General features: G+C 71.6%; 65 protein-coding genes and 1 pseudogene (2 of these 66 cut by a window edge). 43 read left to right on the forward strand and 23 right to left on the reverse strand.

Annotated elements, in window-relative coordinates:
- The 5 genes in view from rplM to ACQEVB_RS11495 are tightly spaced (at most 48 nt apart) and all read left to right on the forward strand, a layout consistent with a single transcriptional unit that may run on beyond the window.
- A protein-coding gene (rplM, locus tag ACQEVB_RS11475; RefSeq protein ID WP_432968743.1) for a 50S ribosomal protein L13 crosses the window boundary here: on the forward strand, positions 1-16 show its 3' end. 428 nt of this gene lie to the left of the window's left edge; only the last 16 of its 444 coding nucleotides appear in the window; its start codon lies off the left edge, out of view; its stop codon occupies positions 14-16.
- 35 nt (positions 17-51) lie between these two features.
- Positions 52-585, forward strand: a complete 534-nt coding sequence (rpsI, locus tag ACQEVB_RS11480) for a 30S ribosomal protein S9 (protein WP_432968746.1) — start codon at positions 52-54, stop codon at positions 583-585.
- Positions 586-597: 12 nt separating this feature from the next.
- Positions 598-1,935: a phosphoglucosamine mutase gene (gene glmM, locus ACQEVB_RS11485; protein ID WP_432968749.1), complete on the forward strand. Its 1,338-nt coding sequence runs from the start codon at positions 598-600 to the stop codon at positions 1,933-1,935.
- Between the two features lie 48 nt (positions 1,936-1,983).
- Positions 1,984-2,253, forward strand: a complete 270-nt coding sequence (locus ACQEVB_RS11490) for a hypothetical protein (RefSeq protein WP_432968752.1) — start codon at positions 1,984-1,986, stop codon at positions 2,251-2,253.
- Positions 2,250-2,630 carry a hypothetical protein gene (locus tag ACQEVB_RS11495; RefSeq protein WP_432968754.1) on the forward strand — a complete coding sequence of 127 codons (381 nt, stop codon included), beginning with the start codon at positions 2,250-2,252 and terminating at the stop codon, positions 2,628-2,630. The genes ACQEVB_RS11490 and ACQEVB_RS11495 overlap by 4 nt, the downstream gene beginning before the upstream one ends.
- A gap of 6 nt (positions 2,631-2,636) precedes the next feature.
- On the opposite strand, the gene ACQEVB_RS11500 is transcribed toward ACQEVB_RS11495, so the two are convergent.
- Positions 2,637-3,470, reverse strand: coding sequence for a dienelactone hydrolase family protein (locus ACQEVB_RS11500; protein ID WP_432968757.1), 834 nt, complete (start codon positions 3,468-3,470; stop codon positions 2,637-2,639).
- A 161-nt stretch (positions 3,471-3,631) separates the two neighbouring features.
- On the opposite strand from ACQEVB_RS11500, the gene ACQEVB_RS11505 reads away from it, so the two are divergent.
- From ACQEVB_RS11505 to tsaD, 10 genes are all read left to right on the forward strand, one after another.
- Positions 3,632-5,065 carry an NAD(P)H-hydrate dehydratase gene (locus tag ACQEVB_RS11505; protein ID WP_432968760.1) on the forward strand — a complete coding sequence of 478 codons (1,434 nt, stop codon included), beginning with the start codon at positions 3,632-3,634 and terminating at the stop codon, positions 5,063-5,065.
- 30 nt (positions 5,066-5,095) lie between these two features.
- Entirely contained in the window at positions 5,096-5,317 is a 222-nt protein-coding gene (locus tag ACQEVB_RS11510) for a type II toxin-antitoxin system Phd/YefM family antitoxin (protein WP_432968763.1), read from the forward strand.
- The gene (locus ACQEVB_RS11515; RefSeq protein WP_432968766.1) at positions 5,317-5,709 is read left to right on the forward strand and encodes a type II toxin-antitoxin system VapC family toxin; all 393 of its coding nucleotides are present in this window, start codon (positions 5,317-5,319) and stop codon (positions 5,707-5,709) included. Before ACQEVB_RS11510 ends, ACQEVB_RS11515 begins: the two co-directional genes overlap by 1 nt.
- 82 nt (positions 5,710-5,791) lie before the next feature.
- Positions 5,792-6,949: an alanine racemase gene (gene alr, locus ACQEVB_RS11520; protein ID WP_432968769.1), complete on the forward strand. Its 1,158-nt coding sequence runs from the start codon at positions 5,792-5,794 to the stop codon at positions 6,947-6,949.
- A complete protein-coding gene (locus ACQEVB_RS11525; RefSeq protein ID WP_432968772.1) occupies positions 6,946-8,076 on the forward strand; it encodes an alpha/beta fold hydrolase in 1,131 nt (376 codons plus the stop codon). The genes alr and ACQEVB_RS11525 overlap by 4 nt, the downstream gene beginning before the upstream one ends.
- A complete protein-coding gene (tsaE, locus tag ACQEVB_RS11530) occupies positions 8,073-8,537 on the forward strand; it encodes a tRNA (adenosine(37)-N6)-threonylcarbamoyltransferase complex ATPase subunit type 1 TsaE (protein WP_432968775.1) in 465 nt (154 codons plus the stop codon). The genes ACQEVB_RS11525 and tsaE overlap by 4 nt, the downstream gene beginning before the upstream one ends.
- Entirely contained in the window at positions 8,534-9,232 is a 699-nt protein-coding gene (locus ACQEVB_RS11535; protein ID WP_432968778.1) for an HAD family hydrolase, read from the forward strand. Before tsaE ends, ACQEVB_RS11535 begins: the two co-directional genes overlap by 4 nt.
- A gap of 17 nt (positions 9,233-9,249) precedes the next feature.
- Positions 9,250-9,903 carry a tRNA (adenosine(37)-N6)-threonylcarbamoyltransferase complex dimerization subunit type 1 TsaB gene (gene tsaB, locus ACQEVB_RS11540; protein ID WP_432968781.1) on the forward strand — a complete coding sequence of 218 codons (654 nt, stop codon included), beginning with the start codon at positions 9,250-9,252 and terminating at the stop codon, positions 9,901-9,903.
- Positions 9,900-10,355, forward strand: coding sequence for a ribosomal protein S18-alanine N-acetyltransferase (gene rimI / locus ACQEVB_RS11545; RefSeq protein ID WP_432968784.1), 456 nt, complete (start codon positions 9,900-9,902; stop codon positions 10,353-10,355). Before tsaB ends, rimI begins: the two co-directional genes overlap by 4 nt.
- Positions 10,352-11,386, forward strand: a complete 1,035-nt coding sequence (gene tsaD / locus ACQEVB_RS11550; RefSeq protein ID WP_432968787.1) for a tRNA (adenosine(37)-N6)-threonylcarbamoyltransferase complex transferase subunit TsaD — start codon at positions 10,352-10,354, stop codon at positions 11,384-11,386. Before rimI ends, tsaD begins: the two co-directional genes overlap by 4 nt.
- Positions 11,387-11,396: 10 nt before the next feature.
- Here tsaD and ACQEVB_RS11555 read toward each other — a convergent pair whose 3' ends face one another.
- Positions 11,397-11,951 (reverse strand): NUDIX domain-containing protein, encoded by a 555-nt coding sequence (locus tag ACQEVB_RS11555; RefSeq protein ID WP_432968790.1) that lies wholly within the window; start codon positions 11,949-11,951, stop codon positions 11,397-11,399.
- A 2-nt stretch (positions 11,952-11,953) separates the two neighbouring features.
- Positions 11,954-12,502 carry a CGNR zinc finger domain-containing protein gene (locus ACQEVB_RS11560; protein ID WP_432968793.1) on the reverse strand — a complete coding sequence of 183 codons (549 nt, stop codon included), beginning with the start codon at positions 12,500-12,502 and terminating at the stop codon, positions 11,954-11,956.
- A gap of 78 nt (positions 12,503-12,580) precedes the next feature.
- Here ACQEVB_RS11560 and ACQEVB_RS11565 point away from each other — a divergent pair, with 78 nt between their 5' ends.
- Positions 12,581-13,504 (forward strand): DMT family transporter, encoded by a 924-nt coding sequence (locus ACQEVB_RS11565; RefSeq protein WP_432968796.1) that lies wholly within the window; start codon positions 12,581-12,583, stop codon positions 13,502-13,504.
- Positions 13,505-13,507: 3 nt separating this feature from the next.
- Here ACQEVB_RS11565 and ACQEVB_RS11570 read toward each other — a convergent pair whose 3' ends face one another.
- Entirely contained in the window at positions 13,508-14,425 is a 918-nt protein-coding gene (locus tag ACQEVB_RS11570) for an aldo/keto reductase (RefSeq protein ID WP_432980299.1), read from the reverse strand.
- A 201-nt stretch (positions 14,426-14,626) separates the two neighbouring features.
- Between ACQEVB_RS11570 and groES the strand changes: the two genes are divergently transcribed.
- Positions 14,627-14,917, forward strand: a complete 291-nt coding sequence (gene groES, locus ACQEVB_RS11575) for a co-chaperone GroES (RefSeq protein WP_013677399.1) — start codon at positions 14,627-14,629, stop codon at positions 14,915-14,917.
- A gap of 83 nt (positions 14,918-15,000) precedes the next feature.
- Positions 15,001-16,620, forward strand: a complete 1,620-nt coding sequence (gene groL, locus ACQEVB_RS11580; protein ID WP_432968799.1) for a chaperonin GroEL — start codon at positions 15,001-15,003, stop codon at positions 16,618-16,620.
- Positions 16,621-16,856: 236 nt separating this feature from the next.
- Here groL and ACQEVB_RS11585 read toward each other — a convergent pair whose 3' ends face one another.
- Positions 16,857-17,201 (reverse strand): WhiB family transcriptional regulator, encoded by a 345-nt coding sequence (locus ACQEVB_RS11585; protein WP_432968802.1) that lies wholly within the window; start codon positions 17,199-17,201, stop codon positions 16,857-16,859.
- A 121-nt stretch (positions 17,202-17,322) separates the two neighbouring features.
- Here ACQEVB_RS11585 and ACQEVB_RS11590 point away from each other — a divergent pair, with 121 nt between their 5' ends.
- From ACQEVB_RS11590 to ACQEVB_RS11605, 4 genes are all read left to right on the forward strand, one after another.
- Positions 17,323-18,207: a hypothetical protein gene (locus ACQEVB_RS11590; RefSeq protein WP_432968805.1), complete on the forward strand. Its 885-nt coding sequence runs from the start codon at positions 17,323-17,325 to the stop codon at positions 18,205-18,207.
- A 166-nt stretch (positions 18,208-18,373) separates the two neighbouring features.
- Positions 18,374-18,970: a response regulator transcription factor gene (locus ACQEVB_RS11595; protein WP_075942692.1), complete on the forward strand. Its 597-nt coding sequence runs from the start codon at positions 18,374-18,376 to the stop codon at positions 18,968-18,970.
- A 335-nt stretch (positions 18,971-19,305) separates the two neighbouring features.
- Positions 19,306-19,878, forward strand: coding sequence for a sigma-70 family RNA polymerase sigma factor (locus ACQEVB_RS11600; protein ID WP_432968808.1), 573 nt, complete (start codon positions 19,306-19,308; stop codon positions 19,876-19,878).
- Positions 19,878-20,909 carry an anti-sigma-D factor RsdA gene (locus tag ACQEVB_RS11605; RefSeq protein ID WP_432968811.1) on the forward strand — a complete coding sequence of 344 codons (1,032 nt, stop codon included), beginning with the start codon at positions 19,878-19,880 and terminating at the stop codon, positions 20,907-20,909. Before ACQEVB_RS11600 ends, ACQEVB_RS11605 begins: the two co-directional genes overlap by 1 nt.
- A 28-nt stretch (positions 20,910-20,937) precedes the next feature.
- On the opposite strand, the gene ACQEVB_RS11610 is transcribed toward ACQEVB_RS11605, so the two are convergent.
- Positions 20,938-21,312 carry a DUF5319 domain-containing protein gene (locus ACQEVB_RS11610; RefSeq protein ID WP_432968814.1) on the reverse strand — a complete coding sequence of 125 codons (375 nt, stop codon included), beginning with the start codon at positions 21,310-21,312 and terminating at the stop codon, positions 20,938-20,940.
- Positions 21,313-21,543: 231 nt separating this feature from the next.
- Here ACQEVB_RS11610 and guaB point away from each other — a divergent pair, with 231 nt between their 5' ends.
- Positions 21,544-23,049 (forward strand): IMP dehydrogenase, encoded by a 1,506-nt coding sequence (gene guaB, locus ACQEVB_RS11615; RefSeq protein WP_432968817.1) that lies wholly within the window; start codon positions 21,544-21,546, stop codon positions 23,047-23,049.
- Here guaB and ACQEVB_RS11620 read toward each other — a convergent pair.
- The gene (locus ACQEVB_RS11620) at positions 23,009-24,472 is read right to left on the reverse strand and encodes a carboxylesterase/lipase family protein (protein ID WP_432968821.1); all 1,464 of its coding nucleotides are present in this window, start codon (positions 24,470-24,472) and stop codon (positions 23,009-23,011) included. The two genes, guaB and ACQEVB_RS11620, sit on opposite strands and share 41 nt — an antisense overlap.
- Before the next feature lie 40 nt (positions 24,473-24,512).
- On the opposite strand from ACQEVB_RS11620, the gene ACQEVB_RS11625 reads away from it, so the two are divergent.
- Entirely contained in the window at positions 24,513-25,640 is a 1,128-nt protein-coding gene (locus ACQEVB_RS11625; RefSeq protein WP_432968824.1) for a GuaB3 family IMP dehydrogenase-related protein, read from the forward strand.
- A gap of 234 nt (positions 25,641-25,874) precedes the next feature.
- On the opposite strand, the pseudogene ACQEVB_RS11630 reads toward ACQEVB_RS11625, so the two are convergent.
- Positions 25,875-26,945 (reverse strand): annotated as a pseudogene (locus ACQEVB_RS11630) (tyrosine-type recombinase/integrase); the annotation flags it as partial.
- Positions 26,942-27,616, reverse strand: coding sequence for a helix-turn-helix domain-containing protein (locus tag ACQEVB_RS11635; protein WP_432968827.1), 675 nt, complete (start codon positions 27,614-27,616; stop codon positions 26,942-26,944). The gene ACQEVB_RS11635 and the pseudogene ACQEVB_RS11630, both read right to left, overlap by 4 nt.
- Before the next feature lie 84 nt (positions 27,617-27,700).
- Here ACQEVB_RS11635 and ACQEVB_RS11640 point away from each other — a divergent pair, with 84 nt between their 5' ends.
- From ACQEVB_RS11640 to ACQEVB_RS11685, 10 genes are all read left to right on the forward strand, one after another.
- Complete coding sequence (locus ACQEVB_RS11640; protein WP_432968830.1) at positions 27,701-27,889, forward strand: helix-turn-helix transcriptional regulator; 189 nt, start codon at positions 27,701-27,703, stop codon at positions 27,887-27,889.
- Positions 27,886-28,107 (forward strand): helix-turn-helix domain-containing protein, encoded by a 222-nt coding sequence (locus tag ACQEVB_RS11645; RefSeq protein WP_432968833.1) that lies wholly within the window; start codon positions 27,886-27,888, stop codon positions 28,105-28,107. Before ACQEVB_RS11640 ends, ACQEVB_RS11645 begins: the two co-directional genes overlap by 4 nt.
- Positions 28,108-28,541: 434 nt before the next feature.
- Positions 28,542-28,865 carry a hypothetical protein gene (locus ACQEVB_RS11650; RefSeq protein ID WP_432968836.1) on the forward strand — a complete coding sequence of 108 codons (324 nt, stop codon included), beginning with the start codon at positions 28,542-28,544 and terminating at the stop codon, positions 28,863-28,865.
- A gap of 143 nt (positions 28,866-29,008) precedes the next feature.
- The gene (locus ACQEVB_RS11655; RefSeq protein ID WP_432968839.1) at positions 29,009-30,397 is read left to right on the forward strand and encodes a hypothetical protein; all 1,389 of its coding nucleotides are present in this window, start codon (positions 29,009-29,011) and stop codon (positions 30,395-30,397) included.
- 340 nt (positions 30,398-30,737) lie between these two features.
- Entirely contained in the window at positions 30,738-31,154 is a 417-nt protein-coding gene (locus ACQEVB_RS11660) for a hypothetical protein (protein ID WP_432968841.1), read from the forward strand.
- On the forward strand, positions 31,151-31,375 hold the full coding sequence (locus tag ACQEVB_RS11665; RefSeq protein ID WP_432968843.1) for a hypothetical protein: 225 nt from the start codon (positions 31,151-31,153) through the stop codon (positions 31,373-31,375). Before ACQEVB_RS11660 ends, ACQEVB_RS11665 begins: the two co-directional genes overlap by 4 nt.
- Positions 31,372-31,740 carry a hypothetical protein gene (locus ACQEVB_RS11670; RefSeq protein WP_432968846.1) on the forward strand — a complete coding sequence of 123 codons (369 nt, stop codon included), beginning with the start codon at positions 31,372-31,374 and terminating at the stop codon, positions 31,738-31,740. The genes ACQEVB_RS11665 and ACQEVB_RS11670 overlap by 4 nt, the downstream gene beginning before the upstream one ends.
- A 226-nt stretch (positions 31,741-31,966) precedes the next feature.
- Positions 31,967-32,473 carry a hypothetical protein gene (locus tag ACQEVB_RS11675; RefSeq protein ID WP_432968849.1) on the forward strand — a complete coding sequence of 169 codons (507 nt, stop codon included), beginning with the start codon at positions 31,967-31,969 and terminating at the stop codon, positions 32,471-32,473.
- On the forward strand, positions 32,470-33,021 hold the full coding sequence (locus ACQEVB_RS11680) for a hypothetical protein (RefSeq protein ID WP_432968852.1): 552 nt from the start codon (positions 32,470-32,472) through the stop codon (positions 33,019-33,021). Before ACQEVB_RS11675 ends, ACQEVB_RS11680 begins: the two co-directional genes overlap by 4 nt.
- A gap of 3 nt (positions 33,022-33,024) precedes the next feature.
- Positions 33,025-33,348 carry a helix-turn-helix domain-containing protein gene (locus ACQEVB_RS11685; RefSeq protein ID WP_432968854.1) on the forward strand — a complete coding sequence of 108 codons (324 nt, stop codon included), beginning with the start codon at positions 33,025-33,027 and terminating at the stop codon, positions 33,346-33,348.
- Positions 33,349-33,761: 413 nt separating this feature from the next.
- Here ACQEVB_RS11685 and ACQEVB_RS11690 read toward each other — a convergent pair whose 3' ends face one another.
- From ACQEVB_RS11690 to ACQEVB_RS11705, 4 genes are all read right to left on the reverse strand, one after another.
- Positions 33,762-34,214: a hypothetical protein gene (locus tag ACQEVB_RS11690; protein ID WP_432968857.1), complete on the reverse strand. Its 453-nt coding sequence runs from the start codon at positions 34,212-34,214 to the stop codon at positions 33,762-33,764.
- Positions 34,215-34,222: 8 nt separating this feature from the next.
- On the reverse strand, positions 34,223-34,927 hold the full coding sequence (locus ACQEVB_RS11695; RefSeq protein ID WP_432968860.1) for a DUF433 domain-containing protein: 705 nt from the start codon (positions 34,925-34,927) through the stop codon (positions 34,223-34,225).
- Between the two features lie 120 nt (positions 34,928-35,047).
- Entirely contained in the window at positions 35,048-35,455 is a 408-nt protein-coding gene (locus ACQEVB_RS11700; protein ID WP_432968863.1) for a hypothetical protein, read from the reverse strand.
- Between the two features lie 345 nt (positions 35,456-35,800).
- Positions 35,801-36,595, reverse strand: a complete 795-nt coding sequence (locus tag ACQEVB_RS11705; protein WP_432968866.1) for a hypothetical protein — start codon at positions 36,593-36,595, stop codon at positions 35,801-35,803.
- A 487-nt stretch (positions 36,596-37,082) separates the two neighbouring features.
- On the opposite strand from ACQEVB_RS11705, the gene ACQEVB_RS11710 reads away from it, so the two are divergent.
- Both ACQEVB_RS11710 and ACQEVB_RS11715 read left to right on the forward strand, forming a co-directional pair.
- On the forward strand, positions 37,083-42,476 hold the full coding sequence (locus ACQEVB_RS11710; RefSeq protein WP_432968869.1) for a hypothetical protein: 5,394 nt from the start codon (positions 37,083-37,085) through the stop codon (positions 42,474-42,476).
- Positions 42,469-42,819, forward strand: coding sequence for a hypothetical protein (locus ACQEVB_RS11715; protein WP_432968872.1), 351 nt, complete (start codon positions 42,469-42,471; stop codon positions 42,817-42,819). The genes ACQEVB_RS11710 and ACQEVB_RS11715 overlap by 8 nt, the downstream gene beginning before the upstream one ends.
- A 150-nt stretch (positions 42,820-42,969) precedes the next feature.
- On the opposite strand, the gene ACQEVB_RS11720 is transcribed toward ACQEVB_RS11715, so the two are convergent.
- Together ACQEVB_RS11720 and ACQEVB_RS11725 are read right to left on the reverse strand one after the other, a co-directional pair.
- Entirely contained in the window at positions 42,970-43,203 is a 234-nt protein-coding gene (locus ACQEVB_RS11720) for a hypothetical protein (RefSeq protein ID WP_432968874.1), read from the reverse strand.
- Positions 43,204-43,248: 45 nt separating this feature from the next.
- Positions 43,249-43,683 (reverse strand): hypothetical protein, encoded by a 435-nt coding sequence (locus tag ACQEVB_RS11725; RefSeq protein WP_432968877.1) that lies wholly within the window; start codon positions 43,681-43,683, stop codon positions 43,249-43,251.
- A 75-nt stretch (positions 43,684-43,758) separates the two neighbouring features.
- Here ACQEVB_RS11725 and ACQEVB_RS11730 point away from each other — a divergent pair, with 75 nt between their 5' ends.
- Positions 43,759-43,971 carry a sigma factor-like helix-turn-helix DNA-binding protein gene (locus tag ACQEVB_RS11730; protein WP_432968880.1) on the forward strand — a complete coding sequence of 71 codons (213 nt, stop codon included), beginning with the start codon at positions 43,759-43,761 and terminating at the stop codon, positions 43,969-43,971.
- A 206-nt stretch (positions 43,972-44,177) separates the two neighbouring features.
- Here the strand turns inward: ACQEVB_RS11730 and ACQEVB_RS11735 are convergent, their stop codons facing one another.
- On the reverse strand, positions 44,178-44,366 hold the full coding sequence (locus tag ACQEVB_RS11735; RefSeq protein WP_432968883.1) for a hypothetical protein: 189 nt from the start codon (positions 44,364-44,366) through the stop codon (positions 44,178-44,180).
- Between the two features lie 55 nt (positions 44,367-44,421).
- On the opposite strand from ACQEVB_RS11735, the gene ACQEVB_RS11740 reads away from it, so the two are divergent.
- Positions 44,422-44,745, forward strand: coding sequence for a hypothetical protein (locus ACQEVB_RS11740; RefSeq protein WP_432968886.1), 324 nt, complete (start codon positions 44,422-44,424; stop codon positions 44,743-44,745).
- A gap of 76 nt (positions 44,746-44,821) precedes the next feature.
- On the opposite strand, the gene ACQEVB_RS11745 is transcribed toward ACQEVB_RS11740, so the two are convergent.
- On the reverse strand, positions 44,822-45,115 hold the full coding sequence (locus ACQEVB_RS11745; protein ID WP_432968889.1) for a hypothetical protein: 294 nt from the start codon (positions 45,113-45,115) through the stop codon (positions 44,822-44,824).
- A 256-nt stretch (positions 45,116-45,371) separates the two neighbouring features.
- Between ACQEVB_RS11745 and ACQEVB_RS11750 the strand changes: the two genes are divergently transcribed.
- The 5 genes from ACQEVB_RS11750 to ACQEVB_RS11770 all read left to right on the forward strand — a co-directional run bounded on the left by ACQEVB_RS11750 (position 45,372) and on the right by ACQEVB_RS11770 (position 49,047).
- Entirely contained in the window at positions 45,372-46,307 is a 936-nt protein-coding gene (locus tag ACQEVB_RS11750; protein ID WP_432968892.1) for a hypothetical protein, read from the forward strand.
- Between the two features lie 387 nt (positions 46,308-46,694).
- On the forward strand, positions 46,695-47,651 hold the full coding sequence (locus ACQEVB_RS11755; protein ID WP_432968895.1) for a NucA/NucB deoxyribonuclease domain-containing protein: 957 nt from the start codon (positions 46,695-46,697) through the stop codon (positions 47,649-47,651).
- A gap of 35 nt (positions 47,652-47,686) precedes the next feature.
- Positions 47,687-48,229, forward strand: coding sequence for a hypothetical protein (locus tag ACQEVB_RS11760; RefSeq protein WP_432968898.1), 543 nt, complete (start codon positions 47,687-47,689; stop codon positions 48,227-48,229).
- Positions 48,230-48,247: 18 nt separating this feature from the next.
- Entirely contained in the window at positions 48,248-48,556 is a 309-nt protein-coding gene (locus ACQEVB_RS11765) for a hypothetical protein (RefSeq protein WP_432968901.1), read from the forward strand.
- 272 nt (positions 48,557-48,828) lie between these two features.
- Positions 48,829-49,047 carry a hypothetical protein gene (locus ACQEVB_RS11770; protein ID WP_432968904.1) on the forward strand — a complete coding sequence of 73 codons (219 nt, stop codon included), beginning with the start codon at positions 48,829-48,831 and terminating at the stop codon, positions 49,045-49,047.
- Positions 49,048-49,376: 329 nt separating this feature from the next.
- Here ACQEVB_RS11770 and ACQEVB_RS11775 read toward each other — a convergent pair whose 3' ends face one another.
- The 6 genes from ACQEVB_RS11775 to ACQEVB_RS11800 form a co-directional block, all read right to left on the reverse strand.
- On the reverse strand, positions 49,377-51,461 hold the full coding sequence (locus tag ACQEVB_RS11775) for a hypothetical protein (RefSeq protein ID WP_432968907.1): 2,085 nt from the start codon (positions 51,459-51,461) through the stop codon (positions 49,377-49,379).
- Positions 51,458-52,141, reverse strand: a complete 684-nt coding sequence (locus ACQEVB_RS11780; RefSeq protein WP_432968910.1) for a DUF2637 domain-containing protein — start codon at positions 52,139-52,141, stop codon at positions 51,458-51,460. The genes ACQEVB_RS11775 and ACQEVB_RS11780 overlap by 4 nt, the downstream gene beginning before the upstream one ends.
- A gap of 184 nt (positions 52,142-52,325) precedes the next feature.
- Positions 52,326-52,556 (reverse strand): hypothetical protein, encoded by a 231-nt coding sequence (locus ACQEVB_RS11785; protein WP_432968913.1) that lies wholly within the window; start codon positions 52,554-52,556, stop codon positions 52,326-52,328.
- Positions 52,556-52,849 carry a hypothetical protein gene (locus tag ACQEVB_RS11790; protein WP_432968916.1) on the reverse strand — a complete coding sequence of 98 codons (294 nt, stop codon included), beginning with the start codon at positions 52,847-52,849 and terminating at the stop codon, positions 52,556-52,558. Before ACQEVB_RS11790 ends, ACQEVB_RS11785 begins: the two co-directional genes overlap by 1 nt.
- On the reverse strand, positions 52,846-53,178 hold the full coding sequence (locus ACQEVB_RS11795) for a hypothetical protein (protein WP_432968919.1): 333 nt from the start codon (positions 53,176-53,178) through the stop codon (positions 52,846-52,848). The genes ACQEVB_RS11790 and ACQEVB_RS11795 overlap by 4 nt, the downstream gene beginning before the upstream one ends.
- Before the next feature lie 274 nt (positions 53,179-53,452).
- Positions 53,453-53,885: the 3' portion of a dihydrofolate reductase family protein gene (locus ACQEVB_RS11800; RefSeq protein WP_432968921.1), read on the reverse strand. 152 nt of this gene lie beyond the right edge of the window; the window shows 433 of its 585 coding nt (coding positions 153-585); the start codon falls outside the window, past its right edge; it ends in the stop codon at positions 53,453-53,455.

A 53,885-nucleotide genomic window follows, 5' to 3' on the forward strand; every position in this document is an offset into this window, starting at 1 on the left:
GCAGGTGGCGCAGTGAGTTCCCCCGAAACACCCGAAGAGGACCTGAACGCCGTGAGCACCCCCGAGACCCCTGCCGAGGGCACCTTCGACGAGCCCGAGGCCGTCGAGGAGACCGTCGAGGCCACCGAGGAGGCCCCGGAGGTCGACGACGAGGTCGCCGTCGACATCGCTCCGGTGGAGTCGTCGGCCGTCTACTCCGACCGTCCGATCCAGACCGTCGGTCGGCGCAAGGAGGCGGTCGTGCGCGTGCGGCTGCTGCCCGGCACCGGCTCGTTCACGCTCAACGGCAAGTCGCTCGAGGAGTACTTCCCGAACAAGCTGCACCAGCAGCTGATCCGCGAGCCGCTGGTCACGGTCGAGAAGACCGAGCGCTTCGACGTGTTCGCCAACCTCAAGGGCGGCGGCACGTCCGGCCAGGCCGGCGCGCTGCGCCTGGCGATCGCCCGCGCGCTCGTCGAGGCCGACTCCGAGGACCGCCCGCCGCTCAAGCGCGCCGGCTTCCTCACCCGCGACCCGCGTGTGATCGAGCGCAAGAAGTACGGCCTGAAGAAGGCCCGCAAGGCGCCTCAGTACAGCAAGCGCTGAGGTCAACGCCTCGTGTCACGTCTTTTCGGCACGGATGGCGTTCGCGGCTTGGCCAACGGCGAGCTCCTCACTCCGGAGCTCGCCGTTGCGCTGTCCGCGTCCGCTGCCCGCGTGCTCGCCGAGAGCGACCGCTCGCACCGCCCGGTCGCGGTCGTCGGCCGGGATCCCCGGGCCAGCGGGGAGATGCTGGAGGCCGCGGTCGTCGCCGGCCTCACCTCCGCCGGTGCTGACGCGGTCCGGCTCGGGGTGCTGCCCACGCCGGCCGTCGCGTTCCTGGTGGGTGCGCTGGGCGCCGACCTCGGCGTGATGATCTCCGCATCGCACAACCCGATGCCGGACAACGGCATCAAGCTGTTCGCTGCGGGCGGGCACAAGCTCCCCGACGCCGTCGAGGACGCGATCGAGGCCGGGATGGGCACCGCTCCGTCCCGACCGACGGGCGCGGCCATCGGGCGCGTGCGGGACGACGCCGACGCGGTCGAGCGCTACGTCGAGCACCTCGTGGCGGCCACGCCCGAGCCGCTCGCCGGGCTGAAGGTCGTCGTCGACTGCGCGCACGGTGCGGCCTCGTTCGCCGCGCCGGAGGCGTACCGGCGGGCCGGCGCGGAGGCCGTAGCGGTCCACGCGGAACCCGACGGCCTCAACATCAACGACGGGGTCGGCTCCACGCACCTCGACCCGCTGCGTGCGGCCGTCGTGGAGCACGGTGCCGCGCTGGGCCTCGCGCACGACGGTGACGCCGACCGCTGCCTCGCCGTCGACGAGACCGGCGCCGTCGTCGACGGCGACCGCATCATGGCCGTCCTCGCGGTGGGCATGCGGGAGGCGGGCGAACTGGTCGACGACACGCTCGTCACCACGGTGATGAGCAACCTCGGGCTGCACCTGGCGATGCAGGACGCGGGCATCACGGTGCGCACCACCGCTGTCGGTGACCGGTACGTGCTGGAGGAGCTGCGTGCGGGCGGGTTCACGCTCGGCGGCGAGCAGTCCGGCCACGTACTGCTGCCCAAGCTGGCGACGACCGGTGACGGCCTGCTCGTCGGCCTGCAGCTGATGGCGCGGATGGCGGCCACGAAGTCGTCGCTCGCGGAGCTGGCCGGGATGGTCACGCCGCTGCCGCAGGTGCTGATCAACGTGCGGGTGGGTGACAAGGCCGCGGTGGCCGCGTCGCCTGCCGTCACGGAGGCGGTCGCGGCCGCGGAGGCCGAGCTGGGGCGGACCGGGCGGGTGCTGCTGCGCCCGTCGGGCACGGAGCAGCTGGTCCGCGTGATGGTGGAGGCGCCCACGCAGGACGCGGCCGACGACGTCGCGCAGCGGCTGGCCGCCGTGGTGGGCGCCGTCTCCTAGTTGGCCGAACCGGCCCACAGCGCGTCGCCGATGCGCCACGATGGGCGGATGGCGGACGTGCAGCGCGATCCTGAGCTGCTGCGCGCCCACGCGCGCACGGCGTCCGGGCTGGCGGAGGCGGCGGCCGCCGCGGTGCGCGGCTGGGAGGAGCACGAGCTGCCGCCGGCGGAGGCCGCCGATCTCGACCGGCTGGTCACCGCCGTCGGGCACGCGGTTGCGGAGCTCGCCGAGGCTTCGGCGGTGCTGGACGCGGCGGCGGCCGTCGACGGCGTGGACGTCGAGCTGCGTGCCCGGATGCGGCGGGCGCTCGCTCCGTGACCGAGCCCGCCGCCGAGTGGTGCACCCGGCTGGGTGCCGCGCTCACCGAGGTGGGCGACGGGATCGGCCGGCTGGCCGGCGAGGTCGCGCGGGACTGGTCCGACGCCGAGGGCGCGCTGCGGGCCGACCGGTTGACCTTGTTGCAGCGGTCGGTGCTGCGCAGCGCGGAGGACGCGGCCGACCTCGGGAGCCGGCTGGAGCGGTTGGCATCCGGCATGGGGCCGATGGGCGACCTGGCGGCGCTGCTCGGGCGGCTGGCGTCGCTCGGTGCGGCCACCCGTGACCCGGCTCGCGGCGGGATCACCCTCGGCGACGTCGACGCGGTGCGGGCGCCCGAGCGGCCGGGGATGCAGCTCCCGGACACGTCCGGGAGCTGAGAGGGCTCAGTCCTCGCCGAGGTCCTCGAGCACGGTGCCGGGCACCTTGCCGTCGACGAGCACGTCGACGCGGTCCTCCTCGCACAGGTGCTTGAGCAGGAACGCGGTGACCAGTGCACGGGTGAGCTTGCGGGTCTTCGACTCCGGGTGGCCGGCGAGCAGGAGGTCGCTCCAGTGGCGGCCGTCGAGGAAGCCGGTGTGCTGGGCCTTGGGCAGCGTGCGCAACCGGACGGGGCCCCCGGCAGCGGCCGCGATCTGGTCGGCGTGGCCGGGGGCGGGTGCGATGGTGTCGCGGCCGGCGGCCAGGTGCAGCACGGGCACCGTGAGCGATCGGGCCGACTCGACGACGTCCGGGTGTGACTGCACGGCGGCGATCGTCACGACGGCGGACAGGCGTGGTCGCTTCGCTGCGGCCAGCATGGCGGCGCCACCGCCGATCCCGTGGCCGGCGAGCGCGGTGCGGCGGGAGTCGACGCTGACCCGCCCGTCGCCGAGCCGGACGCCGACGCACACGTCGAGGGCGGTGCGCAGATCCGCCGCGAACCCCTGTGCGCTGGGCAGCAGCCCGCGGTGGTTCGACGGGGTGGCGGTGACGAAGCCCCAGGTGGCGAGGTGGCGCAGGAGGTCGGCGTAGCGCTCGGCGGGCTGCAGCCAGTCGTGCCCGAACGCCACCGCGGGCAGGCCGAGGCCCTCCTCGGGCGCGAACACGATGCCGGGGATGCCGACCATGCCCAGGTCGCCGCGCAGCGCGGTGTGCGGGCCGGGCCGGGACAGCTCCTCGAGGGCCTGCTTGGCGGAGTTGCCCTTGGTGGGGCGCGCCGGGACCGCGGTTCGAGTCACGGAGGAGAACCTAGTGGTCCGGGCGTGCGGACGCCCGCGCAGTCGCCAGGTTCAGCGACGTCACACAGCTCGTGGCCACCGCACACACCGCCCGACCTGTGTGCGGTGGCCGCGCGGTGTGTGACGTCGCTCGGGTGACCGCGGCGGTAGCGTCGGGCCGCATGGACGGGGTGTGGACGGCCGAGCAGGTGCGGGCCGCGGAGGCCGAGCTGATGGCGCTGGTGCCGGAGGGTTCCCTGATGCGGCGGGCCGCGTTCGGGCTCGCCGTGGCGGCGCGGCGGATGCTGCCCGGCCCCGTCACCGGACGGCGCGTCGCGCTGCTGGTCGGCGCCGGCGACAACGGCGGCGACGCACTGTGGGCGGGTGCTGAGCTGCGCCGCCGCGGCGTCGGGGTGACTGCGGTGCTGCTGCGCCCCGACCGCGCGCATCCTGCGGGGCTCGCGGCGCTGCGCCGGGCCGGTGGACGGGTCGTCGACGCGCAGGACGCCGCCGCGGCCCGGGCCGTGCAGGCCGCCGACCTGGTCATCGACGGGATCGTCGGCATCTCCGGCAAGGGCGCGCTGCGTGACCCGGCGCCTGCGCTGGTCGCGGCGGCCGCCGCGGCGGGTGTGCCGGTGCTCGCGTGCGACCTGCCCAGCGGCGTCGACCCCGACACGGGAGACGTGGTGGGGCCGGCGGTGTCCGCGACCGCGACCGTCACGTTCGGAGTCCGCAAGCCCGTCCACGCGCTGGCCGCGGAGCGCTGCGGTCCCGTCGAGCTCGTCGACATCGGGCTGGGGCCGCACCTGCCCGCCCCGCACGCGCACGTCCTGACGGCCGCGGACGTGGCCGCCCGCTGGCCGGTGCCCGGACCGGCCGACGACAAGTACAGCCAGGGCGTCACCGGGGTCGCGGCCGGCTCCGCCACCTACCCGGGCGCGGCCGTGCTGGCCACCGGGGCAGCCGTGCTCGCGACCAGCGGGATGGTGCGGTTCGCCGGCAGCGCCGCCGACGGCGTCCGGGCCCGGTGGCCGGAGGTCATCGCGACGGACTCGTTCGCGGACGCCGGCCGAGTCCAGGCGTGGACGGTCGGGCCCGGCATCGGCACGGACGACGCCGGCCGCGACCTGCTCGCCGCCGTGCTGGACGCGCAGGTACCCGCCTGCATCGACGCCGACGCCGTGACCCTGCTGGCCCGGCACGCCGACCTGCGTGCTGGCGTGAAGGGCCGGCCGATCGTGATCACGCCGCACGCGGGGGAGTTCGCGCGGATCGCCGGGGAGGTGGGCCCGGACCGGGTCGCCGCCGCCCGCCGTGCCGCCGCGGAACTGGGCGTGACGGTGCTGCTGAAGGGCAACGCCACGGTCGTCGCCGACCCGGACGGGCGGGCGCTCGTGCACCCGTCGCCGACGTCGTGGGCGGCCACCGCCGGCTCCGGCGACGTGCTGTCGGGCATCGTCGGCGCGCTGCTCGCGGCCGGGTTGGAGCCGTGGTGGGCAGCGGGGTGCGCGGTCTGGGTGCATGCGCGGGCGGCCGGGCTCGCAGCGGACGGGGCGCCCGCGCCGGCGTCGGCGATCCAGGCGGCGATCCCGGAGGTGCTGCGGCGAGTCGACTAAGTCGTGGACTAAGTCTGATATGGTAGTCAGGTGTCCGAGTACGGGGTGCACGAGGCCAAGACGCACTTCTCGAAGCTGGTGGACAAGGTCCTTGCGGGTGAGGAAGTGGTGATCACCCGATCTGGCGAGCCATTGATCAAGTGGGTTCCGGTTCAACGCAAGCGCAAACCCAACTTCGGGTTCGCCAGAGGTCAGTTCACCATCCCGGACGACTTCGACGAGACGCCCGAGGAGTTCGCGGAGTACATGTGATGCGACTGCTCCTCGACACGAACGTCATTCTCAGGCTCGCGTTGGAACCGGAGCGGCTGTCGCGATCGCTGATCGATCGCCTCGAATCCGATGCGACCCGTCTGGTGGTCTCCGTCGTGGCGGCATGGGAGATCTCGATCAAGTGGCAGATCGGGCGCCTACCGATCCCCCGGCCCCCCGAGGTCTGGGTGCCCACGGTCCTGCGGGAATTCGGGGCCGAGTTGATGACGATCGAGCTCGACCACGTCCTGCGCGTCGCTGAGCTACCGGCGCACCACGGCGACCCGTTCGATCGTCTCCTGATTGCTCAAGGCCAGGTCGAGAGCCTGCCGATCGTGACGGCCGACCGTTCGTTCTCCGCTTACGACGTCGAGGTCATTCCTGCGAAGTAGGGCACTGCGCTGAGCGGTGACCTCGCGAGTTCGGTCACTCCCGCCGCCCTCCACCGGGAGAGCGTCGGTCCCCGATGCGATGATGCAGTTCGTGCCCGACGCCCCGCCCCCGCGCGCCGAGGCCGTGGTCGACCTGGCCGCGGTCCGGCACAACGTCGGCGTGCTGCGGGCGGCTGCGCCGGATTCCGCGCTGATGGCCGTGGTCAAGGCGGACGGGTACGGGCACGGGGCGGTCGCCGTCGGGTCGGCCGCGCTGGCCGCGGGGGCCACCTGGTTGGGCGTGTGCACGCTGGAGGAGGCGCTCGCGCTGCGGGCCGGCGGCATCGACGCGCCGGTGCTGTCGTGGCTGCACGTGCCCACCGACGACTTCACCGAGGCCGTGGCGGCCGGGATCGACCTGTCCGTCGGCTCGGTGGCGCACCTCGACGCCGTGCTGGCCGGTGCGCGCGCCGCCGGGCGCACCGCGCGGCTGCACCTCAAGATCGACACCGGCCTCTCGCGCGGTGGCGCGCAGCCCGCGCAGTGGGCCGACCTGGTCGACGCAGCCGCGAAGGCCGTCGCCGAGGGCACGGCCGAGGTGGTGGCGGTGTTCTCGCACCTCTCCCACGGCGACACCCCAGGTCACCCGACGCTGGACCTGCAGGCCGAGCGGCTCACCACCGCGTGGCAGGCGGCGCGCGACCGCGGCCTGCACCCGATCCGGCACCTCGCCAACTCAGGGGCCACCCTCATGCGCCGCCCCGAGCTGGCGCTCGACCTGGTCCGCCCCGGCATCGCCGTGTACGGCCTCGACCCGTACGACCGGCCCGTCGCGCAGAGCCCGCTGCGGCCCGCCATGCGGCTGCAGGCCAGGGTCGCGCTGGTCAAGCGCGTGCCGGCCGGCGAGGGCGTGGCGTACGGGCACGAGTGGGTCGCGCCCGTCGAGACGACGCTGGCGCTCCTCCCGGTCGGGTACGCCGACGGGGTGCCGCGCCGGCTCAACCGCGACGGCCGCATGCGGGTGCTGCTCGGCGGCGAACTGCGGCCGGCGGTCGGGCGGATCAGCATGGACCAGGTGGTCGTCGACTGCGGCGACGCGCCCGTCGCCGAGGGTGATCTCGCGGTGCTCTTCGGCTCCGGGGCCGACGGCGAACCGACCGCGCAGGACTGGGCCGACGAGCTGGGCACGATCCACTACGAGGTGGTCACCGGCGTGCGCGGCCCGCGGGTCACGCGCGTCGTGCGGGAGGAGCCGTGGTGAACCGCCAGCAGACGATCTGGGGCGCCGTGGGGGCAGCGGGTGCCGCGGTGGCCGGCCTGGCCGTCGGAGCGGCGGCGCGCAAGCGCCACCGGATCGCCGTCGACCGCCGCCGGCTCGCCACCCAGCTGTCCGAGGGGGCCGCGCCGGGGGAGCAGCCACCCGGCGAGTCCGTCTCCGTGATCTCCGACGACGGGTTGCGCCTGGACTGCGAGGAGATCGCCCCGCTCGACGGCGGCACCGCCGACGTCACGCTGGTGCTGGTGCACGGCTTCGCGCTCGATCGCCGCACCTGGCACTTCCAGCGCCGGACGTTCGCCGAGCTCACCGAACCGCGGGTCCACCAGGTCCTGTACGACGTGCGCAGCCACGGCCGCTCCGAGCGCGGCCCGCGGGAGAGCTGCACGATCGAGCAGCTGGGCCGCGACCTGGAGTGCGTGATCCGCACGCTGGTGCCGGAGGGCCCGATCGTGCTGGTCGGGCACTCCATGGGCGGCATGACCGTGATGGCGCTCGCCGAGCAGCACCCCGAGCTGTTCGAGGAGCGGATCATCGGGGTCGGGCTGGTGTCGACGTCGGCGGGCGAGGTCGGCGCCCAGGGCCTGCCACGGGCGCTGCTGTCGCGGCGCAACCCGTTCACGCGCGGCGTCGGGTTGCTGGCGAAGGCGCAGCCGACGCTCGTCGAGACGGGCCGACGCCTGCTGGGCGACATCATCTGGGCGATCACCCGCAACTTCGCCTACGGCGACCACAACGTCGAGCCGTGGATGGTCGACCTGGTCGACACCATGATCAGCGCGAACGCCGTCGACGCGCTCACCGACTTCGTCGACACCGTCAACTCGCACGACCGCATCGCCGCGCTGCCCGCCCTCGCCGGCTGCGAGGTGCTCGTCGCGGCCGGCGACGCCGACCGGGTGATCCCGTTCAGCCACGCCGAGCGGATCGCGGGGGAGCTGGCCGACGCCACGCTCGTGCGGTTCCCCGGCGTCGGGCACATGCCGATGCTGGAGCAGCACGAGGCGATGGACGACGCGCTGGTGGAGCTGGTGCGGCGGAGCATGCGGCGCACGGGCGGCGAGCCCACGACCAAGCAGGGGTTCCTGCGCAGGCTGCGGAGACAGGCATGACACAGACGCACACCGTCCCCCTCGACACCCCGATCGAGCTGCCCGATCCCGCCGACACCGAGGCGCTCGGCGAGCAGCTCGCTGCCGGGCTGGGCGCCGGCGACCTGATCGTGCTGGCCGGCCCGCTCGGGGCCGGCAAGACCGTGTTCGTGCGCGGGCTGGCCCGCGGGCTCGGCGTCACCGGCGCGGTCACGTCGCCGACGTTCGTGATCGCCCGCGAGCACCGGCCCGGCCCGGACGGGGCCGGGGTGCCGCTCGTGCACGTCGACGCCTACCGGCTCGGCGGCGCGGCCGAGCTGGACGACCTGGACCTCGACACCGACCTCGACGCCGCCGTCGTCGCCGTCGAGTGGGGTGAGGGCGTGGCCGAGCGGCTCGCGCAGCAGCACCTGCTCGTGCGGCTGGAGCGGCGGCCCGACGACGTGCGCGTGGCCACCGTGAGTCGCATGGCCTCGCGGTGACCGTCGAAGCGGTCATCTTCGACTGGGGCGGCACGCTCACCCCGTGGAACAGCGTCGAGCCGCGGGAGAGCTGGCTGGCGTTCGCGCGGGCGGTGCACGACGATCCGGCGCACGCCGACGAGGTCGCGGCAGCGCTGCTGGGCGCGGAGCAGAAGCGCTGGGCGACGGTGCTCGACGACCACCGCGCGTTCACCACGGCCCAGGTGCTCGCCGACGCCGCCATCACCGGCGACCCGGCCGCGCTGGACGCGTACAAGGAGTTCTGGGTGCAGGTCAGCCACGTGCGCCCGGAGGCGGCGCCGGTGCTCGACGAGCTGCGTGGTCAGGGACTGCGGCTCGGGCTGCTCTCGTCCACGCACTGGCCGCGGGACTGGCACGAGGAATGGCTGGCGCGTGACGGGCTGCTGGAACGGCTCGACGCCTGCGTGTGGTCGAGCGACCTGCCGTACACGAAGCCGCACCGCACGGCGTTCCTGGTGGCGATGGAGGCCGTCGGCGTCACCGATCCGAGCACGTGCGTCTACGTGGGCGACCGCCTCTTCGACGACGTGCACGGCGCGCAGGCCGCCGGGATGCGCGCGGTGCTGGTGCCGCACAGCGACGTCCCGGCGCACCAGGTGGTGGCCGTCGACGTGACGCCGGATGCCGTGCTGGACCGGCTCTCCGACCTCCCGGGCATCATCGCGACCTGGTGACGGCCTACCCTCGCTCCGTGCTCGTCCTGGCCATCGACACCGCCACCCCCGCCGTCACCGCGGGTCTCGTCGCTCTCACCGACGACGGTGTGGAGCAGCGCGCGGCCCGGGTCGCCGTCGACGCCCGCAAGCACGCCGAGCTGCTGATGCCGCTGGTGCTGCAGGCCTGTGCGGACGCCGCCGTGGTGCTGCGCGACGTCGAAGCCGTCGTCGTGGGGGCCGGGCCGGGCCCGTTCACGGGGCTGCGGGTCGGCATGGTCACCGCGGCCGCCCTCGGCGACGCGCTGGAGATCCCCGTGCACGGGGTCTGCTCGCTGGACGCGATCGCGGCCGACTCGCCGCGCGGCGAGCCCCTGCTCGTGGTCACCGACGCCCGTCGGCGCGAGGTCTACTGGGCCGCCTACGACGCCGACGGCCGGCGCGTCGACGGCCCGCACGTCGAGGCGCCCGCGGCGCTGGCCGAGCGGGCCGGCGGGTACGTCGTCGCAGGTGGGATGGCCGGCGTGCTCGACGGTCCGGTCGTCGGGCCGGACGCGCCGAGCCCAGCCGGACTGGTCACCGCCGCCGCTGCGGCCCTGCGCTCCGGCGCCCCGGCGCCGCTGGAGCCGCTCTACCTGCGCCGCCCCGACGCCGTCGAGCCGGCCGGCCGCAAGCGGGTCACCACCGGATGACGGTCACCATCGACGCGCTCACCGCCGCCGACGCCGACCGGTGCGCCGAGCTGGAGAAGGTGCTGTTCCCCTACGACCGGCCGTGGACCGCGCCCGCCTTCGTGTCCGAGCTGCGGGCCGGGCGCACCTACTACGCCGCCCGCGACGGCGACGCGCTCATCGGCTACGCCGGGATCGGGTTCGTGGCCGGGCCGCCCGAGGCCGAGGCCGAGATCCACAACCTCGGCGTCGACCCCGACCACCAGGGACGCGGCGTGGGCCGCCGGCTGCTGCGGGCGCTGCTCGCCGTCGCCGACGACGCCGCGGCCGTCGTCTACCTCGAGGTGCACACCGAGAACGAGCCGGCGATCAAGCTCTACGAGAGCGAGGGCTTCGCCGTCGTCGGCACGCGCCGCCGCTACTACCGCAACGGGGCCGACGCCCACACGATGCGCAGAGAGGCCGTCAGATGATCGTCATGGGGTTCGAGACCTCCTGCGACGAGACCGGCATCGGGATCGTCCGGCAGGACGGCGGCGGCCCGGAGCTGCTGGCCAACGAGGTGGCGTCGTCGGTCGACGAGCACGCCCGCTTCGGCGGCGTGGTGCCCGAGGTGGCCTCGCGCGCGCACCTGCAGGCCATGGTTCCGGCCGTGCACCGGGCGCTCGCCACCGCCGGGATCCGCGGGCGCGACGTCGACGCCGTCGCCGTCACCGCAGGTCCGGGGCTCACCGGGGCGCTGCTCGTCGGGGTCGCGGCGGCCAAGGCGTACGCCACGGCGTGGGACGTGCCGCTGTACGGGGTGAACCACCTCGCCGCGCACGTCGCCGTCGACACGCTGCAGCACGGCCCGTTGCCGCCGGCGCTCGCGCTGCTGGTGTCCGGCGGGCACTCCAGCCTGCTCGACGTGCCCGACCTCGCCGGGCCCGTCACCCCGCTCGGCGCCACGATCGACGACGCGGCCGGCGAGGCGTTCGACAAGGTCGCGAGGCTGCTCGGGCTGCCGTTCCCCGGCGGGCCGCACATCGACCGCGTCGCCCGCGACGGCGACCCCAACGCCATCGCGTTCCCGCGCGGGCTCACCGGCCCCCGCGACGCCCCGTTCGACTTCTCCTTCTCCGGCCTCAAGACCGCCGTCGCGCGGCACGTCGAGGCACTGGAACGGGCCGGCACCCCGGTGCCCGTCGCGGACGTGGCGGCGAGCTTCCAGGAGGCCGTCACCGACGTGCTGACGGCGAAGGCGGTGCGCGCCGCCCGCGAGCGCGGCATGGAGACGCTGCTGCTCGGCGGCGGGGTGGCGGCCAACTCGCGGCTGCGCGCCATGGCGCAGGAGCGGTGCGACGCCGCCGGGATCGTGCTGCGCGTGCCGCGGCCGGGGCTGTGCACGGACAACGGCGCGATGGTCGCGGCGCTGGGCGTGCACCTCGTGGCGGCCGGCGCGAAGCCCAGCCCGCTGGACCTGCCCGCGGACTCCGCGATGCCGGTGACCGAGGTCCTCGTCTAGCGTCCGCAGGCTACGCCGTCAGCTTCGCCAGGAAGCGCTGGTAGTGCGGGTCGAAGCGGGCCGGGTCGGCGGCGCGGACCTCGGCGTGCGGCCACCAGCGGGCCTCGGTGAACTCTGTCCGGTCGATCGTGACGGGCATGCCGCGGGTGCCGGGGAGCACGAACCACAGGCTGACGTCGGTGTGGCCGGAGTCGATCCCGACCGTCCGGGTGACGGTGACGAACGCCGGCCGTTCGTCGGCGAACACCGGGTCGATGCCCAGTTCCTCGCGCGCCTCCCGCTCGGCGGTGACGGCCGGGTGCTCGTCAGGCTCGACGTGACCTCCCGGCGGCAGCCAGAGGCCGGCGTTGACGTGGTCGACGAGCAGGCTGCTGCGGTCGACCCGGTCCACCACGGCGACGTAGCTGACCAGGTGGCGGGCCGGGGTCGCCGGCTTCACCCGGCGGAACACGTCGTCGGTGCTCTCCAGCCAGCGCAGGGTGTCGGCGCGGTGCTCGGCTTCGAGATCGTCCAGCGGCTCGATGCTGCCGACCAGTTGGTGGACGAGCTCGACCGGCGGGCGCATCCCTAGATCTTGGCGCGGTGCTTGCGCACCCGCGCCCGCACCCCGCACACGTTCGACGCGCACCAGCGGCGCTTGCCGGCCGGGTCGAGGAAGGCCATGTGGCAGTCGTCGTCGGCGCAGGCGCCCAGCCGGATGTGCCCAGGCTCGGCCAGGAACTCGACGGCTTGCCGGGCGAGCGTGCCGAGGGCGGCCCGGGCGGTGGGGGGTGGGGCGAGCGCGATGCGCCCGTCGCGGACGACGGCCCGCGGGGCGGCGCTGGCGTCGAGCCACGGCTGGAGCGGGGCGACGTCGGGCACCGGCTCGCCGGCGACGGTCGCGACGACGATCGGGCGCAGCAGCTCGCGCAGTTCGCGCGCGGCATCCACGTCGGCGTCGACGGGCGGGGTCTGCGGCGTGAGCTGCTGGTGGTCCAGCCATTCGACGAGCTCGGGGAGCCCCCGCATGCGCTCGACGGGCTCGGGCCCGTACGCGCCGCCGACGGTGGCCAGCAGGTCGAGCCACGGTGCGCCGGTGTCGTACCGGAAGCCGGGATCGGCGAGTGGGCGTCGCATGCCGTCAATGTAACACCTTGACGCGTTACGCGTCGCCCGGCGAAGATGTAACACCTCAACTCGTTACGAGGGGGACGGATGAACCGGATCATGGGCCCGCTGTTCGTGCTGCTGTGGAGCGGCGGCTACCTCGCGGGCGGCATCGGCACCCGCGACACGCCGGCGTTCGCGCTGACGGCGTGGCGGTTCCTGCTCGCCGCTGCGCTGCTCGGGCTCGTCGCCGTCGTGACGCGGGCGCCGTGGCCGCGCAGCCGCCGCGCATGGGCCGACCTGGTCGTCACCGGTGTGCTGATGCAGGGCGTGCAGTTCGGCGCCGGCTACGCCGCGATAGGGCTGGGCGTGCCGGCAGCGCTCGCCGCGATGGTGCTGTGCCTGTCCCCCGTGCTGGTGGCGGTCGCGTCCGGGCCGGTGCTGGGCGAACGGCTCGGCCGCGTCGGGATCGCCGGTTCGACGCTCGCGGTGCTCGGCACCCTGATCGCCGGCGCCGGCCACCTGGACGACGGCGGCTCGACTGTCGGGTTCGTGTTGCTGCTCGTCGCACTCGTCGGGTTCGCCGCCGGCACGCTCTACCAGAAGAAGCGCGGCGCCACGATGGACCTGCGCACGGGCACCGTCGTGCAGCTGCTCGCCGGTGCCGCCGTGGTCGTGCCGGCCGCGCTGCTCGTCGACGGCGGGCTGCCGCTGCCGCCCAGCACCGCCGGTGCCGGTGCGCTGGCCTGGCTCGTGGTCGGCAACTCCGTGGGCGCCGCACTGCTGCTGTTCGTCCTGCTGCGCCGCGGCACCGGCGCCGGGGTCAGCGGCCTGCTCTACCTCGTGCCCCCGGTGACGGCGCTGCTCGCCGTGCCGGTGCTCGGCCAGCCGATCGGCGTCGAGACGGTCGTCGGGCTCGCCGTCACCCTCGTCGGCGTCGTGCTGGTGAACCGGGGCGGCAAGCCGGCATCCCCCAAGCTGCGGGGCACGGTCGACGTGCGTCAGGTGCTGGCGTCGCGGGTGCTGCTGTGACCGTCACGACGACACGTGCGCCAGCAGCCGCAGCTCGTCGGACGTGAGCGCGAGCGTCCGCATCGCCAGGAGCTCCTTCAGCTGCGGGACGGTGCGGGCGCTCGCGATCGGTGCCGTGACCCCCGACTGCGCGGACAGCCAGGCCAACGCCACCGCTGCCACCGGCACGCCGTGACCGGCTGCGATCTCGTCCAGAACGGCGAGCACCGCCGGCCCGCGCCGATCGTCCAGGTAGGCCTGCGCGCCGGCGGCCCGGACGCTGTCCACCGCCGGCCCGCGGTACTTGCCCGTCAGGAACCCCTTGGCCAGCCCGTAGTACGGGAAGCAGGCCAGCCCGTGCGCCGTGACCAGCGGCTCCAGCCCGGCCTCGAACGCGTCGCGCTCCATCAGGTTGTAGTGCGGCTGGATCGCCGTGTACGCCGTGAGGCCGTCGCGCTCGGCGATCTCCAGCGCCGACCGCAGCCGCTCCGGCGTGAAGTTGGACGCCCCGATCTCGCGGACCTTCCCGGCCCGCACCAGCGCGTCGAACGCGTCGAGGGTCTCCTCCTGCGCGGTGTCGGGATCGTCCTTGTGGGCGTAGTAGAGGTCGATCCGGTCGGTGCGCAGCCGGCGCAGCGAACCCTCGGCGGCCGTGGCGATGTTGGTCCCCGACAGACCGGGCTGCGCGGGCCATGACCCGACCTTCGTCGCGATGACGACCTGGTCGCGGTTCCCGCGCGCGGCCAGCCACTCGCCGATGATGGTCTCGGACTCGCCGCCGGAGTTGCCGGGCTTGCGCCACAGGTACGTGTCCGCGGTGTCGATCATCGTGCCGCCCGCCTCGACGAACGCGTCGAGCACGGCGAAGGACTCCGCCCGGTCCGCGGTCCACCCGAAGACGTTGCCGCCCAGGCACAATCCTGATCCGCCCACCTCGTCGATGATCGTCACGCGCGGAGACGTTACGCCGGGCGCCACACACGGGGGGCGGGCGTTGAGCCGTTGGCACTCTCATGGGTAGAGTGCCAAGTGCACGGCCGTCATGGCCGCTCCGGCACCCGCGACGACGGAGCGACCGCGGCCGCAACACCCACATACACACGCAATTTCGCGAGGCACACCCCAGGAAGGGGAGGTCATCAAGTGGCGAACATCAAGCCGCTCGAGGACAAGATCGTCGTCCAGGCCAGCGAGGCCGAGACCACCACGGCGTCCGGGATCGTCATCCCCGACACGGCGAAGGAGAAGCCCCAGGAGGGCAAGGTCCTCGCGGTCGGACCGGGTCGGATCGACGACAACGGCAACCGCGTCCCGCTCGACGTGGCCGTGGGCGACGTCGTCATCTACTCGAAGTACGGCGGCACCGAGGTCAAGTACAACGGCGAGGAGTACCTGATCCTCTCCGCCCGCGACGTGCTCGCGGTCGTCAACTGACTCGAGGCACCTGACGGGGCCGTCGTCCCCACTCCGGGGACGGCGGCCCCGTCTCGCTCGTAAGCGAAGGGATAAGGCAGGACATGCCGAAGCAGATCAGCTTCGACGAGACCGCCCGCCGTGCACTGGAGCGCGGGGTGAACCAGCTGGCCGACGCGGTCAAGGTCACCCTCGGTCCGCGCGGGCGCCACGTCGTGCTGGACAAGAAGTTCGGTGGGCCGACCGTCACCAACGACGGCGTCACCATCGCCCGCGAGATCGACCTCGAGGACCCGTACGAGAACCTCGGCGCGCAGCTCGCGAAGTCCGTCGCCACCAAGACCAACGACGTCGCGGGCGACGGCACCACCACCGCCACCGTGCTCGCCCAGGCCATGGTCGCCGCCGGCCTGCGCAACGTGGCGGCCGGCGCGAACCCGGCCGCGCTGGGCATCGGCATCGCGAAGGCCGCCGAGGCGGTCACCGAGGAACTGAAGAAGCGCGCCATCCCGGTCGACGACAAGGACCACGTCGCCCAGGTCGGCACCATCGCCTCCCGCGAGGCCGAGATCGGTTCGCTGATCTCCGAGGCGCTCAAGACCGTCGGCAAGGACGGCGTGATCACGGTGGAGGAGGGCTCCACCCTCGCCACCGAGCTGGAGATCACCGAGGGTCTGCAGTTCGACAAGGGCTACCTGTCGCCGTACTTCGTCTCCGACCCGGAGTCGATGGAGGCGGTGTTCGAGAACCCGTACGTCCTGCTGCACCGCGACAAGATCTCGGCGATCGCCGACCTCCTGCCGCTGCTGGAGAAGGTGCTCGGCGAGGGCAAGCCGCTGCTGATCATCGCCGAGGACGTCGACGGCGAGGCGCTGTCGACGCTCGTGGTGAACTCGATCCGCAAGACCGTCAAGGTCGCCGCGGTCAAGTCGCCGTTCTTCGGGGACCGCCGCAAGGCGTTCATGGACGACCTCGCCGTCGCCACCGGCGCCACGGTCATCAACCCCGAGGTCGGCCTGAAGCTGTCCGAGGCGGGCCTGGACCTGCTGGGCTCCGCGCGTCGCGTCGTCGTCACCAAGGACAACACGACGATCGTCGAGGGCGCCGGCTCCGCCGACGCCGTCGAGGCCCGGATCGCGCAGCTCAAGACGGAGATCGAGCAGTCCGACTCCGACTGGGACCGCGAGAAGCTGCAGGAGCGGCTGGCCAAGCTGTCCGGCGGCGTCGCCGTCATCAAGGTCGGCGCGGCCACCGAGACCGCCCTCAAGGAGCGCAAGCACCGCATCGAGGACGCCGTCTCGGCCACCCGCGCCGCGGTCGAGGAGGGCATCGTGCCCGGCGGCGGCTCCGCGCTGGTGCACGCCGCTGCCGTCCTGGACGGCGGCCTCGGCCTCGCCGGCGACGAAGCCACCGGTGTCGCGATCGTGCGCACCGCGCTGAAGGCGCCGCTGTTCTGGATCGCCGCCAACGGCGGCCTCGAGGGCGCGGTCGTCGTCGGCAAGGTCAGCGAGGGCGAGTGGGGGCAGGGCTTCAACGCCGCCACCCTCACCTACGGCGACCTCGTCGCCGACGGCGTCATCGACCCGGTCAAGGTCACCCGCTCCGCCGTGGTGAACGCCGCGTCGATCGCCCGCATGGTGCTCACCACCGAGAGCGCCGTGGTCGACAAGCCCGAGCCCCCGGCCGCCCCCGCGGCCGGCCACGGGCACGGGCACGGCCACTGAGGTAGCAACGAAAGGGCCGCCCCGGGATCGCTCCCGGGTGCGGCCCTTCGTGCTGCCCGGGGCACTTCGCAGAGGTTGAGCCCACTTCGCAGAGGTTCCAACCTGTGCGAGGTGCACCGAAGGTCTGCGAGGTCAGGTCAGGTCGCGCGCAATCTCGCCGATGAACGCCGTCGCCTGGTCGAACGGTGAGGACCTGCGGCCGAACGGCACGCCAGTGCTGTTCGGAGGACGCAGAACTACCGTGCTGTGCCGCTCGAGCGTGCGGTCCTGTCGGACGGCGCCGGTGAGCTCAGCCGCAGCTGCCGGTCACCGGCCCTGATGAGCACCTCGCGCTCGGCGACGGAGAGGCCGCCCCACACCCCGTAGGGCTCTTCGGCGGCGAGGGCGTGCCGCCGGCACTCGTCGAGCACCGTGCACGAGCGGCAGACCTGCTTGGCCTGCTCCTCGCGCCGCGCCTTGGCGGCGCCGCGCTCGCCCTCGGGGTGGAAGAAGAAGGCGCTGTCCATGCCGCGGCACGCGCCGCGCAGCTGCCACTCGTAGGTGTCGGCCACCGGACTCGGGAGCCTGTGCGTGTCTGCCACCCGTACCACCTGCCACTCCGTAGCGCCGGTGAAACCCACAGTAGGCGCGGGTGTTTGCGGCTACAAGGTCGACAATGGTCGTGTGAGGGAGTTGGCGTTCGGGGCAATGCCGGGTGCGCCCGTGCGCCTGCCCGCCGGTGCGAGCCACCGGGAGCGCTGGCTGGCTGCGGTGGCGCTGGGTGCCCAGGGGCGTTACGCGGCGGCGGCGACGGAGCTGGCCCGGCTGCGGGCGGACCCGACGACGCCGGTCGCCCTCGTCGCGCACGCCGCGGTGACGGCCGCCGCGCACCGGCGGCAGCTGGGCGGGCACGCCACCGCCCTCGCCGACGACGCGTTCGCGCTGCGGATCGCGTCGGCGGCCGAGGCCGAGCCGCCCGACGGTGACGGCACCGATGTGGCGGCGGCCCGGATCGACGCGCTCATCGGGCTCGCCGCGGACAACGTCGGGCTCGGCCGGCCGCTCGTCGCGCAGCGCCTACTCGACAGCGCAGAGTTGTCAACTCGTTACCATCCGTCATGGCGGATGCCCGTGCGGATCAGCTGGGTGCGCGCCGAGCTGTCCCTGCTGCGCGGTGAACCGGCGGCCGCGGTCGAGCCGGCGGCCGACGCGGTGCGGCGCGCGCGAGCGGCCGGATCGGTGCGGCACCTCGTCAAGTCCCTGATCGTGCACGTAGTTGCCACCTCATCGGCGGGTACGGCGGTCGCGGAGCGCGCCGTGCCGGAGCTGGACCGGCTGGCGCAGCAGTGCGCCGAGCACGGCCTCGCATCCCTCGAATGGCCCTGTCGGCTCGCCGCAGCCGATCTGCTCCTCCGTATGGGCGATACCGCAAACGACTCCGCCACCCACATGGCGCAGCAATCGGTGAGTGACACGACGAGCGGTGCGGCACGCCGACGACACGCCGCTTTCCGCACGATGAGCGACATCAAGAAACGCTGCGAACCGGTCGGCAGGCGCCTCATCGGGGTGTCGATGCAGCCACTCGGGTTCCAAGCGGTAATGTGATTACTCCATTCGGACCTACGTCACCCACATGACGAGTGCCACTTGGCGCAAGACTCCCGAATGGAGGGCACAAACCCGCCCTGATCGTGTCAAGGTGAAGCTGTCACTCGCCGATGCTTGGGGTGACACATCACCCGGCTGCAGGAAGCTGCAGGAAGGAATCGTCGTGACGACGGTACTCATCTGCGACGATCGTCGCAGCGTCCGCGAAGGCCTCACCCGCGTGATGTCCGCGGTCCCGGGGGTGCACCGGATCGATTGCGTCGCCCATGGGGACGAGTTGCTGGCCCGGTTCTCCCGGCAGCCGGTCGACGTCGTCCTCGTCGGCACGCAGCGCGCGGTGCCCACCGGGGTGGAGGCCACGCGGCGCCTGGTGGCGGCTCATCCCCAGGCCAACGTCATCGTCTTCGGTGCGCCCGACGACGCCGGCAGCATCGCTGCGGCGATCGCCGGCGGAGCGCGCGGCTACCTGCGCTGGGACGCGTCGCGCCCCGAGCTGGTGGCGGCGCTCGCGCACACGCTGGCGAGCACCGCGGTCCCCACGCCCCGTGCCCCCACGGACCCCGGCGTGCAGCTCACCGAGCGCGAGCTCCAGGTGCTGCGCGGCATGAGCCAGGGCAAGAGCAACGGGCAGATCGGGCGCGAGCTGTACCTGTCCGAGGACACGGTGAAGACGCACGCGCGGCGGCTGTTCCGCAAGCTCGGCGTCCGCGACCGCGCGCAGGCCGTGGCGCACGGCTTCCGGCGCGGCCTGGTGTCCTGAACCTCACGTCGAGGTAGCTGTTCACGCGCGGTGACGTGCACCCCGAGGTGCCCGTCGCCGTCGCCGTACGGGTGGTTCCGGTCGCGACGACGCTCCGTTCGCGGCCGGGTCCGTCCGGAGCCTGTCCTGGGACCGTTCGGGTGGTGATGTGCCCCGCCGTGCAACGGATCGGTACGTTGGATCGTCATGGTGGCGTTGGGCCTGGAGCCGTCCGCGGAAGGTGATCGCCGCTTCGCTACGGTGTGAGCGGAGGCATCACGGTCGGAAACTCTCCGTGATCAAACCGGGCCGAACACCGACCTAAATGTGCCGTAACACCAGGACGAGACCGCGCGATGAGTGAGACGACAGAGGTTCCCGACGAGCTCGTGGCCCTTGCGATGGCAGGGGACCGCCGGGCCGTCGGAACCGTGCTCGCCATCATTCGTCCGCTGGTCGTGCGGTACTGCCGCGCACGCCTCGGGCGGATGGACCGTTCGTCGGTCTCCGCCGACGACGTTGCGCAGGAGGTGTGTCTGGCCGTGCTGACGGCCCTTCCCGGCTACCGCGTCCAGGGACGACCGTTCCTGGCGTTCGTGTACGGCATCGCCTCCCACAAGGTGATCGATGCGCACCGAGCCGCGTCCCGCAACAGATCAGAACCCGTGGCCGACCTCCCCGACTCGGTGGAGGCCGCAGACGGTCCCGAACAGCGCGCCATGCGCGTCGAGACGTCCGGTGAGATGAGCCGGCTGCTCGACACGCTCCCCGAGAAGCAGCGCGAGATCCTCGTCCTGCGCGTCGTGGTGGGGCTGTCCGCGGAGGAGACGGCCGAGGCCGTCGGGTCCACCCCGGGCGCCGTCCGCGTCGCCCAGCACCGGGCGCTGGCCCGGCTGCGCAAGTCGATGCCCGAGGAGGAGGTGGTCTGATGCGCGACGACGAGCACCCCCGCCATCGGGGTCGCCCCCTGAACGGGCACCATCGGCCCGCCGGCATGACGGCGCGCCCCGCTCACCTGCACCCGGTGGAGGAACCCATCGATCTCGTGGCCGTGCAGGCCGACGACGAGCTGATCAGCGCGCTGGCCGCCGGCATGACGGTCTCCGCGCCGGGCTTCGGCGGCTACGACGCCGACGATCACGTCGCGGCCATCCTCGCCTCGTGGCGCGAGGACGTCGACGCCGACCCGATCCCCGAGCTCGTCGACATCGACACCGCGATCGCGACCATCAGGTCCGCCGGCCGTCCACGGACGCGCACCCGGCACCTCGCCCCGGTCGCTGCGGCCGCCGCGTTCGCCGTGTTCGCCATCGGCGGCGTGTCGGTGGGTTCGGCATCGGCCGAGCCCGGCGACACCCTGTGGGGCATCTCGAAGGTCCTGTTCTCCGAGCGCGCCGACTCGATCGAGGCCGCGGCGCGGGTCGAGGACCGCATCGACAACGCCAAGCGGGCGCTCGCCTCCGGGCAGTCGCTGCTGGCCGCGCAGGAGCTGAAGCAGGCCGAGGCCGACCTCGCCGTCGTGCGCCCCGAGGAGGGCAAGGCCGAGCTGGCCGAGGTGCAGGACTTCCTCGCCGCCAAGGCCGACGAGACCCCACCCGGCGAGCCCACCGATCCCGGCCAGCCGCTCAAGAAGGACAAGCAGCGGCGCGTCCCGCAGGGCGCCGCCGTGGGCGAGGACCCGTCGACCACCCCGAAGCCGAGCGGCACCACCCCCGGTGGCTCGTCCGCGGCGCCGCAGCCGGCGCCGGGCACCGACCCGAAGCCGGGGCACGACCCGCGGTCGCTGCAGGACCCGTCCACCGCGCCCAGCGGGCATCCCTCGGCCAGCACGTCGCCGACGCCGTCGCCGACCCCGTCACCGACGGCGACTCCCGAGGGCGGCCCGTCCTCGGGCACGTCGAGCCCGCCGCAGAGCATGGGCAGCACCCCGACAGAGCAGGACAGCCCCCGCACCTCGTGAGGGCGGGGGCTGTGCCGGGGTCGTCAGCTCAGGAGTCGGAGAGCACCGCGTCGGCGTAGCCGCGGCAGTACTCCCAGGTCACGTAGCTCGTCGGGTCGGGGTCGAAGGCCGGCTCGTGGGGCCGCATGAGGCCCTCGTCGAGCAGCTGCTGCAGGCTCGCGCGCAGCAGGCTCCACTCGTGGAAGTGCTGCTCGCCGCAGTCGCCGCAGTCGACGACGATGCCGCGCACCCCTCGCGTCTCCAGCAACGCCTGGTAGACGGCCAGATCCGCCAGATCGGCGATGACCTCGTCGCGCTCGACGTCGCTCAGGCGCTCCTGCTCCGACCCCTCGCCGTCGAGCGAGAGGGCCGGATCGTGCGGATCGCCGGCGAACGGGTCGGGCGGCAGTGCATCGGGTGACACGTTGTCGACGATACCCGCGTCGACACGCCGCCACCTCTTCGGTGCAGCCCCGGATGTCGGAATGGTCCGTGCCGCGCGGTCAGCGGACCGTGTTCGGCACCTCGCCGGGTGACCAGGTTCGCACGCCGCGGGTGGTCGGGTGCCGCGCTCGCGCCCGCGCTGCCATCTACGATGGTCGTTCACGGCGGTGCTCGCCGCCGGTGAGTCGTACGGAAGGCGCGGACACCGCCGATGACCAGCGAGACCGGGAGCCTGCCGGAGAAGTTCGCGATGCTCGGCCTGACCTTCGACGACGTGCTGCTGCTGCCGGCCGAGTCCGACGTCGTGCCCAGCGCGGTCGACACGAGCACGCAGGTCACCCGCCGGGTGCGGTTGCGGGTGCCGATCGTGTCGTCGCCGATGGACACCGTCACCGAGTCGCGCATGGCCATCGCCATGGCCCGCGCCGGCGGGCTGGGCGTGCTGCACCGCAACCTGGCGCCCGAGGAGCAGGCGCTGCAGGTGGAGATCGTGAAGCGGTCGGAGGCCGGCATGGTCACCGACCCGGTCACCTGCTCGCCCGAGGACACCCTCGCCGACGTCGACCGGCTGTGCGCGAAGTTCCGCATCTCCGGCGTGCCCGTCACCGACGCCGGCGGGCAGCTCGTCGGCATCATCACCAACCGCGACATGCGCTTCGAGATGGACCACTCCCGGCCCGTCAGCGAGGTGATGACGCGCGCCCCGCTGATCACCGCCCGCGTCGGGGTGAGCGCGGAGGCCGCGCTCGGCCTGCTGCGCCGGCACAAGCTGGAGAAGCTGCCGATCATCGACGGCGACGGCGTGCTGCGCGGGCTCATCACGATCAAGGACTTCAACAAGACCGAGAAGTACCCGCTGGCCACGAAGGACCCGGACGGCCGCCTGGTGGTCGCCGCCGCGGTGGGCGTCGGCGACGAGGGCTACGCGCGGGCCATGCAGCTGGTCGACGCCGGCGTCGACGTCCTCATGGTCGACACCGCGCACGGGCACTCGCGGCGCGTGCTGGAGACGGTGGCGAAGCTGCGTGCCGAGGTCGGGCACGGCGTCGACGTCGTCGGCGGCAACGTGGCCACCCGCGCCGGCGCGGCCGCGCTGGTGGAGGCCGGGGCCGACGCCGTCAAGGTCGGGGTGGGGCCGGGCTCGATCTGCACCACGCGCGTGGTCGCCGGGGTGGGCGCCCCGCAGATCACCGCGATCTACGAGGCCGCGCAGGCGTGCGCGGCCGCCGGCGTGCCGGTGATCGGCGACGGCGGCATCCAGTACTCCGGTGACATCTCCAAGGCGATCGCCGCCGGCGCGTCCAGCGTCATGCTGGGCAGCCTGCTGGCCGGCACGGCGGAGTCGCCGGGCGAGCTGATCCTGGTGGGCGGCAAGCAGTTCAAGACCTACCGCGGCATGGGCTCGCTGGGCGCCATGCGCTCGCGCGGCGACGCGAAGAGCTACTCCAAGGACCGCTACGCGCAGGACGACGTGCTGAGCGAGGACAAGCTGGTTCCCGAGGGCATCGAAGGCCGCATCCCGTTCCGCGGGCCGCTCGCGCAGGTCGTCCACCAGCTCGTGGGCGGGCTCCGCTCCGGCATGGGCTACGCCGGCGCGCAGACCATCCCGGCCCTGCAGCGGGCGCAGCTGGTGCGTATCACGGCCGCGGGGCTCAAGGAGAGCCACCCGCACGACATCACGATGACGGTCGAGGCGCCGAACTACGTGAGCCGCTGAGCCCGAGCACCCCGAACCGCAGGCCGCGCCAGAGCTCGCGGGACCGTTCCTCGGGATAGGGCAGCACGGCGGGCTCGGCGTCGTAGACGCGGGTGCGCCGGGTGGCGAGGTCGTACGGCGTCCAGCCCGGGTCGCCCTTCGCGACGAACGCGAGGTGCTCGGCGCGCATCACCTCGCCCAGCCGCTGGGCCTGAGCGAGCGCGGCAGGCCCGGCCGCGGTGATCTCGCCCCGGAAGTCGGCGGTGCCGTAGACGAGCAGCGTGTCGAGCGAGTGCGTGGCGCCGGCCGGCGCGAACCCCCACAGCAGCTCCGCGAGCCACACCCGCGCCCCGCCGACGAGGGCGGCCTCGGCGAGGTGCAGCGTCGGCATCCGCATCAGCCAGTCGGCCATGGCGTTGTCGCGCAGCTCGTCGGCGGTGAACGCGCCGCTCGCGCGGTAGCGGGCCAGCCCCGGCGTCGGATCGACGTGATCCACCGCTGTCTCCTCGACGCCGAGGAGGTCCGCGAGGAACGCGTACTCGTCGCGGGTGTGCGCCACCAGCAGCTCGAGGTCGCGGGCCGCGCCGCGCGCCAGCGCCGGCCACGGCGCCTCCGGCAGCACCTCGCCGTCCACCACCGGGGAGAACGGCGTGGGCGTGCAGGCGACGCCGCCCCAGCGCTCCAGCTGCTTCGACAGCCGGCCGGTCACGGCGGCGGCTGCGGCGACGAGGTCGTCCGGGGCGAGTGCGGCGAGCTCCGCCGCGCGCGGTGTGCGACCGATCTCGGCGGCGATCTCGGCGGAGATGTCGTCGGCCAGCTCGGTGCTGAAGAACGTGCCGGGGACGCTGTGCAGGATCGCCCGCCGGAACAGGCCGGCCGACGCCGGCATCGCGAGCAGCGCGGCGATGGACCCTGCACCCGCGGACTGGCCGAACACCGTGACGTTGCCCGGGTCGCCGCCGAACGCCGCAGCGTTGTCCTGCACCCACTGCAGCGCGGCCAGCTGGTCGAGCAGTCCGCGGTTGTCCGGCGCACCGGCCAACCGGGCGAAGCCCTCGGCGCCCGTCCGGTAGTGGGCGCTGACGACGACGACCCCGCCCGCGGCGAGCGTGGCGCCGTCGAGGGTCGGGCTGGCCGAGTTGCAGCGCAGGTAGCCGCCGCCCGAGATCCACACGATCACCGGCAGGCCGGTGCGGCCGGGGTCCGGGGTCCAGACCGTCAGGGTGAGCCAGTCGTCGCCCTCGGTGCTGCGGCCCGGCTGGGGCGGTGGCGGCCCGAACTCGGTGGCGTCGCGGACCCCGTCCCACGCCTGCGTGGGGCGCGGAGCGGCGAACCGGGCGGCTCCCACGGGTCGCGCGGCGAACGGCACCCCGCGGAACACGGTGACCTCTCCCTGCTGCGTCCCCTCGATCGTCCCGGCCGTCGTGCGCGTTCGCGTCCCCACGCGGCACACCTTGCCAGGTCACGACGTAGGCTGACGCCCCGTGCGTGACGTGGTGGAGATCGGCATGGGCCGGGAGGCCCGGCGGGCGTACGACCTCGGTCAGATCGAGATCGTGCCGTCCCGGCGGACCCGCAGCTCGAAAGAGGTGTCCACGGACTGGCGGCTCGACGCCTACCAGTTCGACATCCCCCTGGTGACCCATCCGACCGACGCGGTGGTGTCGCCGGCGAGCGCCGTCGCCATCGGGCGGCTGGGCGGGCTCGCCGTGCTCAACGCCGAGGGGCTGTGGGCGCGGCACGCCGACGCCGACGCGGCCGTCGCGCAGGTGCGGGAGGCCGCAGAGGCCGGTGCCGGGCCGGGCGACGCGATCCGCATGCTGCAGCAGCTGCACGCCGCTCCCATCGACGAGGGGCTGCTCGGGGAGGCGCTGAAGAGCGTCCGCGACGCCGGCGTGACCGTCGCCGCGCGGGTGAGCCCGCAGCGGGCCCGTGAGCTCACCCCGACACTGCTGGCCGCCGGCGTGGAGATCCTGGTCGTGCAGGGCACGATCATCTCCGCCGAGCACGTGTCGCGCGGCGAGCCGCTGAACCTCAAGGAGTTCATCAACTCCCTCGACGTGCCCGTCGCGGCCGGCGGCTGCGGCGACTACCGCACCGCCATGCACCTCATGCGCACCGGCGCGGCCGGCGTGATCGTCGGCTACGGCGAGTCGTCCGCCACCACCACCGACGAGGTGCTGGGCATCGGCGTGCCGATGGCCACCGCGATCGTCGACGCGGCCGCCGCCCGTCGCGACTACCTGGACGAGACCGGCGGCCGCTACGTCCACGTCATCGCCGACGGCGGCATGGCCGGCTCCGGCGACCTGGCCAAGGCGATCGCCTGCGGCGCCGACGCCGTGATGCTGGGCGAGCAGCTCGCCGAGGCCGCCGACGCGCCCGGCCGCGGCCTGTACTGGACGTCGTCGGCCGCGCACCCCAGCCTGCCCCGCTCCGAGATCGTCGAGGTCGCCCAGGGTGACCGCACGCTCGAGCAGGTGCTGTTCGGCCCGTCCGACGAGCCGTACGGCTCCGTCAACCTCTTCGGCGCGCTGCGGCGGGCCATGGCGAAGACCGGCTACTCCGACCTCAAGGAGTTCCAGCGGGTGGGGCTGAACGTCCGGGGTTGAGCTATCGCGCTGACCTGCAGGTTCGCCGTCGGACTCACCTTTCAGAGGGTCGCCCTCGGCATCCTGTGGTCGCGTGGTGGTCGCACTGGCCGCAGAACGCTCCGCTGCCAGCTCCGCCGCGGCGGCATCAAGGACGGCGCCGTACATATCGGCGGCAGCGGTCGAGGTCTCTCTCGACAGGTGCCCGTAGAGGTCGACGGTGATCGAGATCTTGCTGTGGCGCAGCATCTTCGACACGACCGCCAGCGGCACCCCCGACGCCAGCATCAGCGTCGCGGCGAGGTGCCGAAGGTCGTGCAGCGTGCACCTCGGCAGTTGGATCTCCGCGGCTCGCTCGTGGAACTGCCACAGCACCTTCTCCGGCCGCAGGGGCGAGCCGTCCTCGCGAGCGAACACGAGGTTGAGCTCGTCGGCGTCGTAGTCGTCGCCCCACTGAGCTCGCACGACGTTCTGGGCGGCACGCTGCCGCTTCAACGCCTCGACGACGCGGGCCGACATGCCCACGCCGGCAGCGCTGCCGCGGGTCTTCGGCTTGCCGATGATGAGCTTGCCGTTGACGTCGGAGAGTGTCTGACGGACCTGCAGTACCCGCTGCTCGAGGTCGACGTCCGACCACCGCAACCCGAGTGCCTCGCCCCGGCGCAAGCCGCACCCGATCAGCACCTCGAACACCGGACCGAGCTCATGATCGCGGACGTGGTCGAGAAACTGGATCGCCTGCTCCACGGTCCACGGCTTCCGTTCCTCCCGGCCCTCCGGCGGCAGCGGAGCATGCCGCGCGGGGTTATGGGGGAGCCGGCGACGCTCGACCGCGTCAGCGAGTGCTGAGGACAACACCGCGACGCACCGACGGATGGTCGGTGCTCCACGACCGGCAGCCTCCAAGTCGGCGATGAACGTCGCAACGTGTTGGTGGTGCAGGCGCTCGAGCCGAATCGCGCCGAGCTTCGGGATCAGGTCGTTGCGGATGTAGCTCTCATAGGACAGCAGCGTCTTCGGCTTGAGCCGGTGCCGCATGCCGTGCACCCACTCCTGCAGGTACGCGGCGACGGTCTCCCGGTCGTCGACCCGCACACCGGCGCCCTGCCGGGCGATGACGTCGTCGAGGGCCCGCTGCGCGGCACCCTTGGTGGCGAAGCCCCTCCGGCGCATGGTCTTCCGATGGCCATCGAGGGACGGCAGGTCGACGGCGAACGCCCATCGTCCGTGCCGCGAGTTCGCAGCCAGCTCGGGGCACTGGGCACCGAGCTGCTTCCCAGACTCGTCGCGACACGCGCAGGCCCGGTAGGTGCGGCCCCGGCTCATGTGAGCACGTCGCCGTCATCGGTGAAGCCGAGCGACGTGTCGACCGCGGCCGCCCTGATGGTTCCAGGCGGGTCCTCGACGTAGCCCCAACCAGCCATCGGCCGGCGAACTCGCTCGTGAACAGACGCCGGGATCGCCGGAAGAGCCCAACCTGCGCGATGCATCTCGATGCGAGCTGCGGCGAGCCTGCTGGCGGCGGCGTCGAGCACCCTCTCGTCACTGTCGGAGCCGGCATACGCCAACACGGCGAGGCCCTGCTGGTGACGGCGGTACGTGTTGACGATCTGGTTCGGCTGGACGATCCGACCTTGAAGCTCGCCGACGACATCGTCGCCAGCGATGTCACCGGTCGCCCACTGCCATGCGGTCCAGGTATCGGTCGAGGTTCCCGGTAGGACCTCGACCGCATCCGGTGACCCGAGTGGGAAGACCAACATCAGAGGAGCGACGCCGAGGATCCGGGCAAACGCCAACACCTCGCCGACGGTGATCGTCTCACGTCGGCCCGACTCGAGGTTCGTCACCTGCGTCCGCGTGTAGCTCCCGCCGATCTCGTCAGCCATCCGGTCGGCGAGCTGCTGCGCGCTGAGTCTGGCGTGCTCGCGTAGAGCACGGATCTGGCGGGCTGTCGTGCGCGTGAGCTCCGCCGGCCACCCGGGGGTTTGGGTCATGAGGACACACCTTAGGCGGTGTTGCGCGTTCATAAGCAACCACGCTAGCGTGTTCTCATTACCCCGACAAGAGGAGTGGGAGTAATGAGAACCCAGTCCGATCAATGGCTCACCGGGCGACAGGTTGCAGCTCTCATCGGTGTCAGCCCGAACACGCTGCGCCGATGGCGCCACAACTCCATTGGACCGGCGGCCTCGCGCCTCGGACCGCGAGCTGTGCGGTACGAGCGGGCAGCCGTTGATGAATGGCTCCGCACGAGGCAGCCGGCATGACGAGCCGCGCCAACCAGATCCTCGCTGCGGCCGGCCCAACGTTGTCGATCCCTGAGGCCGCCGTCGTTCTAGGCGTGAGCCCGGACCTCTTGCGCGTGATGCGTCGCCGCGGGGAACTCGCCGAGCTCGGGATCAAGGTGCTTCCGCTCGGCAGTCGGCTGCGGATCTCGACGGCGTCGCTGCGGCGGGCCGTCGAAGCCTCCGATCCCGGCACCTAACGGGAGCGGGCCGGGAATCGCTACCCGACTCCCGGCCCGCCCCATGCACATCGATCTTCGCACCGACAGGACCGATTATATGCGATCCGCACCCATTCCCGCGACCCTGACGCTGGTACCGAATTCCCCGACCCCGGCTGCGGGGTCGTCGAGAACGCCATGAGCACGTCGAACCCCGCGCCGCCGAGTCTCTGGTGGAGTGATGCCTGGGACCGACTCGCCCGGCGGGCTGAGACTGGTCAACCGTTTGTCGCCACCGACCTCGTCGTGGACGGGCTGGGCGAGCCACACCACCCGTGCATGTGGGGGCGGCTCTTCGCAGCAGCCCATCGAGCCGGTGTCATCGCCCCGCTAGGTGCCGCACGGTCTGCGCGGAAGACGACCGCGTCGTCGCTGGTGATGGTGTGGCGCGGCGTCCCGAAGGTGCTGCCGAGATGAACGAGCAGCGACACCCCATGCAGGTGCTCGTCGACCAGTTGGCCCAGGTCGATTCCGCCCTGCTCGCCGCCGCCGTGTCCATGTTGCCCGCCGACGTGCTCCTCGCCGCGAAAGTAGGCGCCGAGATCGGGTACGCCCGCCACGGCCAGATGCTCGCCGACGACTGGCCCGGCGGCAGGCACCACCGGCCGAACCCGACCATCGTGTCGCAGCTGCAGCGATACCGATACCCACCCAACGGGGATCGCGACGAGTGGATCAAGTGGGGGCCGGCTGGTGCACCACACAGTGGAGCTCCTACTCGGCGGGCCGCTGCATGACCGGACTCTGCTCACACGGCGTCCCGCTCAACGCGGACGCCGACCGCGCGTGCCAGCGGCGAGAGTGCATCGACCGCAGGACCGCGGCTGCGTTGGCCGCGTCGGGCGAACCTGGTGACGGGCCGCGAGGGCCGACGGTGCGGGTGGACGAGGACGAGGACGTCCCCGTCCACCCGGCCACCCTCGCGCTGCGACTGCCCACCCTGCCCGCCGAGTTCTGGTCAGCACGCGAAGTGCATGAGCGGATCCGACAGGCAGCACACTCCCGCCTCGCCTCAGCGGACTTGGTGCTGCACGTCGCCCTTGCTCGGTTGGCTGCGATGTCCTCGTGGGAGCTCGGCTTCGACAGCGGACGCGGGATTAGCTCGTTGAACTACTTCACGGCCGCCGTCGGCCCGTCCGGCGCTGGGAAGAGCACCGGGACAGAGGCTGCCGTCGACATGGTGGCGACGCCCGACTACCTCGAGGCCGCGGACCTCTCGGAACCCGAACCGTTCGCCGACGGCCTTCCGATCGGATCCGGCGAGGGCATCGCCGAGGCGTTCATGGGAACCAAGGAGATCGAGATCGGCGTCTCACGCAAGGGTGACCCGATCACCAAGAACGTCCGCGCTCAGGTCCGCCATAACGCGTTCGTCGTCATCGACGAGGGCGAGACCTTCAGCAAGATGGGCGAGAGGAAGGGCGCGACCGTCGGGGCGACGCTGCGGTCGGCGTGGTCCGGGGCGACCCTCGGCCAGGCCAACGGCACGGCCGAGACGACTCGCCGGATCCCTGCCCGCTCGTACAGCTTGGGACTCGTCGTCGGATTCCAGCCGGCCACCGCACTCCCGCTGCTCGCCGACACCGCGACCGGAATGCAGCAGCGCTTCACATGGGTCTCCGCCGTCGATCCTTCAATCCCCGACGAGCCCGTCGAGCATCCGGGCCCGATCAAGCTTCCCGCGCTCCCCGCTCCTCGGAGGCCCGGCGGCTTCGGCGAGGAGCCGACACCGCCGATGACGTTCCCCGCAGAAGTCATCGCCGAGCTGCGCGCTGACCGCCTTGCCAAGGTCCGCGGAACGCTCGTCGTGCCCGAGGCCGACTCGCAGGCGCCGCTGATGCGGTGCAAGATCGCCGCGCTGCTGGCCTTGCTCGACGGCAGGGTCGACGTCGATCTCGACGACTGGAACCTGTCCGGCACCGTCTGGTCGACCTCGTGCGCGGTGCGCGACGCCGTGACCGGCCACGCGCGAGCAGTGAAGGCTGCGCAGGAGGAACTCGTCACCCAGTTCCGTGTGCAGCTCGCCGAACGGCAAGCCGCAGCAACGGCCGCGATCCCGGCAAAGGTGGACCGGCTCGCCAGCAACCTCGCCGGCCACGTCGTGCGCGAAGGCATGCTGCTGCGGTCGGCCGCGCGGAAGACGATGCGAAGCTCCGACCGACATCTCTTCGATCAGGTCGTGGAGAAAGCCGCCGAGCTTGGGCTACTACGGGTCGCTGACGGCGGCGGCGCCCTCCTCCCGCCCGTCGTCCCGGAAGGGTCGACATGAGGCGGACCCATGGTGGACGGGTGGACAAGTCGTCCACCCCCATTTCCGCAGGTCATACCGGGTGGACGGCCGTCCACCCTCTGTCCACCCCCGGCCGATCGAACCGCGGCCCAGAGTGGACAGGGTGGACACCTGTCCACCCCTATTTCTGCAGCTCACAAGCGGTGGACGCGATCGTCCACCCGTCCACACCCGTCGCTCCCCACCACGACGATCGCGCCCACCGACGCAGGGGAGACCACCGATGACTCGACCACGAACCAGCGCAGCCCGAGCGGCCATCGAGCGCGACGCTCGCATCCGCCACGGAGCCATCCCGCCAGCCGCCACAACCGGCCTCGTGGCCGACGCCGCCCGCAGGATCTCCGCCGGCGTCAGCCGCCTCGCCGCGACCGGCCACGAGGTCCGGCAGGTCGCCTACAAGGCGGCCCCGGAATGGCTGACGCTGTCCATCGTCGCGGCGTTCACCGAATGGGCCGAGGGCGAGGCGGCAACGTGCCAACACCGGCCCACCGTCGCCCAGCCGGAGCCCGTGTTCGCCGCCGCATGGATGCCCGGGCTCATCGTCTGCGCCCAGTGCACCGACCGCCTCGCCCTCCCGGCGGGATCGGTGCGCGACCGCACCTGCGACGCCTGCGGCCACATCTGCGCCGGCCCCGCCCACGCCGACCCGATCTGGGCCAAGACCGTTGTCGCAGGCCTGCTCGTGTACCAGATCGGCGTCTGCCGGGACTGCCTCCCCTGGAGGGCATCATGACTGCGAAGCACACCGCCCGCCCGCTGGTCGTCGCCTCCGAAACCCCCATTGCCGAGCTGCCGACGGCGCACGGCCTCACCGCATTCCTGTACCCGGCAGCGAGCGGCATCTGCTCTTGCTGCCACGAAGTCGCGGCGTGGCTCTTCCGCGTTGACCGGCGGTGCGAGTTCTGCCACGCGCTCTGCGACAGCGACCACAACGAGCTCGGGGTGACCGCATGATCGCCGTCGATCTGGTCGACCTCCGCGACCACAACGTCACCGTCGAGGGGCACCCCGTCACCGGGATCGAGCGCAACCTCGCCCGCGCCATGCGCCTCGACGACATCGCCGACCTCGCCGCCGTCGACGCGCTCGTATGGATTGACATGGCAGACGCCGACGACACCGGCGACGACGTCCAACCCGGCCACGCCTGGTTCACCGCCATCGGCGTCGCCGATGACGCCGGCCACACCGAACTGGCCTACGTGGAGGCCCACCTCGTCGACAGCGGCGTCGCCATTCTCAGCCCAGCCCTCGACGACGAACCACACCGTCCCTGGTTCGCCACAGAACTCGCAGCCGACGAAGGACAAGCCGGATGAGCCGCCGCCACACCGTCCACGACGGCGCCGGATTCCACGACCTGGCCGGCGCGCTCATCCGCTGCGACTGCGGCCGCCCAGCCACGTGGCGCCGCCGACGCAACGGCCAGCCGACCCGCCACGAGTGCGGCCCGTGCCGAGCTCGCCGAATCGAGGCCGGCCGGTGAACCGCCGCCGATGGTTGCCCCAGACCCGCACCCACCTCCAGCCCGAACAGGAGCCCCAGGTGACCGACCCGGCCCCGCTCGAACCACCGCGCCATGACCCGTTCGCCGCGCCACCGCCCGCGACACCCACCGAGAGGACCAACCCCGTGACCGCGCCCAACCTCGAGTACACCCGAGACCAGATCGACGACCTCGTCCGACACCCACGCCTCAACGGCGAGCCCGTCAGCGTCCGCGACATGTGGCGGCTGATCGTCGAAGCACCTGCCGACGAGCGGCCGGCCATCCTCGCGGCCGCCGCCGACGCCGACGTCCGCGCCCTCCCCAGCCTCGCCGGCGCCGTCTGCTGGAAGGTGCGCGACCTCGCCGCCACACACCACCTCCGCCGGCAGATCCGCACCGCCGCCGCACAGGTCGAGTCGCGGGCCGCGGTCGCCAGCGCCGACGCCGAACGCGAGCGCCAGGCCAGCCGCGACGCGGAACTCGCCGACGCCGCGACACGCCGCCGGCGCGACTTCCTCGCCCGCAATGCCCCGCCTAACGCTCACACCGGTGGTGCGGCATGAACGCCCTGCTCGACGTCGGCCAACCTGGCGCCACCGCCGTCCACGAAGCCAGCCACGCCGTCGTCGCAACCGTGCTCGGCGTCCCGTTCGACCGCATCACCCTCCACCCAACGGAAGCCGATCAGCGCGGCGCCGTATACGGGCTCCGCCCCGGGAAGGCGCCCGCAGCGGCAGTCGCCGCCGTCCTGCTCGCCGGCGTCACCGGAGAACTCGCAGTGTGGGCTCCCGCCCCCGGCGCCACCCTCATTGCCGCCGCCGCCGAGGCCGCCGCCATCGCAGTCTGCAGCGGCCACATCGACATTGAGTCGTTCGCTCGGCACGCACCCGACATCGCCGCCGACCCGGATCGCATCAGCGACCTCCAAGACGTCGTCCGCGGACTGATCCACGGCCACCGACACGCCATCGGCGCCGTGGCCGCAGCGCTGGTGGCGCATCCGCAACAGACACTGATCTCAGCCGAGGTGAGCGAGATCGTGCACCGCGCCGGCCGGATCTCCCAGCCTCGTCCGCGCCCCCTGCCCATCGGCCGCCACGTGGTGGCGTAGAGCATGCCGGCCGTCGATCAATTCGCCGAGCGTGGAGCCATCCCCGAGTGGCTGGCCCGAGAGCTCATAGCCGCACGTCAGCGTCTCGGCCTGAATCGGGAGAAGGCCGCTCGACGCTGCGACTGCAGCCCGCGCACCATCAGGCACCTTGAAGCACCCGACCGGCGGCCCAGCCGATCCATGGCCTACGGCGTCATCGCGGGCCTTCAGCTGGCCCCGAACGTCGCCGAGGCACTGCTCAAGCACGCGGCCGACGAGGCTGGCCGGGACCGGCGACCTGATGGGCCGCCCTCCAGCCGGCGGCACCTATGGGCCGCCCTGTCATGACCCGACCAGTGGGCCGGTACTCGAGCCGGTCGAACGCACTCGACGCCGTACCCGTGCTGGGCCGGTGGCTCGGCCGTCGAACGGAAGCGACGCCAGCTCAGATTGCACTGTGGCTTGCGACTCATCCCCAGCGAGAGCGGATGGTCGAGGTCGACGAGGTGATGCGGGAGGCGGCCCGGGACCTGCGCGAGTGGGTGCTCGCAATCGATCTCGATTCACTACCCGACGAACTGCCGCCGTGACCGAAGCCCACGACCGGCCAGGGGACCTGATCGAGTCGGGCTAGATCCGAGGCAAACCGAGGGCCGGGCGAGATCCGGCACAAATAGCGGCACATCACGGGCCGGGCACATCCCGGCGCCCCCGCAACCCGTGCGGCAGCAGCATCCGCGGCCGAGAGTAGCCAACCGCCGTCAGAGCCTTCCTGGTCTCGCGCGCTGCACTAGGCCGGGCTGGAAGTTCTGACGACGGGTTCGACTCGCATGGATCGTCAACCATGCTGGGCCCTCGACCGCTCCGAGCTGCTCGATCTTGTCCCAGTGCCGGAGGACCATGCGTGCCGCGTCCCATCGGTCGGGGTTCTCCTCCGGGTGGACGAGGCATGCGACCCGCAGGTTGCTCGCGACGGCGAGCTTCGCCTCCTCGGGGTGGGTGCGGATCTCGATGTTCTGGGTGATCACGACCCACCCCTCGCCGCCGACGAGCGGGATCCAATCCGGATCCCGGATGCCGAGGGGAAGCTCGCGCTGAAGCGGCGGGGAGCCGATGCACGCTAAGTCCCGCCGCAGCCCCATCAGCCCGAGTCCGAACCCGCGCGAGTCCTCGTCGAACAGGAACCTGATGGCGTCTCGCTTGGGCCAGGCCATCTACGGCGTCAGGCTGCCTGCGGGTGGGCAGAGACGTAGTTCTCGGCCTGTTGGACCTGGTCGACCGTGATGTCGTACCACTCGGCAACGTCCTCCGGCGCCTCGCCGCCGCGGACGAGCTGCGCGATTGTCCGCGCGAGCACGTTGCGGCCGACGATCGTAGGCCGGCCCCCGCGCCGCGCCGCGACGCAGACGATGTCGTGGAAGTCGAGGTCAGGGCGAATGCCGCCGATCAAGTCGTCGCTGACTTCCGAGTCGACCACCGCGTCCACGAAGTCACGGACCCAAGGTGTGAGCGCGAGCTGGCCGTCGGAGAGGCGCTCGACGAAGCGGAAGGTCTCTGCGTCGCTCGCGGGGCCCTGCGCCTCGAAGAGCAGCTGGCGGCCGTGCGGCTTGATGTAGGTCGAGAACTTCGTCAGGGGGTGAGGATCGTTCGTCCGCTCGCGAAGCGACTCGACCACGAGGCGTATGTGCTGCACGGGGACGTTGTCGATGTCGCGGTAGCTCGCCATCAGCCTCGCTTCGAGGAACTCTCCCCACGTCACCCACGACGTCTGGAGCGGCTCGGGCCGGACGATCGGCGGGTAGATCTTGCGGTTACGGACATACCCGTTGATCCAACGTCTCGCAGTGCCGCCGCTGAGGCTCAGGAGCTTGTCCACCTGGGGGTAGGTGTAGGTCGGCCACTCGCTCACGGACGGAGTGGTGGCCATAGTCAGAGACTCGCACAATAGGCAGCGTCGTTACAGGACCCTGGCCGGGAACCACCCAGGTGTATCGGGCCTTACTTGATCGGCTGCCATGCGTAGCCGGCGGGCCGCGGACGCGCGGGCTTACTCGTCGTCGAGTTCGAGCTCGGCGTGCACCTGCATCGCCACGTGCCAACCAGCACGACGGAACGCCTCGAGCGCTCCTTCGGTGTCTCCGAGCTCATCGAGGTCGAGGTCCTCAACCCAGATGGTGATCTGGGTGTCGTCCTCTTCGGGATCAGGGTCGGCCCGCCACGTGAGCTGGCTAACGACCATGGCGTCCGGGAAGGGCGCGATCCAGATGTCGTCGCCGACCTTCGGCACGGCCGGGAGCCCGATGGTCCGGGACAGGGTGACGGCTCGGGCCTCCTCTGCGACCGCATCCCAGCGCGCCCTCGTCGCGTCGGCCTTGTAGCCCATCTCCTCGGCCAGGCTGGCGAGCACGGCGGGAAGCATGTTGTGGGCCTCAGCCTCTACTCGGATCCGAACCATGGCTCGAACGTGTACCAGCAGGCCATGCCGCGGAATCCGCCAGGCGGGTCAACGGTCCCAAGGGTCCAACGTCGCGCCGGCACCGGACTTCGCCGATGGCGAATGTGACCGGTCCCTGCGATCACAACGTGACCACAGCTCCCGTTGCTGCAGGTCAGCGCGGTCAGATCTGATCACCTATCAGCGTGTGGCGGAGTTGCCGCGGCGCACCGACCTCACCACCTCATATCCTGCAGGCGTGCGCGCGTGACGATCGCGGAGTCTCAGGTCGCGACACACCGATGCCTGCCATGGCCTGGCCATGGCAGGCATCAAGAGCGGGGGCTGTCCCAGAAGCTCAGTCCATCAAGGGTGCCACCCTTGCTTGGGTTCCTGCAGCGTCAGATTGGGCATGCCGTCGGGGCACGTCGACAGATCCGCGTCGACGTAGCCGTCGGCGCCCTTGATCATCTGATGATGACTCTTCGTGATGTTTGTTTCCGTGGTCGAGTAGTTGCAGACGAGGACCCGTGAGCTCATCTCGATACCAGTGGCCCGCTCGGCGTCTCGCAGGCGGTTGAAGTAGATCTCCTGGATCCCCTGGTGGCTGTTTGTCGCAGTCCAGGGGCCTGCCAGGATGGTGAGGCGCGCGCCGCGGTTCGCCTCCAGCCAGTCCACGAGGTAGTCGGCTCCCCGCTTGCCGATGCCTAGGGGCTGGTCGTCGCCGACGAAGAGAGGCTCCGAGTCGCACGAGTTGCGCATCGACGCGTAGTTGCCGGGGTCGATCATCGTGACCTGGGAGATCGTGTTGCGCTGCGCGTCGCTGGCACGAGCGAGGTAGTAGATGGTCGCCAGCCTGCCAAGGCTGTAGCCGGTGAGCTTCGTGGCGGTGTCCGGCACAAACGGGGGCACAGTGGAGGTGTCGCACCGCCTTGCCGGCGCCCACTCGTTGTAGACCACCTGGCTGAGGCCGACCCGATCCGTGACCCTCCACTCGTCGGGATTCCCGTCGTTGTTCGTGCCGGGGAGACCGGCGAAGTAGACGGTCTTGACGGGCTCCTGGGCGTCAGCGGTGCCGGTGAGAGCCGTTAAAGAGGTGGCGGCGATGACCACGGCCGAGGCGTAGCGAGCGATGCGGCGGTGCATGACGTCGTCCTCCATGGATGCGCGGTGGTGGTCGTGCAATCACAGGTGCAAGAACGCGTGCAATCGCAAGTATGGCTTGCAGATGCACGATCGCCAATCAGCGCGATCTCCGAGGCGTCCGCTCCCTCCTCGGTGGCCCCGCGTCCTAGGAGAACGCCCTGCCCGACGGCCAAGTTCCAAGATGGCGCGCGGGCCGTGGACGACCCACCGAGGTCCGCTGAGTTCGGACTCGAAGTCACGGAGTCGCGGTCACCCGAGTTCGCAGCGGATCGGTAACAGTTGGCCAGTGCGGTCATCGTTCGAGGTGAACCTGTGATCCCGGCTGTGGGGTGCACCGTGTCCTGCTAGCTCATCGACGCGACGGCACTCCAGTGCTGCCGGTCGGCCTCCTCTCCGTCCTGCCCTGGCCTGACGGGCGGGCCGCCTGATGGCACGGGTGCTGGACACAGCCTCTGTCCGTGTCCAGTTGGACCAGAGGGGCCTCGTCAAGGACGCCCGCCGCATGGGTGACAAGGCCGGCAAGGCGTTCGCGAAGGCCGCGAACAAGGCCGCCGGGAAGATCAAGGTCAAGTTCGAGCTCGACGAGCGGGGCCTGCGCCGACAGCTCCGCCGCGTGCAGGCCCGCCAGCAGGTCGAGCTCCCCACCCAGCTGCGCCTCGACGACGACAACCTGCAGGAGACGCTGCGCCGGTTCAACGACGAGCCGGTCAACATCGACGCGCTCGTGCGCCTGCAGGACGAGCAGGCCCGCGCCCAGCTCGACGCGCTCACCCAGAACCAGCGCGAGATCCCGGCGACGATCAACCTCGACGACGCGCTGCTGACCGCCCGGCTGCAACAGCTCCAGACCAACCGGATCAAGATCCCGGCCGACGTCGACCTCGACGAGATCTCGCTCGAGCAGGCCCGTCTGCAGATCGAGAAGACCCGGGCGACCATCACGGCCAAGGTCCGCACCGAGAAGCCGCCGACGGTGGACGTCCCGGGCCGATTCCGGTTCGACCCCAACGAGTCCGCGGCGGCGGCGAAGGCGCTGCCGTCGCTGCACCTCGACGTCAACGAGGCGCACATCGCCGCGCAGATCGCGGCCGCGATCAAGGCCGGCGAGAAGCTGGCCGGCGAGCTGAACCTCGGCCGGGTCACGGTTGCGGCCAAGGTCGAGTTCGACCGCAAGCAGGTCCGCGCCGCGGCGAAGGCCATCGGTCGGGTGCCGATCCGCGCGACCCTCGACCTGGACCGGAAGGCGCTCAACCGGGCCGCCCTGCGGAAGCTCAAGGTCGGGCTCGAGGTCGGTGACGCCGACGGCGCGGGCGCGCTCGCCCGGCTGGAGGCGTTCTACAAGGCCCGCCCGGTGCGGCTGCGCGCGGTCCTCGACATCGACGCCCGCCGCCTCGCTGTCCAGCTTGCCGCCCTGGAATCCACCTTCGAGCGGGAGCGGCTCAAGATCCGCGCCGAGCTCGACGTCGACAGCGGCGCCCTCAACGCGGCCCGGACCCGCATCGAGACGATGCGGCCGACGATCCACGCGAACGTCGAGGTCGACCGCGACCTGCTCGGCCCAAACGGCACCCGCCGCTACGAGATCGACGTCGACGTCGACGACACCGAGCTGCAGGCGATCCACGCCGAGATCGCGCGCAAGCACCCGACGCTGCGGGTCGACGTCGACCTCGACGACGACGCCTTCGCCGCGGCGGTGCGCCGCGCAGAGGAACGAGCGCGTCGCGCCAGCCGAGACCTGCAGTCGGCCGACTTCCTCAACGACGACGACTTCGACCGGTTCATCGACGTCACCCTCCGCATCGACCGCGACCGCGCCGAGGAGCGCTCGGCCCGCGCCTCGCTGGAGGACCTGTTCGACGACATCAGCGTCGAGCTCAACCTCGACGAGGCGTCCGTTGCGGAGGTTCGCGCCCGCGTCGAGGAGATCACCGCGCGGATCCGCGTCGAGCTCGACAACGACTCCCTGGCCCGGATCCGCGCACAGCTGGAGGCGCTACGCGCTACCGTCCAGATCATCCCGGACTTCGACCGGGCGCGGCTGCGGGCGCAACTGCAGGGGCTGTTCGCCGACGTCGAGATCCGCCCGGACCTCGACCGTGCGGCATTGACGGCGCAGCTGCGGGCGCTACCCGTCGTCGAGGTAGACGTCCGTCTCGATCTCGACCGCGGCCTGCTCGCCGCGGAGCTGGCGGCCATCAACGCGACCTCGGCCAGCGTCGAGGCCTTCCTGGACCTGAACACGGCGAGGTTCGATGCCGAGCTCGCGCGGGCCCGTGCTCGCGCCGACGGGATCAGCCTCGACGCGTTCCTCGACCTCAACGCCGCCCGGTTCTTCGCCGAGCTGCAACGCGCACGCTCCGCCGCCGACGGGCTCGACCTCAACGCCTACCTCGACCTCAACACGGCCCGGTTCCACCAGGAGCTGGCCAGGGTCAACCGCACCACCATCGACATCAACGCCCGGGTCACCCTGGACGCCGCGTCGCTGGCCGCGGTGCGAGCCCGCATCGAGCGGATGCGCCCGACCATCACCGCTCGCGTCGACGTCGACCTCGGCCTGGCCAGGGCGCGCCTCACCCTGCTGTCGCGGCAGACCGTCCACCTGCGCGTCGACGTCGACACCGCGTTCATCACCGCCCGCATCGCCGCGGCGGTCGCGGCCGGGTCCGCACTGGGCAACCTGTTCAGCGGGTCCGCCGGCGGGGGCGGCCTGCTCGGCAGCCTCTTCGGGGGCGGCTCGGGAGCCGCGGGTGGCCTGGGCGGATTGCAGTCCGGGCTTGGCGGGCTGGGCGGCTCGGCCGGCGCTGCCGCGTCTGCGATCACCGGGCTGGTCGGAACGGTGGTCAACCTCGGGGTTGCGCTGTTGAAGGCGGCAGCGCTCGCGACTGCGGCTGCGATCGCCGGGGCCGCGCTGGCGGCGGCCTACGGCGCAGTGGCCACCGCGGTTGCTGCGATCCCCGGCGCCCTTGCCCTGCTGGCGGCTCCGCTGGCCGCGGTGATGCTCGGGATGGACGGCATCAAGAAGGCCGCGCAGACCCTCAAACCCGAGTTCGACCGGCTCCAGAAGGCCGTGAGCGACAGCTTCGAGCGGTCGTTCACGCAGGCCTTCAACACGATCCGGCCGATCTTCCCCGCCATCCAGGAGGGGATGGTCAGCATCGCCGATCGGATCGGCACGATCGTCACCGGCTTCGCCGATCTGATCGTCGCCGCGGAGCGGGCAGGCACGATCCGGCTGATCTTCGAGGGTGTTTCCGCCGCGATCGGAGACATGCGGCAGGGCCTGAACAACGTCCTCGACGGCTTCCTGCTCATGGCGTCGCAGCAGACCGTGTTCGACGCGTTCTCGCAGACGGTTCAGGCGTTCGGGCAGGAGTTCAAGGCGTCCGTCGTCGACCTGATCAGCGACGGCACGCTCAACGACGCATTCCGCGGTCTCGGCGACGTGATGGAGCAGCTCACCCGCGGCTTCGTGAACCTCGTCGAAAACGGCATCCGGCTCTTCGCCGGCGCCGCACCCGGCATCACGAGCTTCCTCGAGAAGCTGCGCGGCTTCTTCAACAGCTTCGACTGGAACGCGCTCGGAGCCAGCGTCGGCGCCGTATTCGACGGCCTCGGGCAGGCCATCGCGAAGATCCCGCCCGGCACGATCGACGCGATCCAGGCCGCGTTCAAACGCCTCGGCGACGTGTTCCAGTCCCAGGCCGTACAGCAGGGCTTCGCGGACCTCGTGTCGCTGATCCCGCTGGTCGTCGACCTCATGGCCGCCGGCGTGCAGGCCTTCGCTGGATTCGCGACCGCCGTGACGGGGTTCGTGCAGATCCTTTCCGGCGTCGTGCAGGCGACCAAGACGGCGTTCCAAGCCATCGGTGACCCGGCAGGCTTGCTCGCCGGGAAGTACGACGCAGCGTTCGACGCGGCCAAGGCGTCGATCCAGTCCGGCGCGTTCAAGCTGGTCGACGGCATGATCGGCGTAGCAACCGCCACCGGGAACGCGATCGAGGCGCTCGGGCGTAGCGGGGCAGCCCAAGGCACCGCCGCTGGCGCGTCGATCGTTCAGGCCATCGGCGCCGCGATCACCCCAGCCCCGATCGTGGGCCCGTTCGGTGCGCTGATCACCACCGGCATCGGCATCCTGAACCAGCTCCCCGGGCAAGCAGGTGCGGCGACCGCCCCGACCGCGGGCGCCGTCGGGTCGTCGCTGTCCGGCGTGCCCGCGGCGGCCGGGTCAGCGCTGGCCCCGCTGCCGGGGGCGGTCGGCCAAGCAGTCACCCCGGCCGCGCAGGCCGTGGAGCAGGGGCTTGCCGGCGTGGCGCCAGGTGTGCAGTCCCAGCTCGACCAGGTCAACGCCGCCTTCGCCGCTGCCGGCGGCAACTGGTCGACGTCGATGACCGGTGCCGTCGCCCAGGTCAACCAGGTCATCACCGCGGCCGGCACCGGGTGGGGGCAGTCGATCACGACGGCTCTGCAGACCATCTCCGACCAGCTGATGACCAACACCGCGTCGTGGGGCAACTCCTTCCTGAACGCGATGACGTCGATCAACACGACGATCACGACGAGCACGGCCACGTGGGGCACGACGATCACCACGGCGCTGACCGGCATCGGCACGGCGATCACGACGAACACCACGATCTGGTCGACGTCGTTCACCACGGCGATCACCGCGATCGGCACCACGCTCACCACAGGCACGACCAGCTGGAGCCTGACCGTCTCGACGGCGGTGACGGCGATCGGAACCGCGATCACCACGGGGACGACCGGCTGGACGCTCAGCTTCACGACCGCGCTGACGGCGATCTCCACGGCCATCACGACGGGCACTACGGGCTGGTCGACGTCGGTGACGACGGCGATGAACGCGATCACGCTGTCGATCACCGCGGGGACGACCGGTTGGTCCACGCAGATCGCGGCCGCTCTTCAGGCGATCACCGATTCGATCAACACGAACACGATCGGCTGGGGCACCGCGGTCAACAACGCCATCCTCGCCGTCGGCGCGGCACTGCAGGCCGGGACCGCCGGGTGGGCCGCGACCGTGACCGCCGCGCTCGCCGGGATCACGGCGCAGTTCACCGCCACGTTCACCGGCATCGCCGCCATCGTGACCACGACCATGGCCACGGTCACCGCGGCGATCACCAACGGCGCGAACACCATCCGCACCGTGATCACCCAGCTGGGGACCACGATCGTCCAGACGATCACGAACGCCATGAACCTGTTCAGCAACGCCGTGCTGACGGGCATGAACAACGCGGTCAACAACGTCAACAGCGCGGTCTCGCGGATGGTGTCGGCCCTCAACGGCGCAGTGGGCCAGTTCCGGGCCGCCGGCGCCAACATGGGCCAGGCCCTCGCGGACGGCCTCAACTCCAAGGCGGGAGCCGTCGAAGCCGCCGCCGCCCGACTCGCCAACGCCGCCGCCGCGGCCGTCCGCGCCGCCGCCGCGATCCGGTCGCCCTCCAAGGTGTTCACCAACCTCGGCGACTACATGGGTGAGGGCCTCGCCGTCGGCCTCGAAGGGTCGGAGAACCGCATCATCGCGACGGCGCGGTCGATCATCGACGGTGTCGCGGCCGAGACCCGCAGGGGACTGCCGCCGCTGGACCTGCGCGAGATCATCCCGTCGTCTACGGCGGCGGCCGAGGTGTCCGACGGGCACCTCTCGGTCACTGCCGAGCTCGCCGATGACCCCTCGACTGCTCGGCTGATCGAGGCGATGCGCGACCTGGCGGCGAAGATCGAGCGGGCGAACGTCGGCGGCGACGGTGCGACAGTCGACATCGACATCAACGTGGCGGCTAACGTGTCGGAGACCGGTGACGCCGTGCACCGCGAGATGGCGACGTTGTCGGCGCTGGGCGCGTTCAGCCGTGACTAGCTACCCCCGAGACCGGTTGCGAGCCCAGCTCGTCGCCATCGAGCGTGACCTCGACGCGGCACTCGCCGGATGCGAGGCGGCGTCGATGAGGGCCGAAGCTGCTGCCGAAGCCAGGATCGACCTGGCCCCGCACCTGGAGGCCATCGCCGAGTCGATCGCGACGATCAGGGAGGTGGCCCGGCGCGGGTTGGCCACCCTGGAGTTGGTGGTCGCCTCGGTGCCGGCCGGGTCGTCCCTGACGCCGTCGGCCTCAGCCTGGATCGACCGACGCAGGCGCGAGTTCCGATCCTGCATCGCGATGGCAGATCGCGACAGACCGATGATCTCCCGGCCGACCCGCTGATTGGCGGACAGACGCGAGCGAATGATACGCAGGTCGGAGGCCCGACCTGGGGCTGGTGGTCGCGGTGTGGTCGCCGTGGCTCATGCCCTGGACGCACCGCGGCCCGGCCAACCGGGGAGGTCGACCGGGCCGCTATGAGGGGCGAAGTGGCTACGACGAGCCGCCCCCGCGGGCGAGCTCGGCGAAGCGGTGGAACTGGTCGCCGATCCGGGCCGCCTCGTCAGCGGTGAGGTAGCCGTCGGCGTCGACGTCCTCACCGGACGGCCAGCACGACTCGGGCCGCGCGACCGCGAGCCGGATGCCGTCGGCAGTGATCTCGATGGTGACGACGACGTCGTCGCTCTCGCCGTGGAAGACGGCGGCTGTGTCGATGGCGGCGGTCATGGGGTTCCTCCTGGGCTTCAGTGCGAGTTGGTCGAAGAGGGTCGGCTAGAACGGCTCGTCGCCGAAGGGCTCGGGGATGCGAGCCCAGGCGCGGGTCTGCGCTGCGGGCGTCGAGGCGGGGCGGGCGCGGTGCAGCAGGCCGTGGCTGCGGCCGCCGCACTCGCAGGTGCAGACCTCGGTGCCGCTGGCGCCGGTGCACTCGATGCCGCACTGGCGGGCCAGGTTGGTCTCGGTGCGCAGGTTCGGCTGGTCGGCGACGGTGACGCTGGCGGCCGCGCGCCGGTTGGTCTCGTCGGTGAAGACGGCCACGGCTAGCTTGGAGTCGGTGTAGGCCAGCGAGGTGCGGCGCGGGTCGTTGACGCGGGCGGCGGCGAAGCGAGTGCGGGCGGCGGCCAGCTCGATGGCGAGCTGGGTGTCGGTGAGGTCGTGAACCGACGAGAGGTCGCCGGTCGCGGTGGGGGTGCTCGCCGTCTGCTTCATGTAGAGCACTCTACAGACATGTCTGTAGAGACGTCTACAGCAAGAATGGGCAAGGTTCGCTGTAGACTCGTCTACATGACCAACAGTAGGGCCGACGACCTCGCAGGCCTGGGCAAGCGCCTCCAACGAGCGCGCAGCCGGCTCGAAGAGGTGAAGCAAGAGGCGCGGACGGCGGTCGTTGCGGCGGCGGAGGACGGCATGTCCGAGTCCGAGCTAGCCCGGCTTCTCGCCGTCGACCGGATGACGATCCGCAGCTGGCTCGGCAAGGGCCGGTCCTCGTTGGGGTAGAACTGGCGCATGCCGATGTCGCCGACCCTGTCGCGTCGCCTGCGTGGGCGCTACACGTGCTGCAGGACGAGGCGACGCGCGAGTTGAGGATCGACTGATCAAGGACTCGGTCGACGCGCAGGTCTTCGATGACCTGCCTCCGTGGTTGCAGGACTTCGTTCAGCCTGCCGAAGCAGGCGCGGAGCGCCGGTCCGTCCCGGCGGAGGTCAGGGGTCGGGGCGATGCAGATGCGACATGACCCGCCGCATCTCGCGCTCACGCGCCACGCCGTCCCGTGCCGCAACGATGTACGGGTCGTCGCTCTCGTAGGCGCCGAGCTGCTGCCACGCGTCTGTTAACTCCTCGTCGGACCACGTCGCCAGATGGCGATGATCGATCGGCTGGGCGCCATCCACTCCGGCATCATGCCCTGGCCCGTGGCCGCCGCAGCGCTGTCGGTACGTTCCGTCGATGATGGAGATCGTGGTCGCCGACGAGAGCCACGAGCATCAGGTGAAGCTGATGCTCAGGCGGTGTGGCCTCGATGAAGTGCTCGCGGAGCGCGCTCACTACTTCCGCCTCGTCGCCGTCGACGACGGTGCCGTCGTGGGGTTCCTCGACGGTCTGTTCGAGATGCCGGTGCCGGAGGTCGGGCGCGAGCTGGCTCCCGGCGTACATCCAGGACCGGGTTCGCCGAGCGTGCCCGGCAGCGTGGCCGCACCTACGTCGCTGCGATGCTGTCGTGGGCTGACGATCCCACCGATCGCCTGCTCTCCTTCGAGCGATGCGGGATGAGCAGCATCGCGCTAGGCAGGCCGGACGACCTGGTCGGCGGGCTGATCGAGGACGTACTCGCGGCAACGCAGCTGGCCTAGGCTGGCGGCTCCTCGCCGAGGATCTTGTCGAGCTCGTCGTCGACGTCCAGCGGTCGCGCCGTTCGAAGGTTCGGGTCCCGATGGGGATGGACCGACACGATCGCCGTCGCCTTCTCCAGCTCCATCGTCGCGCTCTTGTAGAGGCGCTCCTCGTCGAACGAGAACTCGGTGGTCCACACCGCCTGCTCGTTGGGTCCACCGCAGATGTGTACGACGACCTCGGTGTCAGGGCCGTCGGGCAGTCGCTGCGCGAGGGCGATCAGCGACTGGACTGCCTCGTGGATCTTCACGAGCGAGCGAGGCGGGGAGGGTGCGCCGGCTCGGGCCGCGGCGCCAGCAACGCGCGGATGGCCGCCCGCTGGCTTGGGCTGAGAGGCGGGGCGGCATCGACGATGGCCCGGACGTATCGGGCGAGCTCGGTGGCGTCCATGCGGCAACGCTACGAGCGGTGCCGACAGGTTCGGCCGGCATCTGCCGAGGTTCGCCGGATCGGCCGAGCGAGAATTCGGTCATGGCCGCCTCGCCCAGCTGGCTAGCATGCCGGCCGTGGATCTCGGAGCAGAGCGTGAGGCCCAACTCATCGCGGCGGTCACCCCGTCACCTGCGGATGTGCTGATCGCGAAGCGGATCGCGTTCGACCTGCTTGAGCAGCGGACTCGCCTCGACATCGATGGACTGTTCACCCACCTCTGCCAGCAAGCCGGCGTCGACTCCCACACGGGTAACCACGACCACCTCGAGGTCGATGGTGTCGCTCGGGGCCTCGGCCGCCACTTCGACCCGGACGCACCCGTGCTGGTTCGCGAGCGGCTCCGCGCTTCTGCGGTCGAGGCCTTCGCGGACCTGGTCAACCACCAGGCCATCGTGCCCATCGAGCCTGACTTCAAGGTGCGGGTTGGGATCAAGGACCTCAACACTCGGGGAGGGACGGACATCCCCCTTCCGCGCTCGCGAGTGTCCGTTGGCCCGCACCGACTCATCGGGACTCCGGCCGGCACGGACTTCCGATTCTTCGATGCCGAGCTCTACCTCGACGGCATCGACGACCTCTTGGGCAAGCGGGGGTGCCGGTGCCTCGGGGAGGCGCTCGACGCCTACCGTCGGGGTCTGTACCTCAGCTCCGTGAACATGCTCGGCGCGACCAGCGAGGCCGCCTGGTACACGATCGCCGCCGCTGTCGCCCAGCCGCCGGCGAAGCTGGCGGCTGCCATCGCTGGCGACGTAACCGCGCAGGTGATCAAGCTGACCCTTGATCACCTGCACACTCTGCCCGGCAAGAAGCCGATCGTGCTGCACGAGCTCGGCGCGCACGCCGCGCACCTGCGGGACCTCCGCAACTACGGCCTGCACCCGCGCGACGACGAGGATGCCGACATGGAGGCAGCGTTCACCGAGTTCGGGTGCGCGCTCCTCCTCATGGAGTCGCGCCGCTACCTCGTGCGCCTCCGCGGCGTCGCTGTCGATGCCGGCCTGCTGACCTGACGAACGTCGCTTGTCTGCCGATCGGGTGATCCAGTCTGGTTCGCCCGCGGCGCCGGGGCGTGATCTCTAGCGTTCCTCGCCGAGGCGCCGGGCCATCCGGCGTCGCCGGATCTCCGTCGCCGCAACACCACCAGCACGGTGGTGTTATTCGTGCTGCGCCGGAACCGGCCCGGGCTTGCACTTGGGGGAACTGTGCGCCACCTCGGACGGATCACGGCTACCACATGCGCCGCGGCGGCTATCGCCATCAGCGTTGTGATCGGCGCGAATTCACAGCCACCCGGAGGGCCACCGTCGCCGTACTGGGAACGCGTCGACGTCACCGCTCCGGTCGAGCCCGCGTCCCTCAACGTAGGGATCACGGCGCCTGCTCAGGGTGGAGGCGGCATGTGCAGGGCCGGCGAGAACGGGCGGCTCACGGATTGCTCTGGCGGAACCTTCCACTGGATCATCCGCGAGGGAGGCCGCGCGGGCGGCGCCGAGATCGGATCGGTGGATGCCATCTACACGATCCGCGAGACGCTCAACCCGACCAGCACCGAATGGGACGCGAAGGTGTCGGTGAGCTTCCCGAACATGGCCGGCGTTGCCACCTCCGGCACCCTGGCAACCATCCATGCCGAGTGCGAAGGCGGATGCTCGGCACCGGCGACCGCCCCCGTCGTCGACCGCCTGGTCGAGCAAGGCACAGTGATCGACGCCCCGATCCACTTCGAGTCGGTCCCGCTCACCCAGGGCGTCGCCACAGGCCGGCAGACGATCAACATGATCCTGACCAATCCCGCGGCGCCCACGACCGTCGGCACGACGGCCGGTGATCCAAAGACTGAACTCGGTCCGGTGCGCTGCGACAACACGCTGGTGGACGACGACGGCGTGAAGCAGCCGCCAGGCTGTGTCACGCTGGCTATGCCGACGTTGACGTTCAGCAAGGCGAAGGTTCCGGGGATCGCGCGACACATCCAGCTCGCGCAGGCCTCTGGGCTGCCAGGCGGAACCGCGGCGGCGCCGCTGACGCGCAATACCAACGACGCGCTTAAGACGACCAACGGACGACTCGCCTGTCCTCCGGGGAAGCTCCCCCCGGAGGGGAGTTGCGACGAGTACCCGTTGCGCAGCACCCAGCAGGGACTCGCGTTCCCCGGGCCGCAGCAGCGTAGATCGTTCGACGGGTGCTCGTTCGATGGAGCGTATGCCCTGCCGCGCCTTACCGGGCCGGGTGGCGTGAGTGTGTGCATGGTTCCGATTGGGGAACAACGATCTCAGGGGGGCACCACGAAGGTTTTCTACACCCGAAACCGGTTGGCTAACGGCGACAAGTTCTTGGTCGCCGTGACACCATGACGTCCCCACCTCACGACCCCGAAGGGGCCCACGGCGTGCCCGACAACTCGCCCACCTCCAGCGTCCTAGCTCACGGTGTCGACCGGGTCGCCGCCGAGTACCACATGTTCCTCGCAATCGACCCCGACCACTACGACGGCGACGTCGCCGACATCACCAACGGGCTGGTCGGAGCGTCCGCCGACGGTGTGTTCGTGACGACCGGCGTGCAGATGGGACCCGTGTCCTGCGAGGTGTCCGTCCGCGCCGAAGCACCACCTGATCCCACCCCGGAGGAGATGCGGGAGTGGGACGAGATCGTGGACGTGTCGTTCACTTCGGCCACAGGCAACCTCGTCGTCGACGCGGTCGACAGCGAGACACCCGTGCTTCCCAATCTGTGCGGTCGTGGCCCGGGCACGTACCGGGTACGCGTCCACGCACGCGGCCGCGACAGCCACGCCAAGGACATCCTCGATCTCGGCATCGAGGATGTGCCTGAGCACTACCGGCTCATAACGTGGCCGTCGCCCGTTAGCCCAGACACGGTTCACCAGACCCGCGACCAGTTCGGCCAGGAACTCCGCGCCTTATCATGATCGAATAAGGGTCGGCCGGTGCTCAGTGTGCTTGAGGTCCGCGCAGCGATGGAAGCGCTCGGCGCGGGTGATATCACAGTCGGGGCCGCGGCCGAGCAGGTTCGACCGGCCTACAAGTACGCCCTGGCACGGCCCCGCGACACCTCCGAGGTCGACGACATCTCCTCGATCCCGACCGCGTTCACGGAGGTCGGTGTGGCACTGGACGCAGGCACGATCTCCCTCGACCAGTACGTGGAGCTGACTGCGGTCCTGCAGGGGTCTCCTCGGTCGACGATGTCGTCCGCCGGCGTCCCGGACGACCGTCTAGGGATGCCCGGTCGATGAATGATGAGCGGCTCAATGGTGCGGAGCTTCGGCGACGAGCCGGACATCATCACGATCTCGACGACGTTCTTCGCGAGGCCGGGATCGACCCTGATGACCTCGACGACGCCGACGACGAGCCCGAGGACGAGTTCGGTGTGGACCGCGCGCCGCCGAGGACGAAACGATCGACCGACTCCGACACGACGTAGAGAAGGGAGGGATCGGTGATGGTGTCGTCCCGCACGTATCGCGTGGTAGCGACCCGGTACTCGCCGTGGTGGGCGCTCTCCGTGCCGGAGCTGGAGATCGTGACTCAGGCCCGACACTGGGGCGAGGCCGAGACGATGGCGCGTGACCTGATCGCCTGCCAACTCGACGTGCCGATGGAGACCATCGTCGTGCAGCTCGAGAAGTCACCCGAGCTGCCGGGCCCCGCCGCATCGCCGTGGATGCACGTCAAAGTGTGGGTGGATGTCGTGTGGGAGAGGGTCATCCGGCGTCAGCCCTGACCGTCGTCGTAGCGACGGAGGGCCTCGTAGACCCGGCGACCGGCTCTGACCCGACGACCAGACCCGGCGCAGCGGCCGCAGGGTCGCCAAGCCCTGCCGGTCGGGGATCGATGCTTGCCGGTGCCGTCGCACCGGCGGCAGGCCATGAACGGCCAGATCGCGCACGCGCCGATGTAGAACACGAGGGCGCCTAGCACTAGCAGCACGAGCGTGGTCATGGGCGCCCTCCAGGGCAGGGAACCGTCGAGCCGGGGGTGGTGCGCCGCTAGGCGCTAGCGCCCTGGTCACAGGCATGATCACGGCGCTAGCGCAGCCGCTAGACCTAGCGGCTACCCGGAGCTGTCGAGTGCCTCGTGGACGTCGGCGGCGAGGACGCCGCGACGGTTGGCGCGCTGCCCGTCGAGGCCGTCAGCCCACACCTGCCGTGTTATCACTCGGTGCGGCCTGAGCGCGGCCGCGAGCTGCGCCGGCTTCCACTCCGCGTACCGCGCCGGCCACGACTCCGCCAGGCGCGCGCAGAGCACCTCGCTGTGGGCCTGGTTGTCGGTGCCCAGGACGGTGGCGACGTCGGCGAGTACGGAGTACACATCCGGCACCGCCGTCGGCATCTCCCCGAGCGCGGCCCCCGACAGCGTGCCGGCAGCGGCGCGCAGCTTCCGGGCCCGCAAGCAGATGGCTTCGGCCTGGCTGCCGTCGACGAGGAACGTGCGCACCGTCGACCCGCCTTGCAGCGTGTCGCCTGTGCCGCGCAGCAGCCCGGTCCCCTTCGCCTCTGGCGACAACTTGCTGGCGTCGAGGCCCTCTCCGTAGGCGCCGGCGCCCAGCACGGCCTCCGATGCGTGCATCGTGGTGACCCGCAACGCGAACCGGATGGTGAACTGGTCCCGAAACCCCGTCGGCGTCGACTTCTGGTCGGGCTTCTGAGTCGCGGCTTCGACCATGATCCCAGCACCTGGGGCGACCTTGACCAGGTCCTCCAGCACCGCCTCCAGCTCCTTGCCGTACTCGCGGTGGGAGAAGCAGCGCTGCACCTCGTCGATCACGACCAGCACCAGTGGCATCCCCGCCTGCTTCGCCCGCGCCAGCGCCTCGGTCAGCTTGCCCTCCGGTACCACCTCGGCCGGCAACTTCCGCAGAGTGCGGTACCGGTGGTCGACCTCGGCGCGCAGCTCGAGCATGTCGTCGAGCAGCGCCTTGACCGGGTCGACGCCGGTGTCGGGGTCGGGGACGTCCCCGAGGCCCCACCGGTACGCGACGTGGCGAAAGCACGTCCAGTCTGGGCTGCCTTTCATGTCGTAGACATGCAGCCGGACGTCCGGGTCCAAGGCGGCGGCGAGGGCGACGAGGCGGGCGGAGAAGCTCTTGCCCTGCCGTGGGACGGCGCCGACGAGCAGGCTGGACCACAGCAGGTTGAGCATCACGAGCTCGCCGCGCTCGTCCAACCCGAACGGGAAGCCCTCCCAGAAGTTCACCCGCTCCGCCCGGATCAGCGGCGACGGGCCAGCTGGGACGGCGAGCGGGTCGGTGTCAGCTACCCACACCGACACCCGGCGGGCGGAACCGGCGGCGCCACGGACCTGGTGAAGGAACAGGCACCGCTCGTCGATGTCGAGCCCGGACGCGATCTGGGTGCGCCGCACCATCGCCTCCTCGGCGGTGCGCCCGTATGGGAGGTCGAGGATGACCCGCCACCCGGCGCCGTCCCGGGCGGGTGGCCCAGTGAACGTGACCGGGTCGTCGTCCTTGGCGAGCTTCGCCGCGACGAACGCGCGCAGCACGATCCCGGTCGACAGCTTCCGCACCCGCCCGGGCAGGGCGGCGTGCTCCATGAGCGGCCTGTCCGGGTTCTGACCTGCGACCGCGCATCCGATCGCCGCAGCAACCAGCGCCGCCAGCCGGGCCCAGTCCGGGACGGCCAGCCACATCGCCCACACGGCGACCGCGCCGATGACGGCGGCGATTCCGAGCCCGATGAGTCGAGGCCGACGCAGTTTGGCCGAAGCCTGCAGCAGCGCCCGGTACTCCTTCGCGTCACCGGCCCGCTGTGCCGCGACGATGAGCGGAATCGAGCGGGCGTCGGTCGCCCACCCGGCGACCCGGCATACCAGCCGCCACAACCCGCGCGGGGCGAGCCGGGCGACACGAGCCGTGTAGATGGGCAGCCGCACCGCGTGAAACGCGAGCAGGTGCAGCACGTATCCCAGCGCCCACCTGGCCGCCTGCACCCGTTGATCGCGACCCCGGAGCCACGTCGCCACCACCGGGCGACGCTCGCGGGTGTCGAGCTGCCACGGCAGCGGGACGGGCTCGGCTTTGGCCGGCGCCGGGGGATCCGGGCGCTCGGGGAGATCGACCACCTCGGCGTCGACGACCTCGACCTTGCTGCGCTTTCTGAGCTGGAGCTCGCTGGTCATGACTCACCGCCGCGGTGCCCGTTGTTGCGCTGGGCGATCAGCTGCCGCGCCCTGTACTCGGTGACGCCGAGCTCGCGGGCGAGCCGGCGACGGCCTGCGCCGACGGCAACCAGATCGGCGATCGGATCGGCCTCGCGTTCATCGGCGGCCTGGGGATCTGGCCACACCTCGTCCGCAGCCATCCTGTCCTGAGTCGCTGCGGGCGGCTCAGCGGTCACTGGAATCATCGCTGTGGCGTCGGTGCGCGCGGACCGGGTGAGAAGTACCACCAGGTGCACGGTTGATCCGACCACCGCCGGCGGGATCGCGCCCACCAGCACGGCGACCCACCATGGCGGGTCGACCTGCTCAGCCACCATGCCGAGATGTCCGGCATTGCTGGCGACGGTGACCGCGAGCAGCACCATCGTCATCCGCCCGGCGTACCGGGCGGCGTCGCGTCGTGACCGTCCTCCGAGCCACACCGCGCAGGACACGGCGGCGCCGGCGTCGACGCAGATCGGGAGAAGCCACGCGAGGTGGCTCGCGATCTCGACGGTGAGCGCGAGCCCGTAGAGGCCGTCGAAGGAGAGAACGGCGGCGGCGGCGAGCACCACGGCCAGCCCGGCCCACACGATCCACGGAGGGCGCGGTGTCGCCGGTGCGGACCCCGCAGCCGCGATTTCGCTGTCAACGGTCACCGTCGACCACCCCTGCGGCGGTGCTGGTGGCGGAATCCGCCCGGGCCCGGGGTGTCGATCGACGTGGTGCCGCGGGTGAAGTTGTGCGTGATCGGCCCGATCTTGATCGCTAACGTCCAGCGACCTGCCTGGTTCACCGTCACCCTGAACGGACCGAACTTGAAGGTCTTGCGCGCGTGGAACCTCATCGGTCGTCTCCGGTTTCGAACACCAACCGGGCCCGCCGTCGCCCCACGATCCGGCCGGGCTGCTCAAAGGCCACTGACCGGGTCACCGTGACACCGCGCTGCACCAGCGGATCGTCGGCGATCTCATCGGCGAGCGCCTGGCACTTCTCTCTGTCGCTGCTGAACCAGCGGCTGCGCAGGTTGTCGTAGGTGGCGTTTGCGGCCTGGCGCTCGTGCTTCGCGCCCATCACACGTCCACCGCCTTCAGCACGGCCAGGATCTGGTCGCGCAGATGCCAGCCGGGGGCTCCCCGGTTCATGGCGCGGCAGAGCCGATCGACCTCGGCGAGAGCTGCGGCCCGTGGATCCTGCGGTGCGGTGTCGAGTTCGGCCTGAAGGTAGCCGGCCACCACGATCAGCTCGGCGATCATCGGTTCACGCCGATCGGCGAGCCGGGCAGCCTCGGCCCGTTGTAGATGTTCGCGGAGGAAGGCGACATGCTCAGCGCGCAGCAGATGATCGGCCGGCCGTGGCGCGCTCACCGCGACACCCCGCCGCGGGGCTCGAGGTCCTCAGCCAAGTGCATCAGCGCCACCGCCAACGTGCGGGCGTCGGCCACGCGGAACTGAAGCTCGGCCGACACGGGGTCGGCGCCGTTGCCGCGGCCGGTAGGCCAGCACGACTCGGTGTCGGCGACGTGCATCACGATCTCGGCGGGCCGGTCGCCTGCCTCGTCGATGATGGCCGCGAGGATCACGGTCTGGTCGGGGTTGCCGGACGGGTGCCACACGGTGGCGCCAGGCATCGCCGCCAGTGCGGCCGCGGAGAGAGATGCTGGATGGTCGTCGAGGTGGTCGGGGATAGTGCTCATGGGTCGCAGCTCCCGTGCGATCAAGTCCCCGGCCGGCGTTGAGGTCGTCGTGCCGGGGGCGTCCAACAAAGGTTGGGTAGATCAGCTACTGGGAGGTCCGCGTGGTCTCGTTGTGGTCGCACGATGCGACGAACACGGACGCACTGGAGCCTGTTCAAGCCGCGTCCGTACTCGGCTGACCTGCAGGAACGCGGTCATGGCCGATCATCGCCGACGTCGGCGGCTTCAAGGAGTTCCAGCGGGTGGGGCTGAACGTCCGCGGGTAGGGCCTGTCCTAGGCGCGGCGCACGCGGTAGCGCAGGTGCAGGACGCGCTGCGCGGGCGGGACGTCGTCGACGCTCAGCTGCCGGACCAGGTCGAGCTCGACGTGCTCCGGGGGTAGGCCGTCGAAGAGGCGCCGCCCCTGCCCGAGCAGGACCGGCACGACGTGCAGCTCCAGCTCGTCCAGCTCGCCGGCCCGCAGCAGTGCCTGCGCTGCGCCGGCCCCGTGGACGAGCACGTCGCCGTCCCCGGCCGCCGCGCGTGCCTGCGCGGCGCACTCGCGCACGTCGGTGACGTAGCGGGCGCTTCCCGGCGCAGGCTCGGCGGGGATGTCGTGGGTGAGCACGAGGATCGGCACGCCGTCGTGGTGGTCGCCGTTCCAACGACCGGCCAGCTCGAACGTGCGCCGTCCGGCGACGACCGCGCGGGTGGCCATCGCCTCGGCG

The sequence above is a fragment of the Pseudonocardia sp. CA-107938 genome (assembly GCF_050936315.1).
Classification (GTDB): Bacteria; Actinomycetota; Actinomycetes; order Mycobacteriales; family Pseudonocardiaceae; genus Pseudonocardia.

Bases quoted from the DNA above. Each gene is read 5' to 3' on its own strand.
- tsaE (WP_432968775.1), top strand. From the start codon at position 8,073: ATGACACAGACGCACACCGTCCCCCTCGACACCCCGATCGAGCTGCCC.
- ACQEVB_RS11665 (WP_432968843.1), top strand. From the start codon at position 31,151: ATGACTGCGAAGCACACCGCCCGCCCGCTGGTCGTCGCCTCCGAAACC.
- ACQEVB_RS11560 (WP_432968793.1), bottom strand. From the start codon at position 12,502: ATGCGACGCCCACTCGCCGATCCCGGCTTCCGGTACGACACCGGCGCA.
- tsaD (WP_432968787.1), top strand. From the start codon at position 10,352: ATGATCGTCATGGGGTTCGAGACCTCCTGCGACGAGACCGGCATCGGG.
- ACQEVB_RS11605 (WP_432968811.1), top strand. From the start codon at position 19,878: ATGCGCGACGACGAGCACCCCCGCCATCGGGGTCGCCCCCTGAACGGG.
- ACQEVB_RS11740 (WP_432968886.1), top strand. From the start codon at position 44,422: ATGATGGAGATCGTGGTCGCCGACGAGAGCCACGAGCATCAGGTGAAG.
- ACQEVB_RS11775 (WP_432968907.1), bottom strand. From the start codon at position 51,461: ATGACCAGCGAGCTCCAGCTCAGAAAGCGCAGCAAGGTCGAGGTCGTC.
- ACQEVB_RS11720 (WP_432968874.1), bottom strand. From the start codon at position 43,203: ATGACCGCCGCCATCGACACAGCCGCCGTCTTCCACGGCGAGAGCGAC.
- ACQEVB_RS11710 (WP_432968869.1), top strand. From the start codon at position 37,083: ATGGGTGACAAGGCCGGCAAGGCGTTCGCGAAGGCCGCGAACAAGGCC.
- guaB (WP_432968817.1), top strand. From the start codon at position 21,544: ATGACCAGCGAGACCGGGAGCCTGCCGGAGAAGTTCGCGATGCTCGGC.
- ACQEVB_RS11645 (WP_432968833.1), top strand. From the start codon at position 27,886: ATGACGAGCCGCGCCAACCAGATCCTCGCTGCGGCCGGCCCAACGTTG.
- groL (WP_432968799.1), top strand. From the start codon at position 15,001: ATGCCGAAGCAGATCAGCTTCGACGAGACCGCCCGCCGTGCACTGGAG.
- ACQEVB_RS11650 (WP_432968836.1), top strand. From the start codon at position 28,542: ATGAACGAGCAGCGACACCCCATGCAGGTGCTCGTCGACCAGTTGGCC.
- ACQEVB_RS11730 (WP_432968880.1), top strand. From the start codon at position 43,759: ATGACCAACAGTAGGGCCGACGACCTCGCAGGCCTGGGCAAGCGCCTC.
- ACQEVB_RS11670 (WP_432968846.1), top strand. From the start codon at position 31,372: ATGATCGCCGTCGATCTGGTCGACCTCCGCGACCACAACGTCACCGTC.
- rimI (WP_432968784.1), top strand. From the start codon at position 9,900: ATGACGGTCACCATCGACGCGCTCACCGCCGCCGACGCCGACCGGTGC.
- ACQEVB_RS11565 (WP_432968796.1), top strand. From the start codon at position 12,581: ATGAACCGGATCATGGGCCCGCTGTTCGTGCTGCTGTGGAGCGGCGGC.
- ACQEVB_RS11725 (WP_432968877.1), bottom strand. From the start codon at position 43,683: ATGAAGCAGACGGCGAGCACCCCCACCGCGACCGGCGACCTCTCGTCG.
- ACQEVB_RS11490 (WP_432968752.1), top strand. From the start codon at position 1,984: ATGGCGGACGTGCAGCGCGATCCTGAGCTGCTGCGCGCCCACGCGCGC.
- ACQEVB_RS11690 (WP_432968857.1), bottom strand. From the start codon at position 34,214: ATGGCCTGGCCCAAGCGAGACGCCATCAGGTTCCTGTTCGACGAGGAC.
- ACQEVB_RS11515 (WP_432968766.1), top strand. From the start codon at position 5,317: ATGCGACTGCTCCTCGACACGAACGTCATTCTCAGGCTCGCGTTGGAA.
- ACQEVB_RS11755 (WP_432968895.1), top strand. From the start codon at position 46,695: ATGTGCAGGGCCGGCGAGAACGGGCGGCTCACGGATTGCTCTGGCGGA.
- ACQEVB_RS11685 (WP_432968854.1), top strand. From the start codon at position 33,025: ATGCCGGCCGTCGATCAATTCGCCGAGCGTGGAGCCATCCCCGAGTGG.
- ACQEVB_RS11695 (WP_432968860.1), bottom strand. From the start codon at position 34,927: ATGGCCACCACTCCGTCCGTGAGCGAGTGGCCGACCTACACCTACCCC.
- ACQEVB_RS11705 (WP_432968866.1), bottom strand. From the start codon at position 36,595: ATGGAGGACGACGTCATGCACCGCCGCATCGCTCGCTACGCCTCGGCC.
- ACQEVB_RS11600 (WP_432968808.1), top strand. From the start codon at position 19,306: ATGAGTGAGACGACAGAGGTTCCCGACGAGCTCGTGGCCCTTGCGATG.
- ACQEVB_RS11505 (WP_432968760.1), top strand. From the start codon at position 3,632: ATGGACGGGGTGTGGACGGCCGAGCAGGTGCGGGCCGCGGAGGCCGAG.
- alr (WP_432968769.1), top strand. From the start codon at position 5,792: ATGCAGTTCGTGCCCGACGCCCCGCCCCCGCGCGCCGAGGCCGTGGTC.
- ACQEVB_RS11640 (WP_432968830.1), top strand. From the start codon at position 27,701: ATGAGAACCCAGTCCGATCAATGGCTCACCGGGCGACAGGTTGCAGCT.
- ACQEVB_RS11635 (WP_432968827.1), bottom strand. From the start codon at position 27,616: ATGACCCAAACCCCCGGGTGGCCGGCGGAGCTCACGCGCACGACAGCC.
- ACQEVB_RS11680 (WP_432968852.1), top strand. From the start codon at position 32,470: ATGAACGCCCTGCTCGACGTCGGCCAACCTGGCGCCACCGCCGTCCAC.
- ACQEVB_RS11555 (WP_432968790.1), bottom strand. From the start codon at position 11,951: ATGCGCCCGCCGGTCGAGCTCGTCCACCAACTGGTCGGCAGCATCGAG.
- ACQEVB_RS11785 (WP_432968913.1), bottom strand. From the start codon at position 52,556: ATGGGCGCGAAGCACGAGCGCCAGGCCGCAAACGCCACCTACGACAAC.
- ACQEVB_RS11795 (WP_432968919.1), bottom strand. From the start codon at position 53,178: ATGAGCACTATCCCCGACCACCTCGACGACCATCCAGCATCTCTCTCC.
- ACQEVB_RS11700 (WP_432968863.1), bottom strand. From the start codon at position 35,455: ATGGTTCGGATCCGAGTAGAGGCTGAGGCCCACAACATGCTTCCCGCC.